The organism is Brevibacillus gelatini, assembly GCF_050920745.1.
GTDB classification, from domain to species: Bacteria; Bacillota; Bacilli; order Brevibacillales; family Brevibacillaceae; genus Brevibacillus; species Brevibacillus gelatini.
Genome location: NZ_CP154342.1, coordinates 4233186 through 4290540, shown reverse-complemented (window position 1 = coordinate 4290540; position 57355 = coordinate 4233186). Strand labels below are relative to the sequence as shown.

The following is a 57355-nucleotide window of genomic DNA, read 5'->3' as shown; positions in this document are numbered from 1 at the left end:
GTGATTCAATTCTCTTGATCCAATAATCAACAACTCGATCCTGATCTTGTAAGTAATCCCATCCAAACTCTTGATACGTTATGTTATTTTTCAACATGTGATATATAATACGTAATATGAGGTGAGCCGTGGCCATCGTAGCTTTTTTCTGGCCTCTTCGTTTCTGGATGCGATAAAAAAACGAAGCGAGCCGAGTGCCTTTCGATTTACTCGCGGCCCAAGCTGCCTGGCAAAGTACGGCTTTCAAGCTCCTGTTTCCCTTCGTGGTTCGGGAGCTTTTTTTCTTGCCCGCACTTTCGTTGTTCCCTGGACTTAAACCTCCCCATGATGAGAGATGGGCATCCGATGGAAAACAAGACATATCGTATCCGATTTCTGCTAGGATGACCGCCGCCGCATCCTTTTGAATCCCCGGAACGGTGATGAGTTGTTCAACAATGTCCAAATGAGGACTGAGGAGCCTGTCGATTTCTTTTTCGATTTCCCTAATTTGTTCTTCGAGATACCTCAAGTGATCGAGGTGCATCCCGATTATTTTTCGATGATGAGCTCGAACTCGACCATTCAAAGCCTCTATAAGTTGCGGAACTTTTCTTTTCAGTGATGTTTTGACTAGATCTTTTACTTGGTCTGGACTTAGCACCTCACCGTTCACAATCGATTCGAGTAAGGCTCTTCCGGATACACCGAATACATCACTCACATATGTTGTCAGCTTGATGTTGGCATCCTGCAAAATCTTGTGGATTCTGTTTTTTTCCGCCGTAGCATCACCGAGCAGCTTTCTCCGATAACGAGTGTAATCGCGTAAATCTCGAATATTTTCGGGCGGAACAAAGCTGGGAGTGATCAGCCCACAGCGGAGTAATTGAGCAATCCAAGCTGCATCTTTTACATCCGTTTTTCGACCTGGAACATTCTTGATTCTCTTAGCGTTGGCGAGTACCAATGTAAAGCTCCCTTCAAGAACGTTCCATACCGGTTTCCAGTATACTCCTGTGCTTTCCATTGCAATGTGCGTACATTCGTATTGATGGAGCCAATCGTGAAGTTCAAGGAGTCCTTTGGTAGTGGTAGAAAAAGTCTTGGTTTCTTGTTTCGGTTTTCTGTCCAAAGGACCATACATAACACATGCTACCACCGTCTCTTGGTGTACATCGAGTCCAGCACATCGTTCTAATATTGCATCCATTCCCATCACTTCCTTTGTAGAAAATGATGCAGGCCATGCACCCGAAGCAAAGTATTTTTATACACGTACTCATGGTAACAATCGGCGGTGCTCGTAGGTGCAGTCGGCCGGTTTGAGACTCGGGGTTATTGCCACCAAAAAAGTATCGGCCTGTGACCTGCTAATTTTATTATGAAATCAGCAGGTTCACAGGCCAAGTACATTTTCATTCAATGTGGTGGCTGTCAGGCCATGGTAGTTTGAGACGGCCCCTTTTTACGTTTCCATTGAAGCCTGTATGGAATGGGTTGTTATCCATTATGTTTTAGTATACTCGTAATAAATTGATTTTTTTGCGTTTGATATTTTGCATAGCTAATATTACTAGCACTAATTTTCATTTCATTAAATTGTTTGGCTAATTGATCGTTTGAATTAATCAGATCTCTAAAATTTAATACAGACTCCCAAAATGAACTATTTATTGTGGTGATAAAGACATTATAATAGACCTCTTTGGGTGTAGCTTTTGTTAAGTAGAATATAGGCATTGGGCCTGGGAAATCTTCTGTACTGAAGTAGTCATGTTTCAGGTCGTCATAAACCATTTCTGCTGATAGGGATGTTTGAGTTCCAATGAGTATGTCAACAATTGGGCGAGAAGATACAGCTTGCATAGTAGTGCTTCCAATATGTTGAATTACTACACCCGGTTCAGTAATGATACTTTCCAAATATTCCCGTTCCTTATCAAACATTTTCATCCAATCGGTAGAATAATTGTATAAGAGGTCATTTACCTTTAGATTGCTTTGAGGATAATGGTAATACTTTTCGACAGGAGAAAAATTTTTCATATTGCCTTTTAAGCAGTTAATGAATTGGATGACATCATCGTAGGAATCGGTGCGCAATTGTTCTTTAATTCTACCAAAGAACAGGCTGGAACCATCAATTACTGCATGAATAAATTCTTCCTGGGAAGGAATAAAAGCTCGGTGAGTAATCTCTTGATTAGCAGTAACTGTTAAGCATAATGCATTCTCAGAGAGTGATTCCACAATGATTCTTTTATTAATCGAACCGATTAGCTTACTACCGTATCCAAATTTAATAAGTTTTTCAACGATCTCAAGTAATGTAATCCATAAGGCATCGACCCAGCCGTATAGTTGGGAGTTCAAAATTAGAGTATTGTCACATTTCATCAAAATGAAGCCTCTAATACCCACCCTTATATCGTTAATAAGGGTAAGCTCATCAGAATCAATATCAAAAAAGAATGTCCCAAGTTCATTTTCCGGTGGGAATCTGTCAAATTTTTTATCCGGATATTTGAGATAGGAAATTACCTCCATTAATATCCCCCCTATACAATCCAACAAGGAGGAGAATTGACTTTTCCTCCTTGTTATCATTTAGATCAAAAATCTTTTATTTCTTTGCTATTCAATTTTCGCAATGTTCCAGCCATCTGGATAGAAGGTGATTACCTTACCACCTTTTATTACAAGTTTATATTTTCTACCGTCACTACCAATAACACTAAATGCTTGTTCACCATTCTTAAATCCATCCTGAGAAATTTTACTTTTATATTTTTTCATTAGCGTTGCATAAAAAATGAATCCATCTATTGTCAAATTATTCTGAATGACATTTTCAACTTCACAACCAAAAACGAGAACAGCCAAGCAAAAGGTAGCCACTATCCATTTGGCAGTTTTATACATTTATTACAACATCGACAACAACAAACAACACTTACTTCCTTTTCTGTCGCCCTCTGGATGTTCGTTTGGATTGGTAATCCATTCTGCCTATCCATTGTTCAAAGGTCTGCCAGAGAAACACTTTGAGCCATCTACTGATTTGCAGCAGACTGTGCTGACTGTTTCTTTCCAGCTTTACAAGAAGCAACAAGCAGTAAGCAATGAGAGCGAGAAAAACTTGATTCCAGACCGCATTTTCACTTGTTCCATAGAACGTCTTGATCTTTGCGTGTTGTTTCATCCATTTGAAAAACAGTTCTATTTGCCAGCGCCAACGGTAGATGTCGCTCAATTCTTCTGCTTCTAAGTCGAACCTATTGGTGATGATTCGAATACGATTTCCTTTCGAATCATGCGTTTCAATCAGTCGTAACACATTATCCACCCGTTTTTGTGGCGTTCCAAGAAGGATCATGGAGTCGGATAAAACGGAGCTTTCTGGTGGTACTTTGAAAGTATACAAATGACGAGTTTCCGCGTTATCCTTGAGACGTGAAGCAAAAAAGATGCCCTGATCGGTATACTCATCGAACTTTTCATAATCCACGTACCCTCGATCAAAGACGTACATGGCTCCGATCTCATCAATCAGCGACTCCATTTGGGTGCGGTCATTGGATTTGGCACAAGTTAGGGAAATCTTTTCAGGATAGACATCCTCCTGGCTTGCGAAAACGAGACGAAGATGAATTTTGATTCCTGCCTTTGTTTCGCGAAAGGTTGCCCACTTATACTTTTGCAAACATAATCCAATTGTAGTGGAATCAATGATCTTTATGTGTTTTCGAAGAGAGCAGGCTTTTCCAGAAACGCGTTGAATTTGCTGGACAAGGTCGACAAAAACTTCTTCAAGCAAAGCAGGTTCTACCCGATTGTTTTTTCGACTAAGCTGTGCGGGGCTGATCGATGACAGTCCTAATTCTTGCTGAAATTTCTTTGATAGAACATCGTCAGCAATGGCTCGAAGCCCTTCGCGTTGCTGAAGTTGGGCATGTAAAAATAGGAGAAGATACGCTTTTGTCGTCAGCTTCTTCACGTACTTGTCTTGATCCGTTTCGTCAATTCGTTGTTGAAGTTTCATAATATTGATGGGTGCAACCCATTTACCAAATGAAGAAAATAGGGTATTCTTGTCCATGAGCTATCCTTTGCGTTGGATTTGGACAGGAACTACCTGACCTTTCCAGTGTAAAGGATTTTTTTGTTCCCTAGACAACCAAATACCAAAGATTATGTGTATTTTGAATGATGGGAAAAGATTAATGCAACGCTAGTGATATTTTTTAATTACATAATCTAATTCGTTTACAATATCTTCAACATCGGTTCCTACATCAAAGTAACTATTGGTCCCATCATCTAGCCAAACATGAAAGTATTTAGGAACATGTCTTGCCAATATATGTTCTAAACCATACTCATCATCGTCTCCACATTCTAAGACTACTTCTTTTCCAGTACCCACCTTCCATGTCATTAGGTCTCTATATTTTCCATAAAAGTAAAGATCAAAATGTTCTGCAATCGCATTTTCTATAGTAGATTCCCTTACTTTATCGGTGATTTTCTTGCCTCCATAATATAGAGCGGCTGCTTCAGCAAGAATTACAAACACAAGAGGAACAGCTCTTGCTTCAATTTTCTCCTCCCTGTTTTTAGAAATCTTTTCCGAAGCATTTGATAAAGAAGGTGAAATGCTGGTAAATAAAACAGTTACTGCTAAAATAGAACTGATAATTTTTTTGGTAAAGGATTTCAACGCAAGACACTCCTTTTTAGTTTGTTGCAAACAAAACTTGCATGCTTAACCCGAAAATTCACTTTTTACAAGATGCAAATCTATTTACTGAGTCATTCCTCCTTTCAAGATAAATACAAATGAGTATTAAATTGTTAATATTTTCATCTGAAAAATTTTATGGTAAAAAATAGGAAAAATCAACTCTAGTATGAATCCTTTCACAAAATCATCAAAATCGTGCTTAATACGAGTTCGGATAACTTCAAGATAACTATTCAACTTCTATTGTTATGTTTGCAGAAGTGCAAATGCCTGGCTTTGAAAATCCAAAGCTGGACAAGCCAATCCTTCTTGTGGAGTGAACGAGTATCACTTTGTAAAGCTTAGAGTGATGAACAGAGGCTTTCACTTGCATGTAACCGAGCAGATTGGTCAGACTACTGAATGATTTGTTATGCGATACATCAAAGGAGGAAGCCCATCCATGAAAACCCCAATCCCCTGGACCGCAGCAGTCGCGCTGGCAGTGGCACTCGGAGCGGCAATACCTGCGCCGATTCACGCAGTAAACACCCAGGCAGCAGCAGTAGAGCCGATGCGTATTACGCAGGAGCAGGCAAGGCAAATCGCCCTGCAGCAAGTGCAAGGCCGCGTGCTGCACGCGGAGCTGGACACGGAAAACGGCGTGCTTGTGTACGAGTTCATCATTTTGACCGACCAGAACCAGGTGTACGAAGTAGAGGTCAATGCGGAAACGGGAAAAGTAATGAAGGTGGAAAGAGAAGATTTTTAAGGAGAAGAGACTTCGGCTTTGGGGGCTGGAGTCTTTTTTATGTGTGCCGGTTATTAAGTTTTGGCAACAATGAGAACGACAAATTCGCGCTTTGATTTTGTTGTGACGCTTATGTAAACGCTTTATATTTGAGGTGTGCACATTATTAATTTAATCTTGTCAACAATTTATAGAGAGGGTAAAGGAGGGTCCAGTATGGAGAACTTGGCGACAAAGAATCAAGCTTCCGGCAGTTTGCGAGTCTCGGTACAAAAGTTTGGGCGGTTTCTCAGTGCAATGGTAATGCCGAATATCGGTGCGTTTATCGCCTGGGGATTGATTACGGCGCTGTTTATCCCGACAGGCTGGCTGCCTAACGAGAATCTGGCCAAGCTGGTCGGCCCGATGATTACGTATCTGTTGCCGCTTCTGATCGGATACACGGGCGGAAAAATGATTCACGATGTGCGCGGTGGTGTCGTAGGTGCTGTCGCAACAATGGGGGTCGTAGTCGGATCAGACATCCCGATGTTTTTAGGGGCCATGATTATGGGTCCTCTGGGCGGTTGGGTCATCAAAAAAGTGGACCAACTGTTCGAAGGCAAGGTTCGTTCCGGTTTTGAAATGTTGGTTAACAACTTTTCGGCAGGAATTATCGGCGGTCTGCTCACGCTGCTTGCTTTCCTGGCGATTGGTCCGGTCGTAACCGGGCTGAGCAAGGCGCTCGCGTCCGGTGTACAGGTTATCGTCGATGCAGGATTGTTGCCGCTTGCCAGCATTTTGGTCGAGCCGGCGAAGATGCTGTTCTTGAACAACGCGATTAACCATGGTATTTTCAGCCCGATTGGACTGGAAGAGTCGGCGAGGACAGGGCAATCTATCTTTTTCCTGCTGGAGACAAACCCGGGGCCAGGTTTGGGAATCCTACTGGCATACTGGCTGGCAGGGCGCGGCAACGCCAAGCAGTCGGCGCCAGGTGCGGTTATCATTCACTTCTTCGGCGGTATTCATGAGATTTACTTCCCGTACATTTTGATGAATCCGCGCCTTGTTTTGGCAGTAATCGGCGGCGGTATGGCAGGGGTCTTCACCTTCACGCTGCTCGGAGCAGGGTTGGTGGCACCGCCATCGCCAGGTAGCATTTTCGCTCTCAGTGCAATGGCTCCGCGGGGCGGTTTGCTGCCAGTGTTGGCAGGGGTTGTTGCAGCGACAGTCGTTTCCTTCGTCATCGCGGCTGCCTTGCTGAAAATGAGCAGTAAGTCCGATGAGGATGAGTTGGACAAAGCAACGGAGAAAATGCAGGAGCTGAAAGGCAAAAAGCAGCCGGTAGCAGGAGCAGATGAAGTAGCAGCAGCGAAAGCAGTGATTGCTGCGAATGTGAAAAAAGTAGTCTTTTCTTGCGACGCTGGCATGGGCTCCAGCGCAATGGGGGCTGCATCCCTGCGCAAAAAGTTCAAGGATGCCGGACTTGGCGAGATCACGGTTATCAACACTGCGATCAACGACATTCCTGATGATGCCGACATCGTCATTACGCACAAGTCGCTGACAGAAAGAGCGCGGGCAAAAGCACCGTCTGCCGAGCATATTTCCATTGATAACTTCTTGAATAGTCCGGAGTATGACAAGTTGGTCAAACGGCTGGGATAAAAAGGGAGCAACGCTAGTGAAAGCTAGCGTTTTCCCTCTTTGGCGTTAAGGAGGGAGCAAGGGCATGCATGTATCCTCACGGCAGCGATCAATCATGGAAATTTTATTGCAAGAGGAAAAGGGCATTACTGTAGCGCAGATTGCCGAGCGAATCGGCGTGAGTACCCGAACGGTTCACAGGGAACTGGACGCCCTCGCCCCGCTGTTTGCCGAAAGCGGCCTGGAGCTGGTGCGCAAGACGGGGGCCGGGGTGGAGGTTGCGGGGACAGCCGAGCAGAAGCTCGCGCTGAAAATGTCTGTCTTGCACCAGACGACGACGGAGTTTACCGCTGAGGAACGCAAGGCGATCATCCTCTGCTCCCTGCTGGCAGCCACTGAGCCAGTCAAGCTGATTTCACTGGCGATTGATCTGAAGGTGACGACCGCTACGATCAGCCACGATCTGGATGATCTGGAGGAAATGCTCGGCCGCTACGACCTGACCCTCTTGCGAAAGCGGGGATACGGGGTCGAGCTGCAGGGAAATGAAGCCTCCAAAAGAAGAGCGATCAGTCGCTTGATGGCCGAGTATCTCGATGACCATGAGCTGATCGGCATTATCAAGGAAAACATTCAAAACAAGACAACGCGGGACATGGATTCGATTTCCCGGCGGCTTTTGTCGCTGATTGACCGGGAAAAGCTGATGAAGGTGGAAAATGCCCTGAGCCATCTCGAAGCCGAGCTGCCGTATCCGCTCGCGGACAGCGCCTATATCGGCCTGGTCGCGCATTTGGCACTGGCGATGGAGCGGATTGAAAAAGGGGAAAAAATTCGCTTTGATGAGCATACGTTCGGCGAACTGGCCGGCACCCCTGAATACATCGTGGCGGAAAACATCATGGAGCGACTGCAGCACATTTTTCAAATGGAGATTCCGCCTGATGAAATCGGCTATATTACGATGCATTTGCGCGGAGCAAAGCTGCGGCATTCCCCCGAGGACGCCGTCTGGATGGAGAATACCGAACTGGCTGCCTTGACGGCACGGTTCATTGCCCTGTGTGAAGAGCGTCTCGGGCTTTCACTGCGGGAGGATACGTCCTTGTATCACGGCCTGCTGACGCATCTGGAGCCGGCGCTGTACAGGCTCAGGCGCCAGATGGAGATCCACAATCCGATTCTCGGCCAGATCAAGCAAAACTACCCGGAGCTGTTTACGGTAGCGAAGGAGGCGGTAGCTGTCCTCCTGCCGGAACTGCAAGTGCCGGAGGAAGAGGTTGGCTATCTGGTCATGCATTTGGGGGCAGCGCTGGAGAGGGGGCAGATGGAGCATCAGCGCTATCGGGCCTTGGTCGTCTGCTCCAGCGGTATTGGCTCCTCGAAAATTTTGGCGATGCGCATTAAAAAAGAAATACCCGAGATCGTCAGCTTGCGGAATTTGTCCATGTTCGATCTGGGCAACGTGCCGCAGAGCGACTACGATCTGATTATTTCCACCCTGCCGCTGGCGCTCGACCCGGCAGAATACGTTGTCGTCAGCCCGCTGTTGCCGCAGGACGACATTCAAAAAATCAAGTTTCATCTGCACAACCGTCCCATTCAGGTGGGGGCGGCGAAAAAGGAAAGCAAACTCATGCTGCCTGGCAGACAGTCGCAGGAACGGCTGAAGGCGATGCAGCTCTATGCCACTTACGCCAATCAAATTCTCGATGGTTTATGGGGACAGCATATCAGTAACAGCCAGCGCGATATACCGGCTCTTTTGCGGGACATTTGCACAGAGTTGGAAAAAAAGGAAACCGTCCTGGGGACGGAAGCTGTCGTCGAGCAATTGATCGCTCGCGAAAAGCTTGGCGGGCTGGGGATACCCGGCACGTCGATGGCACTGTTCCACGGCAGAAACGAGGCGGTGAAGAAAGCGTCGTTTACGTTTCACCGTCTGGAGCAGCCCGTGTCGCTTTGCTCAATGGACGAAGAGGAAATGCAGGTTGATTTGCTGCTGCTTCTGCTGGGGCCAAAGGAAGTGCCCAAGGAAGGGCTGGAGGTGCTCAGCGAGGTCAGCTCACTATTGATCGAGGAAGACATGCAGAACTTGTTGAAGACTGGAGAACCACAGCATATTGCTGATTATATAGCAGGCAGGCTATATGCCTTTTGCCAGCAAAAGACAGGATGGGAGAGCACAAAATGAAAAACATACTGACCACAGAGAAAATCAAACTGAATGCAAAGGCAGCGAACAAGGAAGAAGCAATCAGACTGGCAGGCGAGCTGCTGGTTCAAGCCGGACACGTGACCGCTCAATACGTGGAAAAAATGCTGGAGCGCGAGGAACTGGCGACCACCTACATTGGCAGCGGCGTAGCGATCCCGCATGGCACGAACGAAGCGAAGGCAGAGATCCGCTCAACGGGAATCTCGGTTGTGCAGGTGCCGGATGGCGTCGATTTTGGCGAAGGGAATACGGCCTATCTTCTGGTCGGAATTGCGGCAGTAGGCGACGAGCATCTGGAGGTTCTGTCCAATATCGCGATCCTTTGCGCGGAGGAAGAAAACGTGAAGCGGATCGTCCAGGCTGCCACAGCAGAAGAAATCCTGGCGATGTTCACCGAGGAGGTGTAATCGCGCATGCTGGCAGTCCATTTCGGAGCAGGCAATATCGGGCGGGGCTTTATCGGCCAACTGTTGAGTCAGGCAGGCTACGAGGTTGTGTTTGTCGATGTGAACACAGCACTGGTCGACGAGTTGAACGAGCGAAAAATGTATCACGTCCAATTGGCAACAGCAGGAAATCCCCAGTCGGTCGTAGAAGGAGTACGTGCGATTCATGGGCAAGATGTTGAAGCTGTCGCTTCGGCCATTGCTACCGCTGATCTGGTGACTACGGCTGTCGGGCCAAACGTGCTTGGACCGATATCGGGAGCGATTGCGGCAGGCATTGCGAAGCGATTGGCAGACAATCCGCGTCCACTCAATGTAATCGCCTGCGAAAACATGATTGGCGGAAGCGCCAAGCTGAAAGAGCACGTCTTTGCCCGGCTTTCGGAAGAACTGCGGGCGGAAGCGGCCAAGCTGATCGGGTTTCCGAATGCAGCAGTAGACCGCATAGTGCCGATCCAGCAGCACGAAGACAAGCTGCTGGTTACGGTAGAGCCGTTTTTCGAGTGGGCTGTGGATCGTTCGCAAATGGTTGGAGACGTCCCGCAGATTGAAGGCGTCACCTATGTGGACGATTTGGCTCCGTATATCGAGAGAAAGCTGTTTACTGTCAATACCGGCCATGCCGTGATTGCTTACCTTGGCTATCAGTTGGGAATGAAAACGATTGATGAGGCCATGCAAAACGAGAAGGTGGCCAAGGCTGTGCGCGGTGCCTTGCAAGAGACAGGGGCTCTGCTGGTAGCCAAGTACGGCTTTGACGAGCATTCGCATGCACAGTATATCGAGAAAATTTTGGCGCGCTTCGCAAACCCGTTGCTTTCGGACGATGTCGTTCGGGTAGGGCGTTCGCCGCTTCGCAAGCTGTCCCGCCACGATCGACTGGTGGGCCCGGCTGTGGAATGCATGGAGAGAGGAATCAATCCCGAGCATTTGGGGCTGGCGATTGCCGCAGCGCTGTTGTTTGACTCGCCAGAGGACGAGGAAGCGGTGCGCATCCAGTCAGACTTGAAACAATTCGGGTGGGAATATGTGTTGCGCAACAGCACGGGCATTCCGGCAGATCATCCGCTGGAGGAAGTGGTGCGCAGGCAAGCACGGCTGATGCAAGAGTGGACAAGTATCAAGTAAGGAAAGGTCGGTGCAGGGAATGTCCCAAAAAATCGTAGGGGTAAAAGCTTCCGCAGGGGTAGCCATCGGCAAGGCGTTTTTGCTGACCGCTCCTGAGATGGAAATCAAGACGGTAGCGGTAGAGGATGCAGCCAGTGAGGTGCTTCGTTTTGAGGAAGCGCTGGAACGGGCGAAGGCAGACCTGCAGCAAATTGTACTGCGCGTGGAAAAAGAGATGGGGGCGGAGCAGGCCGACATTTTCAGAGCCCACCTGATGGTCTTGGAGGACCCTGAGCTTGTCGATACCGTAAAAGGCAAGATTACAGAGGAAAAGACGAACGCGGAAAGCGCTCTAAACGATGTAGCGCAGATGTTTATCAGCTTGTTCGAACAGATGGACAACGATTACATGCGCGAGCGGGCGGCCGATATTCGCGACGTGACGAAACGTGTCCTGGCGTATTTGCTTGGAGTGAACTTTTTTCAACCTGGCTCTTTGACAGAGGAAGTCATCATCGTGGCGGAGGATTTGACTCCTTCGGACACCGCGCAGCTTGATCGCCGCTATGTAAAAGGCTTCGTGACCGACATTGGCGGACGCACCTCGCACTCTGCGATCATGGCGCGTTCTCTGGAGATTCCGGCTGTGGTCGGGACGCAGACGATCACGAGTGCGGTTACGCCGTCTACACTCGTTATTTTGGACGGGCATGAGGGTGTGGTCATTCTCGACCCGAGCGAGGAAGAGATTGCGTTCTATACAAAAAAACAGGCGGAGTACGCCGAGCAAAAAGCCGAGCTGGAAAAGCTGGTTCACGTTCCAACCATCACGGCGGATCAGCATCACGTAGAACTGGCGGCCAATATCGGAAGCCCGGCCGATGTGGCAGGGGCGCTCGCCAATGGCGCAGAAGGGGTCGGCCTTTTCCGCACCGAATTTTTATATATGGGAAGAGATGACTTCCCGACAGAAGAAGAGCAGTACCTGGCCTACAAACAGGTGCTTGAGAGCATGGGCGAAAAGCCTGTTGTCATCCGCACGCTGGACATCGGCGGCGACAAGCATCTCTCCTATCTGGACATGCCGGAGGAAATGAACCCGTTCCTTGGCTATCGCGCGATCCGGCTGTGTCTCGACAGACAGGAGCTGTTCCGCACGCAGTTGCGTGCCTTGCTTCGGGCGAGCGCGCACGGCAATCTGAAAATCATGTTTCCGATGATCGCGACGCTGGAGGAGTTCCTTGAGGCGAAAGCGATCCTGGAAGAAGAGAAGAAGGGCTTGCAAAACAGCGGAGTCGCTGTATCCGAGCGCATCGAAGTGGGTATCATGATTGAGATCCCTGCTGCTGCCATGATGGCAGATGTATTCGCCCAGGAAGTGGACTTTTTCAGCATCGGAACCAATGACCTGATTCAATATACAATGGCAGCGGATCGCATGAACGAGCGGGTAGCCTACCTGTATCAGCCGTACCACCCTGCGGTTCTGCGGCTTTTGCGCAACGTCATCGAAGCTGGCCACAGCCAAGGCAAATGGGTAGGCATGTGCGGAGAAATGGCGGGCGATCCTGTCGCCATCCCGATTCTTTTGGGACTCGGCCTCGACGAGTTCAGCATGAGTGCGAGCAGCATTTTGCCCGCACGCAAGCAGATTAGCCAGTTGAGCCGGGCGGAAATGGCACAGCATATCGATGCGATTTTGCAGATGGGCACATCCGCACAGGTAGAAGCGTATGTCAAAGAGACAATCTTGAAAGAAGACATCTAAGGAGGGACAACAGGATGGTAGAGAAGAAAATTGTAGTCCAACTGCCGCACGGCTTGCATGCGAGACCGGCAGCCAATTTTGTGAAAGTGGCCACGTCCTTTGCCAGTGAAATCAAGCTTGTCAAAAAGGACAAGACAGTCAACGGAAAGAGCATCATGGGAATCATGGCTTCGGCGATTGCCAAAGGGGAAGAAATTACCCTGATTGCCGATGGCGTGGATGAGAACGAAGCGGTTGCTGCGCTGGAAAAAGTGCTGCTGTCGCAGGAAGGATAAATTTCGGCAAAAACCTCCTCTGGGCAGGAGGTTTTTTCTTTAGGGAAAAGTTCTTTGCGGGCTGGCACTACCCCGAAAGGACTGGTGAGGGACCGCGCAAGTTCTCGCCGCTGAACATTCGGCAACCGGATTGTGGACAGCCCCTCTAAACCTCAAATGATCGACTTCGCATTCATTCTGCTTTGGAACTGGACAATATATTCGTCCAGGCGTTGGCTCAGCTCGATCACTTCTACGTTGTCAAAACCTTTTTCTTGAACAAGTTCTACTAACTGTCTTCGCAATTCTTCTATCTTGTTAAATACATCAGCTTCGTTATATCGGTTTTTATCCAATCGGATCGTACACTTGCCTTCGCGGGCAAGCGGTTCCCTATTTGTGAAGGGCATTCCTTTTGGTGGAGGATTGCCCCATTCTACTTTTTTCACGGCGATAAAACGACTCACACCTTCCTTTTTATGTAATATAAGGGCATTCCTACTATACAAGACTATCCCAAAAATTCACCTTTGAAAAAATAGGGAATAGAAAAAGCCAGTACCGTTGCCGATACTGGCTTTTCACTGTAGTAGCCTCTTTTTTTATCCTTCCATTCCATGTGTATTCGCTTGCACATTTGGTATTTTCTTACCAGTTATGACTTCATTGGGCGCCACAACGCCGATGCATAAACCTACAATTAGCATGAGTGATAACGACAATGCTTTGAGCTTCATTCTGATAACCTCCTTAATAATTTATGGTAAACTCGTTCATGTTGCTCTGTTGCATGATGTCGGAGTTCCCAAAACAATGCAGCACACCTTTTAAAAGCCTGATGATCCTTTAATCTGTCAGCTAGATTCAAGCAACATAGTATTTCTTTGAGGGCTTGATTAATACGTCCTTTCTTTAACTCGTATTCAGCTTTATAATAACAAAAATTGATAAATCTTGTAATATTAACTTGATCCTGATGTTCACAAAATCGACGCATTTCTTTGGAATACCGTTCCAGTACATGATCGATGTCAATGTCGTATTTACAGGCCGCTTCCATGACGGTTAAAAGCCCGGCTCGCAGCTCGTCCGGATTCTTTTCTAAAAAGTCCAAATACTCGTCCAAGATATGGGTTTGTCCCAACAGCAAATCGCAAGTATACAGATTAGCTTTTGCCCAAAGCTTGAATCTCTCAACCTCTCTTCGCCCAACATCATCCAGGAGTTCAAACCAGTCAAGATCAGCATAGCCCTGGATATACTTTTTCGCTTCTTCGTATAGCCCCTGCATTTGCAGCGCGACGCCTTTGGCGAGAAAACCTTGTCCATAGTACACAACCAAATGCCGTTCCGTTTTTAACGGTTCAAAGGGCTTTCCACTTTTTCGTTTCCGCAGTTCCTCTTGATACACTCTCATAGCCAGTGCTCTTAACTCATCTGCGTACTTTTCTACTTCTTTCCATTTCTGCAACATGAAACACGCTTTTCTTAAATGCAAGAGGCCGTCCAGTTGGTAACTTTCTGGCAGTCGGTTTCGATAAGGTTCAAACCGGATAACAGCCTTCCAGTTTTCTTCGGCATCTATTCCTTGTAATGCCCGAAACAACCGATACTGGCTGATTGCAAAACGGTCTGTGTGGCAGTCCTTCTCATTTTCAATTACCAGGTTATAAAAAGGCACAGACTCTTTGTGTTTTCCGCTTTCAAACAGTTGTTCCGCCACTGAAAAAAGGATATCGACATTTTTTCGATGTTCCAGCAACCTGGAAACCGTCTGTTGGATACAATCATGCAAGCCGATTTCGGCGCACCGGATCAGGTACGGAATCACGCGCGGCCGCGATACCCTTTCATTGACGAAGCACTCTTCTGTATACAATTCATATAGCCACCCCGGAGGCTTTCCAAAAGTTTTGGCCAAGGCGTCTAGTTGTCCGATTGTCATCGGTCGGTTATTTCGGATAATATCACTAAGGTGTCCCTGATTAATTCCAGACAATTCACTGAGCTTGAGCAGCGTATAGGAATTTTGCTTTTGATGCTTTTCTATTTCTGACCGCAACGACTGTTGCAATGTCTCTTGCAGCCTCATAAAAAACACTCCCCTAATCCCTGGAAGGGTACATTTTTTAAAAAAATTCACACTAAAAATTTTTTTCTTATTAAATTTTGCTTATTTTAACATATTGTCCATTTAAAGGTAAAGGATTCAATGTAAGTACTTAATAACCGATCACTCAGCATATAGACGCTACCAGGGTAGATGTTCACACTGTTATCAACATATGGGGATAAGCTTTGTTCTTATCCACAAAAAAACGCCTGGCTGCGTCACCAGGCAATGATCGCTTTTCCACAGTCAGATCAACAGGTAGGAGAGTACAGACAACAGGAGCGAGGTAATGGACATGGCAATCAGCGGCTTTGCCGCTTTTGTGCGCAGGGCACGCAGGTTGACGTTCAGTCCGAGGCCGACCATCGCCATGGTGAGCACGAAGGTGGTCAATTGCGCCACGACTGTGTGGAAGGCGGCGGAGACGGGAAGTTGCTTGCCGAGCACATAGCTTCCGAACAGGCTCATGCCCAGGAAGCCGAGCAAAAACCAGGGAAACGCGATTTTCGTTTCACCTTGCACACTGCCGCTTCGCTTCATCCAGAACATCAGGAGAAAACAGAGCGGGACCAGCAGGAGCACGCGCCCCAATTTGGCTAACAGGCCCACCGCCAGGCCGTCCTGCCCGGCAGGCGCGGCCGCGAGTGCGACATGGGCGATTTCATGCAGGCTGATACCCGACCACATGCCGTAAGCGACGGCAGACACAGGCAGAAATGGGCGCAGGACAGTGTAGGCAATCGCGAAAATGGTGCCGACAAGCGCGATGATGCCTACACCAATGGCGGTATCCTCGTCTTTGGCCCGTATGATCGGCGAGACGGCGGCGATGGCCGCTGCCCCACATACGCCCGTTCCGACACCGAGCAGGAGCGAGAGCGAGGTGTCGGCTTTCAGCCATTTGGCGATGAGCATGGTGAGCGCAATGGAAAAGACGATTACTCCTGCGTCGTAGACAAGCAGCCCCAGTCCTTGATGCAAAACGATGTCCACATTCAGCTTCAGTCCGTACAAAATGATGGCGAGCCGAAGCAGTTGTTTCGCGGAAAATTGAATCCCTGACCGAAGCGGTTCCGGGTATCCCCAAAACTGGCGATAGGCGACGGCAATCAGAATGGCACAGGCCAACGGTCCGACCCGGTCAAAGGCGGGAAGGCAAGCCAGGCCGTAACCCAGTAGCGCGATGGCAAAGGTGAAGGCGATGCCGCCGAGCCACAGGGAGGAAGGGACAGGCGTCTTTTTTTGTTTACTGTCGTTCAATGGCACGCTTTCATGCAGCGGAGGAGCCATTGCGATCACTCCTCGATCAGATTTTGACAACCAAAGCATAAAGCAATGCTTACAATAAGGAAAATAAATCATTACAATAATGATAATAAGTTAATGTGTATAGTAGGCAGGAGATCAGGAGGGGGTAGCGGATGGATCAGCAACTGCGTGTATTTGTTACGGTCGCAGACAGGCAAAATTTTTCGCGGGCCGCCGAGGAACTGCACATGACGCAGCCTGCCGTCAGCCAGTACATTCTCTCGCTGGAGCGAACAATCGGGACGAAGCTGCTGGAGCGCAGCAACAAATACGTCAGGTTGACCAAGGCGGGAGAAATCGTCTATCATCACGCCCGGGAAATTTTGGGGCTGTACACGCGCATGCAGAACCTGGTCGACGACTTGATGAATTCGCCGAGCGGGTATTTGACGATTGGCGCCAGCTACACGTATGGAGAGTATGTGCTGCCTCACGTAATCGCGCGGCTGCGCAAGGACTATCCCCGCATTACGCCGACGATTACGATCCACAATTCCACGGTCATTGCCGATCTGGTGGCGACCAGGCAACTGGATGTGGGGATTGTGGAGGGAGAGTACGTGAACGAAAAAATGTGCGTCGAGCCGTTTGCCGACGATCGCATGTACGTGATCGCCTCCCCCAGGCATCCGCTGGCGGGCAAGGAGAAGGTTGCGGTCAGCGAACTGTTGCAGGAGACGTGGATTGTGCGGGAGGAAGGCTCCGGGACGCGGGAGGCGGCGGAAAAAATGTTTCGTCAGCTCCACTTCCAGCCGCAGAAGCGAATGGAGTTTGGCAGCACACAGGTGATTAAGGAATCGGTAGAAGCGGGGCTCGGGATCAGTCTGTTGTCCTATTGGGCGATTCGCAAAGAGCGCCAGTTGGGTACGCTCTGTACCTTGAAAGTAGTGGGCACGCCCGTGACGCGTGATTTTTCGCTGGTGACGAAATCGAACGAGTTCCAGACGAGAGCGTTGGAAATTTTCATGGATCTCATTCGCTCGCATGTACCGGAAGGATCGCATGTCTAATAGAATCTGGAAAAGTGACTAAACACCGAAAACGCTTGCATTTTTCCTTGCCTTGTCATACATTAGAAGCAGGAAGAAGATCGCCTCAATTGGCGCGAATCTTACCCAAAACAAGTGAATAGACAAAAGGCAAAGGTGCCCTTGAACACGAGTCTTGTTCTTTCGTGTTTAGGCACCTTTTTTTGCGCTTTGAAAAGGGAAGTTGTCTGAAAGGAGTGTGACACGCATGGAAAAACCAATTCGAGCGACGCCGCTTGCGATCCGATTGATTCCCAACGTCGATCGGCAATTTGCGGAAAAGCTGAACCTGCCTTCCCATATCCGCAGTGTGGGGATGCTGACATCCACCATTGACGATGTGGGCTATACGGCCATCGATGAAGCGACAAAAAAGGCAGCTGTGGAAGTGATTTACGCCAAGTCGTTTTATGCAGGCTCCGGGCATGCTTCCGGTCCGTTGTCCGGCGAGTTCATCGGGATGATCGGAGGAGCGACGCCATCGGAGGTGCAGAGTGGTATCGATGCAGCCGTTGCCTTCATGGAAAGCGGAGCATGCTTTTATTCGTTGAATGAAGAGGGGACGCATGCGTATTACGCACATGTCGTGTCGCGGACGGGCAGCTACTTGTCTGGGCTCGCCGGCATCAGGGAAGGGGAGCCGCTCGCCTATCTGATCGCTCCGCCGCTTGAGGCCATGTACGGGATAGATGCCGCCCTCAAGGCAGCAGATGTACAGATGGTGCAGTTTTTTGGCCCGCCCACGGAAACAAACTTCGGGGGAGCGCTCCTTACAGGAAGCCAATCGGCATGCACCGCAGCAGCCGCTGCCTTTGCCGACGCAGTAAGAAGCGTCGCCCAACAGCCAGTCAAACGATAATAGGGATTTTCCCTCTGTGAAGGGGAGGAAAAGAAATGCGCGCTCATGCATACTCACTGGGCATGATCGAGACGCTGGGCTTGCCCGCTCTCATCGCGGCCGCCGATGCTGCTGCCAAAGCGGCAGACGTCAAGGTCGTTACCTATGAAGGCGCGGATGCAGGGATTGTGACCGTATACGTCATCGGGGATGTTTCTTCGGTTCAGGCGGCCGTAGACGCTGGCGCTGACGCAGCAAGACGCGTCGGACGATTGCTGCACTCCCACGTAATTCCGCGTCCTGATGAAAATGTTCCAAAAATGATTAAAAAGCTGATGAGTTCGGAAGCGAAGGAAGAAGCCAAGCCACAGCCTGCACAGGCAAAGGCGGAGCCGTCGCTGGCAGAGCAGTCGATCAACGATCTGCGCAAGCTGGCCCGCTCGATTGCGGATTTCCCGCTTTCGACCAATGACATCAATACGGCGAAAAAAGAAGACCTGATTCGCCTGATTGAAGAAAAGCAAAAAGGCGGAGGTGACAAAGCATAATGACACTGGACGCTGATCTGTATTCCATTCAGGAAGTGCGCACGTACCTCGCACAGGCGAAGGAAGCGCAGGCCAAGCTTGCCACTTACACCCAGGAGCAGATTGACCGGATCATCGCAGCCATGTCCAAGGCGGGCGTGGAGAATGCCGAGCGATTGGCGGCTCTGGCGGTTGAAGAGACAGGCTTTGGAAACGTTCCAGACAAACGGATGAAAAACTTGTTCGCTTCCCAGGATGTGTATGCTTCCATCAAAGATGTGAAGACCGTTGGCATCATTCGCAAGGACGAAGTGAACAAGGTGTGGGAAGTGGCGCAGCCAGTCGGGATCGTGGCAGGTATCGTGCCGTCGACCAACCCGACATCGACCGTTATTTTCAAGTCGATGATCGCGCTCAAGGCGCGCAACGCAATCGTCTTCAGCCCGCACCCGTCGGCAGCCAAATGTACGCTGGAGGCAGCGCGGCTGATGGCACAGGCGGCTGTGCAGGCCGGAGCGCCGGAAGGCTTGATCCATTGCGTCAGCAAGCCTACGCTCCCGGCTACAAACGAGCTGATGAAGCACAAGCTGACCAACGTGATTCTCGCAACAGGCGGTACACCAATGGTGCGGGCCGCGTACAGCTCCGGCAAGCCTGCTTACGGTGTCGGACCCGGAAACGTTCCGGTCTACATCCACCACAGCGCTGACTTCGCTGCCGCTGCCAAGCGCATCGTGCAGAGCAAGACCTTTGACTACGGTACCATCTGCGCCTCCGAGCAGGCACTGGTGGTCGAGGAATCGGTCAAGCATCAGATGATTGCCGCCTTGAAGCGCGAAGGAGCGTACTTCCTGGACGACAACGAGAAGGCAAAAGTGGCCGCCATCATCATGGTAAACGGCTCACTCAACGCCAAAATCGTCGGTCGCTCCCCGCACGTCATCGCGCAAATGGCAGGCATCTCGATTCCGGCCGATACGCGCGTACTGGTGGCGGAAGAGACGGGCGTAGGCAAAGAGTATCCGCTGTCTGTCGAAAAGCTGGCACCGATTCTCGCGCTCTACACCGTTCAAGGAGACAACGAGGCGTTTGCCCGTTGCCGCGAGCTGCTTTCGCATGGCGGATTGGGCCACACCGCCGGGATTCACGCACAGGATGAGAACATCATCGCATCCTACGGCCAGGCGATGCCGGCTTCCCGCATCCCGGTCAATACCGGAACAACCTTCGGGGGCATCGGGGCCACGACTGGCGTGCAGCCGTCCTTTACGCTCGGCTGCGGTTCTTTCGGGAACAACATCACATCCGACAACATCGGTCCAAAACATCTTTTCAACATCAAGCGCGTCGCTTTCGGCGTAAGAGAAATGCCTGAGTCTGCACCAGTCCAGGCTGCGCCGGCAGCAAAGGCAGAGGAAGCAGTCATGCAAGCTGTCTCGTCGCTGAATGTCGGCCTGAGCCGCGAAGAGATCAAAAACATCATCAAGTCCGTTTTAACGGAAATGACGTCGTAAGTCGTAAATAATTAGTAAAAATTTGTCCATATAATTAAGGAGGAATAAAAAAATGGCTGGAGAAATGTCCGCATTGGGAATGGTAGAAACAAAAGGTCTTGTTGGAGCAGTTGAAGCTGCCGATGCAATGGTAAAAGCAGCGAACGTAAAACTGATTGGCAAAGTACACGTAGGTGGCGGTCTCGTAACCGTCATGGTACGTGGTGACGTAGGTGCAGTAAAAGCTTCCACGGACGCAGGCGCCGCTGCTGCTGAAAAAGTAGGCGAGCTCGTATCTGTGCACGTCATCCCACGTCCACACGGAGACATTGAACTGATCCTGCCTAAGCTCGAAGGATAATCCCTATGGCAGTTATTACTGAGGCAGCTTTGCGAGCCATGCATAAGACAGGCATCCCAAACCCCTTTCTCCTGGAGAAAGGGGATAAACTCACACCAGCAGCGGCAGATTTCTTGAAAGGAAGAGGGATTCAAGTGAAAACGTTTGAAGAACATCAGCAGCAACCTTCCACCAATCAAACTGCCGGGGCCGTACAGGAAATTCCGGTTGGCGTTTCCAATCGCCACGTTCATTTGTCGCCAGAGGATGTGGAGAAGCTTTTTGGCGCAGGACACCAATTGACGCCGATGCGTGATCTGTCGCAGCCTGGCCAGTATGCTTGCCAGGAAACAGTGACCATCGTCGGGCCAAAAGGCAGCATTCACGGCGTGCGGATTCTCGGACCGGCACGCGGAGCGACACAAGTGGAAATCTCCCGGACTGACGGCTTTGCGCTGGGCGTGCATGCACCTGTGCGGATGTCAGGAGATATTGAAGGAACACCGGGTCTGGTACTCGTAACAGCCAAAGGCACGGTCGTACTGGACAAAGGTGTGATTGTAGCCAAGCGGCACGTTCACATGTCGCCTGCGGATGCCGAGCAGTTCCAGGTGAAGGACGGCGACACGCTGATCCTTGCAACGCAGAGTGACCGCCCTGTCATCTATCCGGATGTGGTCGTTCGCGTACATCCACAATTCGCGCTCGATTTCCACGTCGATCTGGATGAAGGGAATGCCGCCAATTTGAAAACGGGCGACCGGGTAAAAGTGATCGGCAAAAACGGCCAGTTTTACTCCGGCTAACGGAGGTAGAGCTTTGATGGACATCAGAGAAATGGTGGCATCGATTACAAAAGAAATTTTGCTTTCCATGAATGCAGAAAAGAAACCGGAAGCGCCTCGCGTCCTGTATGTCTTTTGCGACAGCCAGGCACATGAGGCGTTCCAGGATCATTTTATCCACCTGAAAAATCACGGCATCTGCCACGACATCCTTTTCCTGGACGGGGAAACTTCCTCTTGGCTGGGGATGCACAAGATCGAATGCGGGGGAGCAGGCAAAATTCTCACAGCGGATGAGTATGCTCCCGCACCGCTGGAAGTGCCGAAAGATTACGCCGGAATCGTGATTCCAGAAATTGATCTGGACAACGCAGCGAGAATCGCCTCCGGCCTGAAAGGCACGATCAAGGCAGAAATCGTCTTTTCCGCACTGGTGACAGGCAAATTCGTCATCGCAGGCTCCGACGTGCCGGGCATCAAGCGCGCCGACCGCCGCACCCTGCAAACGTTGACGCTGCCGCCAGCCTACGAAAAGCTGTTCCAGCGCCATGTCGAGGCGATGAAGGAGCTTGGCGTGGAGTTTGTGGAGCAGAAGCGCCTGGCTGAACGCGTCGTTTCCAAGCTGAAGTCCCAACTGCAAAAAGCAGAGGCAAAGTCTGAGCAGCCAACCTTGACCGCCTTGGACGAAGCTGAAGCGGTGTTTTCCGGCAAGCTGCTGACGGCTGACTGGATCAAATCCCAGCCGGAACTGCGAAATACGACCTTGCACGTAAAAAAAGGCGCGATTGTCTCGCCGCTGGCTTTTGACAGCATGAGAGAGCGCGGCATTACGGTCAGCTATTTAGGAAAAGGGTGATCGCATGTTTTTGGGAAAAGTGATCGGCAGCGTTTGGGCAACCCAGAAGGAAACCGGCATGGAAAATCTCAAACTGATGGTTGTCCAGCCCATTGACTGGCGCGGCAAAGAGAGCGGGCAGACCGTGATTGCAGCAGACCGGATCGGGGCAGGGATCGGCGAGCAGGTTATCGTCTCACGAGGGACGCCTGCCCGTATCCTTTTTACCGGCAGCAGCGTGCCGATCGATGCGATCATCGTGGGCATCGTCGATTCGTTTGAGGTGCCGGGTGCCGCAGAAGGAGAGGGATAGCGATGGAACAGGAACGTTCGCGGGTCATACAGGAATTTGTGCCAGGAAAACAGGTTACGTTGGCTCATGTGATCGCAAACCCTGACCCTATGCTCTATACCAAGCTGGGGATCAAGGAGGCCGGAGCGATCGGCATTCTGACCCTGACACCGACGGAAACGGCCATTATCGCTGCCGACATCGCGACGAAGGCGGCAGGTGTCGAGCTTGGGTTTCTCGATCGTTTCACAGGTTCACTGATTGTCGTGGGGGACGTCTCTGCTGTAGAGATGGCAGTGGATGCGGTCAATCAGGTACTGAGCGAAAAACTGCGGTTCACACCGGCCATGGTGACGAAATCATGACAGGCCGTGTCATGATTATCGGGGCCATCGAAGCGGGCAAGTCTTCTCTGGTCAAAGCGCTGTTCAACGACGAGCAGCCAGCCAGAAAGACGCAAGCGCTTGAATATCGGGACTGGGTGATTGACACGCCGGGCGAGTACAGCGAAAACCCGATGTTTTACCGCACCCTGATGGCAACCTCGCTGGAAGCAACTCTCGTCGTGATGGTCCAGGATGCCACACGCGAGCGCAACTACTTTCCCCCGGGCTTCTCGCAAGGCTTTCCCCAAGCTTGCGTAGGAGTTATCACCAAGATCGACCACCCCGATGCAGATGTACAACGAGCGGAAGGCTTCCTGCGCCAGTCGCTGGGCGACGCGCCCATTTTTCGAACGTCCGCCTACACAGGTGAGGGAGTGCCGGAATTGCGCGCCTATTTGCAAGAAATAGTAAGCGAATAAGCCTCTTTCCGCCGTAACGAGTCTGTGAGAGAATAAAAGCAATATCAACTCCTAGCAGGTGAAAAGAGGTTCGCATGCAATCCATACGGGAACTGTGCAAAGCGTCTACGATATTGAGTGAGGACGACATCCAGATCGTGGAGGACCTCGCTTCCAAATTGCAGATTTTTGCCGATCTGTCGCAGGCAGACATGTTCATCGACTGCCTGACAGTAGACCGAAGTGCTGCTCTGGTGGTCGCGCAGGCCAAGCCTAGCACGGCGCGGTCCATGTACAGCGGCTCCGTCGTAGGGCATCTGGCAACGGCGATCAACGAGCCTGCTGTCATGTACTGCCTGACTACAGGAAAGCCGGTAATCGGATCGAGAGGTGTTTCGCAGGAGCAGGTCGTCATGCGGCAAAGCGTCGTGCCGATCACAAACGCCGAAGGCAAAACGATCGGGACGCTGATTACCGAGCAGGATATTTCCAAGCAGGTCGAACAAGAAAAAAATGTCGAGATGCTCAAGGAAACGACCGAACATCTGAGCGAGACGCTGATTCAGTTTGCTGTGCCTGACATGCCGATTTCTTCGCTTTTGCATGAAGGCATGATTTTGTTTGACCAGAGTGGGATCATTACCTACGCCAACGGGCGGGCCCACAAGCTGCTCTCCTTGATCGGCTTTGAGCGACCGGACAAGGGCGTGAGCATCGAAAGCATTTTTTCCTGGCGAGTTTCCCCGGAAAACTTCGTGCGTCACGGGGGCTACATTCAGGATGAGTTGTCAAAAGGAAAGCATTTTATCATGATGAAAGCGGTTTCGTCCGTGCGCAAGCTCGACATCATCGGAGGCATCATCCTGCTCCGGGATATTTCGGACATCCGCGAAAAAGAAAAGCAGCTGATGATTAAATCGGCTGTCATCAAGGAAATTCACCATCGCGTGAAAAACAATTTGCAAACGATCGCAAGTCTGCTGCGCCTGCAAATGCGGCGTTCGCAGTCGACCGAGATTGAAAAGGTCTACCGGGAAAGCATCAACCGGATCAACAGTATTGCCATTATTCACGAATATTTGGCGCAAGACGGTCTGGAGCAGATCGACTTCAAAGAGATTTTAACCAAAATATCGAAAATAATCGTCTCGTCGATGAGACGTTCAGAGCAAGCTATACACGTCGTCGTGACGGGAGAATCCGTGTACCTGCCGTCCAACAAGGCGACATCCTTTGCCTTGATCGTCACGGAGCTGATTCAAAACTGCATGATTCACGGCTTTCGCGAGCTTCATGAAGGGCGAATCTCCATCGCGCTTGTTTCGAAGGATGATTTCGTCAGCCTGTCCGTCACAGATGACGGGGTGGGCATTGAGGACATGGAGCACATTTTCAAAAAAGGGCACCTTGGCTTGAAAATCGTCGACACGCTCGTCAAGGAAGACCTGGGGGGAACGATGCATTTCCGCAACACAGGCAACGGAACGGAAGTGACCATTCTCTATCCGATCCAAAAGGGGGATGAAGATGACACAGCCGAAGATTATGGTAGTTGATGACGAGCCGATCATTCGCATGGATTTGCGCGAGATACTGGAAAACGAAGGCTATCATGTGGTGGCCGAGGCGAAAAACGGGGAAGAGGCGGTCGAACTCGCTCATCGCCACAAGCCCGACCTTATTATCATGGATGTGAAAATGCCCGGTCTCAACGGCATCAAGGCCAGCAGCATCATCCGCTCCTTTTCGGACTGCTCCATCCTTCTTTTGACCGCGTACAGCCAGAAGGAACTGGTGCTCGATGCGCGGAAAGCCGGAGTAACGGCTTATCTGGTAAAGCCCGTCTCCGAGGATGACCTGATTCCTGCTGTGGAAATCGCGCTCAGCCAAAAGGAAAAAGTCGTGTCGTTGAAGAAAGACATCAGCGATCTGAAACAGAAGATCGAGGATCGAAAATGTGTGGAAAAAGCCAAAGGAAAGCTGATGAAGGCCCTCTCCCTGGAGGAAGAGGCGGCTTACAAATGGATGCAGCAAGCAAGCATGCAACGGCGCATGCCGCTTGTGAAGCTCGCCGAGGAAATTCTCGCAGGCGAGGAAACGTTTTTTTCCAAGGCTGATTTCCATGCCAAATAAAAAGTGTGGAAGAAAAACAAGTAGATAGGAAGAAAGCAAAGGCGCTTGAGTCAGACCGGAAGCGATTTTTTCGGCTGTTCAGGCGTTTTTCTTTTACGGCCTTGTCTGGCACGCCATGGTTCAAGGAGGTTCATGATGGACGAACAATGGATTCAAAGCGTCGGCATCGATGTAGGAACCAGCACGACCAAAATGATCGTCAGTCGTCTGCGTCTGGGCCGCATGTCCAGCACCTTTTCGCTGCCGCGCTACCAGATTGTGGAGCGCCAGCTGCTGTATGCGAGTCAAGTGCATTCCACACCGCTGCTCGGGTTTGATGAGATTGACGCAGAAGGCATCGGGGCGATTTTGCAAGCAGAGTACGAAAAAGCACAGATCAGTCTATCGTCCATCAAGTCGGGAGCGGTCATCATCACCGGGGAGACGGCCAGCAAGAAAAATGCGCAGCACATCGTACACCTGCTGGCAGAGCGATCCGGCGATTTTGTAGTGGCTACGGCGGGTGCAGACCTCGAAGGCGTGCTGGCAGGCAAAGGCGCGGGGGCGGAAAAACGCTCGCAAGCGCTGCAAGGAACGGTTGTCAACGTGGATATTGGCGGCGGAACAGCCAATGCGGCCTATTTTCAACGCGGCCGGGCGATTGCGACAGTGACCTTTCACGTAGGGGGCAGACTGATTCGCCTTGAGCGGGAGGACGTCGTGACTTACGTGTCGCCGAACATTCAGGAATGGCTGAAGGCAAAAGGCTTGCACATTGCAGTCGGGCAAAGAGTCGGACTGGCAGAGCTGACGGAAGTAGCTACCCAGATGGCCCGCAGCATGCTCGACTATTTGACGGGCAAGGAACGGCACGTATCGGGCTTGCTCGTCACAGGGCCGCATTTGCGCGGGGAATTCCCGGTAGAGGAGCTGACCGTCTCCGGTGGGGTCGGACAGTTAATGACTGGTCCGCCTGTGAGAAGCATGGCAGATGTCAGCCGCTACGGCGATTTTGGTCCGCTGCTCGGCTATGTGCTGCAGCAGGAGCGGGAAAGAGGCTCGTACCCGGTGCGCTGGCTCGATCCAGAGCAAACTGTGCGGGCAACCGTGATCGGGGCTGGGATGCAAAGCACGGAAATCAGCGGCTCGACCGTGCATATCAAGCCGGAGCTGTTGCCGATCAAAAACATTCCGATTCTCAAGCTGGAGTTTACCGAGGAGCAACTGGCGGACCCGGCGCGGATTCACCAGGAGGTAGCCGCGATCTACCAGCTTGGTGAGCGGCTTTTTGACAAAACAACAGGCATCCCGTTCGCGCTCGCGATTTCAGGCATCGGCTATTGCTCGTATGCGTTGCTGCAGACGATTGCCCAGGAGCTGGCGGACCAATATCGGCACTATTTTGCCGAGAGCCGGACAATGGTCGTGATCTGTGAGACAGACATGGCAAAAGCTTTGGGTCAGGGGCTGGCGCTGCGCTGCAAGGGAGAGCCGGAGATTATTTGCATCGATCAGGTGCGGGTGGAGTATGGCGATTATATCGACCTGGGTGAGCCGATTTCGGGAACGATTATCCCGGTCGTGGTAAAAACCCTTGCTTTTGATGAGAAGGCGTAACGTACAAAGGGGTGGACGACATGAACACGAAAACGACTGTGCTTGGACAGACCTATCAATTTCGCGATCTGAAAGAAATTTTCGCGAAGGCAAACGAAGACAAATCCGGCGACCAACTGGCTGGAATCGCCGCTTCTGATTCCCGGGAACGCGTGGCTGCCAAGCAAGTATTGGCTGACCTGACGCTGGCAGACATTCGCAACAACCCCATGCTTCCTCCGGAGGAAGACGAAGTATCGCGTGTCATTGAAGAAGGCATCAACGAAAAAATTTACAACGAAATCAAAAACTGGAGCGTCGCCGAGCTGCGCGAGTATATTTTGAGCCACGAGGCGGGTGAGAGCGAGATCAAGCGCATTAGCCGCGGCCTGACCAGCGAAATGATCGCCGCTACCGCGAAGCTGATGAGCAACCTCGACCTGATTACGGCTGCGGCCAAAATTCGCGTGGTGACTCACTGCAATACCGCGATTGGTCAGCAAGGCGTACTGGCATCGCGGGTTCAGCCCAATCACCCGTCCGATAGCGTACAAGGCATCAAGGCATCGCTGTACGAAGGACTCAGCTACGGAATCGGCGACGCGGTAATCGGAATCAACCCGGTTATTGATACAGCGGACAGCGTCAAGGATATTCTCAACATGACCAAAGAGGTAATGGACAAATGGGCGATTCCGACGCAAAACTGTGTACTCGCTCACGTGACCACGCAGATGCGCGCCATCCGTCAGGGGGCGCCTGCCGACCTGATTTTCCAGAGTCTTGCGGGCAGCGAAAAAGGCAACAAAGCCTTCGGGATTGACGTCAAGCTGCTGGACGAAGCCGATGAGCTGATGCGCAAGGAAGGCACTTCCTACGGGCCGAACTTCTGGTACTTCGAGACGGGCCAAGGCTCCGAGTTGTCCTCCGAGGCGCACTTCGGCATCGACCAGGTGACGATGGAGGCGCGCTGCTACGGTCTTGCTCGCAAGTACAATCCGTTTATCGTCAATACGGTAGTGGGCTTCATCGGACCGGAATATTTGTACGACAGCCGGCAAGTGATTCGCGCCGGGCTGGAAGACCACTACATGGGCAAAATGCACGGGCTACCGATGGGCTGCGACGTCTGCTACACAAACCATATGAAGGTTGACCAGAACGACATGGACAATCTCGGGATTTTGCTCTCGGCGGCAGGGGTGAACTTTGTCATCGGGGTGGCGATGGCGGACGACGTCATGCTCAACTATCAATCGACCAGCTTCCACGATATTGCCGCGTTCCGCGAGGTTCTCGGCCTCCGTCCGGCACCTGCTTTTGAAAAGTGGCTGGAAAAAATGGGGATCATGGAAAACGGCAAGCTGACGCCAATAGCAGGCGATCCGACAATCTTCATGTAAGAAGCGGGGGTGTATGAGGGATGGAACAACAATTGGATTTTTTGGTAGACAAAGTAGTGGCCGAGCTGCAAAAAAAGCTGGCCGAGTTGGGCGAAAAAACGTCCGGGCCAAAAGCGGAAGCGGCCGTGGAAGGGAAGGCCGCGCCACAGCAGGGAATAGCCCCGGTAACGGCTACCAAGCCTCAGGAGACACACGCCGCACCAGCCGAGCCAAAGGGAACCGCGCTGATTCCGAATCCGAAATGGAAAGAAGGGCTGGATGAGCTTTTGGCCAGTACACCTGCCCGAATCGGCGTATGGCGTACAGGGGTACGACCATTGACGAAAACGATGCTGCAACTCCGCCGCGACCATGCGGCAGCAGTCGATGCCGTCTACGGGGAAGTCAGCCAGGAAGTGCTCGACCAGTTTTCCCTGTTCACGGTGGAAACCCAGTACGACAACACCGAAAACTATTTGAAGCGCCCGGACATGGGACGCGTTCTCACGGAGGAAAGCGTGCGCCTGATCCAGGAGCGCTGCCAAAAGCGACCGCAGGTACAAATCGTCGTCTCCGACGGCCTGAGTGCCAGCGCAGTCGACGCCAACCTGAAAGACGTGCTTCCATCCTTGATGGACTCGTTGAAAAGCTATGGTCTGAGCTGCGGGACGCCGTTTTTTGTCAAAGGCGGGCGCGTGGCGAGCATGGACCATATCGGCGAGATTTTGGAGCCGGAAGTGCTGGTGCTGTTGATCGGGGAGCGGCCGGGTCTGGTAACGGCCCACTCCATGAGTGCCTACATGTGCTATCGTCCGCGTAAAGGAATGGTAGAGTCCGAGCGCACAGTGATCTCCAATATTCATCGTCAAGGAACATCGCCAATCGAGGCAGGGGCCCACATCGGGACGATTCTCGCCAAAATGCTGGAGCAAAAGGCAAGCGGCGTGAAGCTGGTCTTGTAACCTGTGGGGAAAATGACACGACGAGGAGGAACTACCATGACATTTCGCAGAAAAAAAGTAGCCGTCATCGGCAGTGGTTTTACCGGAGCGACAACGGCGTTCATCATGGCGCAAAAAGAACTGGCTGACATCGTTCTGGTGGACATTCCGCAGCTTGAGAATCCAACCAAAGGAAAAGCGCTCGACATGATGGAGTCCTCTCCGGTGCTCGGCTTTGATGCCAACATCACCGGAACGTCCGACTACAAGGATATTCAAGGCTCCGACATCGTCATCATCACAGCGGGGATCGCCCGCAAGCCAGGCATGTCCCGCGACGACCTGGTGTCGACGAACGCGGCCATCATGCGTTCGGTAGCGGAGCAAGTGAAAATTTACGCGCCAAACTCCATCGTACTCATCCTGTCCAACCCGGTAGATGCGATGACCTATACGTTCTTCAAAACATCCGGCTTCCCGAAAAACCGCGTCATCGGTCAATCCGGTGTGCTCGATACGGCGCGCTTCCGCACGTTTGTCGCCATGGAGCTGAACATTTCCGTAGAAGACGTGACAGGCTTCGTGCTTGGCGGACACGGTGACGAAATGGTGCCGCTTTTGCGCTACTCCTACGCAGGCGGCATCCCGCTCGACAAACTGATTCCGCAAGACCGCCTCGATGCCATCGTCGAACGCACGCGCAAAGGCGGCGGCGAGATCGTCGCCCTGCTCGGCAACGGCTCCGCCTACTACGCGCCTGCGGCCGCTCTGGTGGAAATGGCGGAAGCAATCCTGAAAGACAAGAAGCGCATCCTGCCGTCCATCGCTTATCTCGAAGGCGAGTACGGCTACCACGACCTGTACCTGGGTGTGCCAACTCTCCTGGGTGGCAACGGCATCGAGAAAGTGATCGAGCTCGATCTGACTGCTGCCGAGAAGGCCGCGCTGGACAAATCGGCTGATTCGGTTCGCGCTGTGTTGAAAGTGGCTATGCAATAACATTATTTGATAGACGGAAGCCCTGCCAATTGCACTTGGCAGGGCTTTTTCTCGTGGAAAAAAACGCTTAGATCATCATGTTTTTTCAAAAAGGGTTGTATTTCGGGTTGCTCCTTTTCCTAGATAGGTGAGAGCGAAAGAAGAGCGCTCATTTCGCTCCTTTAAAAATTGTAGGATAAACAATCTGGCCAGTGAGAAATCCTGCACAATCAGAAAACTTGAAAAATGGAAGGGAGTTTTATTATGGCGAAATTTTCTTTAGGCACAGATGGAGCAAACCTTATCAAAAAACATGAGGGATTTTCCTTGAAATTTTACGGAGATCCTTATGGGTATCCAACAGTTGGATGGGGACATTTGATTACAAAAAAGAAAGTATATAAGAAAAATAAAACAGGTAACCCAAATGATTCTCTTCTAACCCAAGCAGAAGCGGATGCTTTATCAAAGTCGTTAAAGCTTGGCTATACTTCACCAATTTCTCAGGCTAGGGCAGAAGCTTTTTTTGCTGAGGATACTGCAGATGCTGTAGAGGCAGTTAATGAATTGAAACTTCCTAAAGGTTGTCAATTTACACAATCCCAGTTTGATGCACTTGTTTCGTTAACTTTTAATGCAGGTCCTGGGGTGCTAGAATCAGATGATGTAGAAGCTATGCTTGCCCATAAGAATATATATCAGTTTTTTGCTGGCCCACTTACACCAGAGGATAGTGATTATTGTTCAAGATTAGTCAGCAAAGCATTTTCATATGATAAAAATTTAAAAGCAAGAAGGAATGAAGAAGCAACTTTATTTTGTAAAGGCGCGAAGTACACTCATAAATATCCAGTATATACACTATAGTTTAGTCGTTTTACGACATAACCAAGAAAGGTTAGCCTTTAGGCTGGCCTTTCTTGGTTAAAATTTGTTTTATTCATTAATTTTTTTAAGCTCAAAAATAGTTGCTTCGGATATCAAGATCAGCCTATCGTTATTCACGACAAAAAAACCTATACTTACAGGTATGCGTCTTTCTGTAGAAGGGTCGCTTATATCTATCACTTTTACCACATCATTTTCATCTAAATCCGGGATGTCAATTTTATATAATCTATAAAAAGCCGTAGCGTTATAGCATACCGCTGTAATCTCGTAGATTGGATTTTTTAGTTCATATTGATACTTAGGGCTTGCTGAACAAATCAAAAATTCAACAGTAACAAGGGTTTGGCGCCTCTTTTGTCGAATTTAGGTGCAAGGAAAACGAGGGCTAACCCGTGAAAAACCTTGCACTTGGAGGCGTCCGAATTGTATCAGCGAACCGAAAGCCAGATGATCCTGCCAGGCGATTTCTTCCTGCCATTCGGCGGAAAACTCGCCGAAGATAACCGTTGGGTGCTGCTCGCCCAGATGATTCCGTGGTGGAAGCTCGAAGAGAAGTACGCCAAGAACTTCAAGAAGAGCCTCAAGGGTCAAAAGGCCGTATCGATCCGCGTCGCACTTGGCGCTCTCATTATCCAGGAACGGCTGGGCACCGACGACCGCGAGACGCTTCGGCAGATTCTGGAGAACCCGTATCTGCAGTACTTCCTTGGCTTGCCGGAATACCAATACCGCCGTCCGTTTCATCATTCGCTTATGACCCACTTTCGCAAGCGGCTGGGCGGCGAGATCATCGATGAAGTGAATGAGTGGATCGCACTCGAAGAATCGCGCAATAACAGCGAATCTCCAGATCAATCGGACGACGACGATGATCCAAGCGGCGGAGCTGACGCGCACACATCCGATGAATCGGCAGAACCGCTGCCTCGGCAGATGGAACTGACGAACGAGGGTGAACTGCTGCTGGATGCGACCTGCGCGCCGGCGGACATCGCCTACCCGACGGATCTGTCTCTTCTGAATCAGGCCAGAGAAAAGCTGGAGCAAATCATCGACATCCTGCATGAACCGGAACGCGGAAAGACTCGCAAGCCAAGAACATACCGGGAGCGTGCCCGCAAAGCCTATCTGGCGGTTGCCAAGCAAAGGCGCGTGAAGCCGCGCACGATGCGCAAAGCAATCGGCAAGCAACTCAGGTTCGTTTCCCGTGATCTGCGCATCATCGCCGAACTTGCTTCCACGGGCGGCCTGACGCGGCTGCCACGCCGCATGTACAAGGAACTTCTGGTCATTCAGGAATTGGTTCGCCAGCAGCAAGCGATGTACGACAAACGTACGCACAGCGTACCGGATCGGATCGTCAGTATCGCGCAGCCGCACGTGAGGCCGATCGTGCGCGGCAAAGCCCGCGCGAACGTCGAGTTCGGGGCGAAGCTGGCGATCAGCGTGGTGAACGGCTACGCATTCCGGGAGCAACTGTCCTGGGAGAGCTTCAACGAAGGTCAGACGCTGCAGGCCGCAGTGGAACGCTACCGCGCCAGGTTCGGCTATTATCCCAAAGCGGTGCTGGCCGATCAGATTTACCGCACGCGGGACAACTTGCGCTTCTGCAAGGAGAAGGGAATTCGACTGAGCGGACCGCAATTGGGGCGTCCGTCATCCGCCGATCAGCAGGAGCAGAAGAAAATCGCCAAAGCGGATGCAGCCGCGCGCAATGCGGTGGAAGGCAAGTTCGGTGAAGGCAAGCGCAGCTATGGGCTTGGCCGTATTCGAGCGCACCTTCAGACGACCAGCGAGACCGTAATCGGGCTGCAACTGCTGGTGATGAACCTCGAAAAGAGACTCCGGGTTCTCTTTTTGCCCGTTTTGCAATGGCTATTGTCGAGGCTCCCAGTTCGTTTGCTCGTGTCACCGTAAAATGTGACCCGTTCAGCAAGCCCTACTTACTATAGTTTTTAAGGCCTTTCGATGAAAAAAAGTCCTTTTTGACGATAAGTTCATCGCCAATAAATTTTTGGCCTGTTGGATATTCAGAAGCATCATTCCATGAATTGGCAAACCCTAAATGCTTCTCCACTTTCCAAGTGCCATAAAAAAATTTTTCCGTTTCACTATCCAAATTGATATTTTCTGCATTAAAACAACGAGATCTGTTTTCTGGAGGAATAATAGTCTCATCCGTTTCAGTTTCAGGCTCATGGGAAGTTATTGGATTTTGTGTCGTTTCCATATTTCCACAAGCCGATGTCAGCATCAACAAAAACATCATACATACCAGTAATACTTTTTTCATATTTCACACTCTCTTTTTTGGGATTGTGTCATAATCGCTTTAGACATCATAAGGCTATTTGCTGCGTGAATTTTTTTGAGGTGATAAAGGGTACTCTTCCTGAAAAATGGGCACAAACGAGAACGCGAATGGTATTCTACGAGCCCGCTTCCCTTAATCAGAAACTTTTTTAAGCTCAAAAATGGTTGCTTCTGATAACAAGATAAGTCTATCGTTATTCACAACAAAAAAACTTATACTTACAGGCAAACTCATTTCTGTAGACGGGTCTCTTACAACTATTGCTTTTACCACATCATTTTCATGTAAGTCTGGAATATCTATTTTATATAATCTATAAAAAGCGGTAGAGTTATTGCATATCGCTATAAACTCGTAGACTGGATTTTGTTGTTCATATTGATACTTTTTATAGTTTTTTAGGCCTTTTGATGAAAAAAAGTCTTTATTGACGATAAGTTCATCGCCAATAAATTTTTGTCCTGTGGGGTATTCCGAAGCATCATTCCACGAATTGGCAAACCCTAAATGCTTCTCCACTTTCCAAGTGCCATAAAAAAATTTTTCCGTTTCACTATCCAACTTTATTCGGTCTATCAGACAATGTTCGGATGTGTTTGTTGGGAGAATAGCCTCATCCGTTTCAGGCTCGCTGGAAGCAATTTGATTTGGTGTTGTTTCAACATTTTCACAAGCCGATGTCAGCATCAACAACAACATCATACATACCAGTAATATTTTTTTCATATTTCATACTCTCTTCTTTGGGATAGTGTCATAATCGTTTCAGACATCATATGGCTATTTGCCGCGTGAATTTTTTGAGGTGATAAAGGGTACTCTTCCTGAAAAATGGGCACAAACGAGAACGCGAATGGTATTCTACGAGCCCGCTTCCCTTAATCAGAAACTTTTTTAAGCTCAAAAATGGTTGCTTCTGATAACAAGATAAGTCTATCGTTATTCACAACAAAAAAACTTAAACCTGCAGGTATGCGCATTTCTGTAGACGGGTCATTTATAACGATTGCTTTTACCACATCATTTTCATGTAAGTCTGGAATATCTATTTTATACAATCTATAAAAAGCGGTAGGGTTATTGCATATCGCTGAAAACTGATAGATTGGATTTTGTTGTTCATATTGATACTTTTTATAGTTTTTTAGGCCTTTTGATGAAAAAAAGTCCTTTTTGACGATAAGTTCATCGCCAATAAATTTTTGCCCTGTGGGATATTCCGAAGCATCATTCCACGAATTGGCAAATCCTAAATGCTTCTCCACTTTCCAAGTTCCATAAAAAAATTTTTCAGTTTCACTATCCAACTTTATTCGGTCTACCAGACAATGTTCGGATGTGTTTGTTGGGAGAATAGCCTCATCCGTTCCAGGTTCAGGCTCGCTGGAAGCAATTTGATTTGGTGTTGTTTCAACATTTCCACAAGCCGATGTCAGCATCAACAACAACATCATACATACCAGTAATATTTTTTTCATATTTCACACTCTCTAGTTACTTGATTGTACAACTATCATAACAAATTTAGATAAAAAAAGAAAATTATACCATCCAACTTGCGAGCATAAGTAATTACAAACAAAAGGGAAAACACAATCATTCACAGGCTCATGTGGATATTTTGAAGTAGCAACCCCCATGGCCCAATGCCCAGGATGAATCACGGGAAGAAATGGTGTAAAATGGGAGATATTCTTTGAGGGCGGATGTGGTGTGATGTTGTTGCTGGAGCAAATCGTGGCGGTCATTACGATAGGGAATGTGATCTTGGCCGCTGTTCTTATCTTCATGGAGAGGCGCAACATTGCGGCTACCTGGGCCTGGCTGATGGTGCTTCTGTTTTTGCCGGGTGTCGGGTTTCTCCTCTATCTGATTTTTGGGCAAAGGCTGACCAAGAAAAAGCTGTATCGGTTGCGCGAGGGTGAGTTTTCCCATTTTCGCGCCGCTGTTGACAAGCAGAAGAAGCTGCTTGAGCAGGGCGAGATGCAGGTGAACGATCCGGCGATGGAGAGGCATCGCGACATGATTTTCATGAACGTGGTGAGCGACGGTGCCTACTATACACAAGACAATGCCGTTCAGGTGTTCGCCGAAGGGCATAGCTTGTTCGATCTCATGTTCAGGCAGATTGAGGAAGCAAAGGAACACGTTCATTTGCTTTATTACATTTTTAATGATGATGAACTCGGAGGGCGGTTGCTGAAGCTGTTGACGAAAAAGGCACGAGAAGGCGTAGAGATCAGGCTGCTCTATGACGCGGTCGGATCGGCAGGTGTCTCTTCCCGGTTTTTCCGGCCGCTGGTGGAGGCGGGGGGAGAAGTCGTCTCGTTTTTTCCTTCGTCGATTCCGTTCCTCAATTTCCGGGTCAACTTTCGCAACCATCGCAAGCTGACGATCATTGACGGAAAAATCGGCTATATAGGCGGCTTCAACATCGGCGACGAATATTTGGGCAAGGACAAGAAGCTCGGATACTGGCGGGATACCCACCTGCGAATTGAGGGAAAAGCTGTCTACATGCTGCAGGCGCGTTTTTTCCTGGACTGGAATTTGTCTGCGCCAAAAAGAATGCAGGAGTCGATCGACTACTTCCCGGAGATGCCGGAGCCAAAGGGCACAATCGGCTGCCAGATCGTGTCGAGCGGACCGAACTCGGAAAAACAGCAAATCAAGCATGCGTTTCTGAAAATGATCTACAAGGCCCGCCACAAGATTTATTTGCAGACCCCGTACTTCATCCCGGACGACAGCATGCTGACCGCGTTGAAAATGGCCGCGATGTCCGGTGTGGACGTGCGCGTCATGGTGCCGGGAAAGCCGGACTACCTGATGGTTTTCTGGGCGACGCACTCCTATCTGGGGGAGCTGTTGAAAAGCGGTGTGCGCTGCTATTTGTACGAAAAAGGCTTCATGCACGCCAAGACGATAGTGGTGGACACCCAGCTTTCCTCTGTAGGGACGGCGAATGTCGATATTCGCAGCTTCAAGCTCAATTTTGAAACCAATGTGTTCTTGTACGACACGCAGATGGCGCGGCAGCTTGAGGAGCTGTTCGTGGCAGACCTGGCCGATTGCCGGGAAATGACGATGGACGAGTATCTCAACCGTCCGCTTCGGATGCGCATGCAGGAATCATTGACGCGATTGTTGTCTCCGATTTTATAAAAAGGATGAGGACCCTCTGGCCATGTGAATTTTCACGGGCTGGAGGGTCCTTCTGTCTGCAAGTGTCCGATCAGGAGAGCAGCTCAAACGACTCGGTCACGACGATGCTGCCTTTTACCGACTGGACCATCGGGCAGTTTTTGCTTGCCGCTTCCACGGCTTTTTGCACTCTTTCGGCTTTCAGGTTTTCCCCTGTGATGATGTAGTGCAGGTGAATTTTCTCGATGCGGTTTGCTTCCGCTTCGTTGCGTGTGACATCGGCGGTGATCTTCATATCGGTGCAAGGCATTCTCATCTTGTCCAACACTTTGCGCAGCACGCCGCCGCTGCAAACGGCAATCGAGGAGACCAGCAGCTGATATGGGCGAAAGCCGTATGCTTCATCGCCGGAGACGTGCAGGTCGCCGTAGGATAAATGAGTGACGAATCCATTTTCTTTTGCTGCAAACTTCATGACGAGTCCTCCTAAAGCGATCCCTTTTCCTCCATTATAAAGAAAAAAGCAGGGGACCAGGCAGAAAAAAGCGATCTCATTCCTTTGCCGCCGCTTGCCCGTTTTTCAGCAGAGACTGGATGCAGCGCGGCAGCATGTCTGTTAGCGTGTCGAACGCGTAATCCACATCGAGCCGCTCCGTCCATTGATGCGCATCGCGGCCGACAGGGCCAAGGTTCAAGACGGGGACGTCAAAAGCCTCCAGCTCTTGCAGCGGAATCGAGTAGCCGTTGTTCCACAGCGGCATGTTGGCTACCAGCGGCTGCATGGAGGCTGCCGGGTATTGCAGGCCGACGTAGCTCAGGTCGGAGATGCCGCCAAAGTAGTTTTGCTTGACCAAAGTGACCTGGTGCTGCTCCCGTGCATATGCCTCCATCTCGGCCACTGTCTTCTGGATCAGCGGGTGCTTGCGCGAGCTGACGGCCGGGTAAAACGGCGGCGCGAAGAACAGGATTATCATCGGCGACAGCTCTTTGCAGAGGATCGCCAGTTGATCGACCAGCTCAATCGTCGTGTCGCGGTCGTCCTTGTCTTGGCGGTTGGCGATCACGTCCGCTTCGAGCTGGCGCAGCTTTTCCTTGCCGTGCGTTTTCAAGGCGTAGGTGTACAGCTCTTCGTAGGTCATCACGGAGATGGACAGGTCACGCGGGCTAAAAGGAGCGAAATGGGCGAACTGGCTGGCATGGCGAACGTAGTTTTGCCGGATGCGCTCAGCTACATTTCGCGCTGCATTCAGGAGCGGCTCCACGACATCCTCCATCTTTTTTTCCAACAGGAACAGGTTGAACAGCGTCACGGCGCGATGCGGAATTTGCACCGAGTATTCTTTTTTCAAGTCTTTCTGGATCAGGTTGGTAGGTGGTGGAGAAGCCTCGCCCTCGACCACTTCGCAAAACGAAGTGTTCAGTTCCAGCTCACACGTAATCTGCGAAGCCATGTAGTTGCCGTTCAGCCCGGCAAAAGGCTCGCCGACGTGCGTTTCTTTTCCGTAGCACAAAAAGCCCGGCAGCACTTTGCCGATGGAGCCCGTGTACACATAGGTGTTTTGGTCGCCCGGGAAACGGGTGAACATCGGCTCGGAGTTGAGGACAGTCGTATAGCGCAAATCGAATTGCTCGGCAATTTTCAACAGCTCGGGAACAGCCGCGCGCATGCCGACGGAGTTTACTTCCTCGTCGGGAACGGTCAGCAAGAGCAGGTTGCCGTCAAATTCCCCGGCGCACGCCCGCTCGATCATCGACATGTGCAGGGTAAGCCCGCATTTCATATCCATCGTTCCGCGGCCAAACAGCCAGTTGCCGGTACGCAAATCTTGCTGAACATCAGCCGGCATGTCTGCTGCATTTTGCTGGAACAGGGGAGTGAGTGTTTTCGGGTCAAAAGCATGCTGCATCCAGCCGCCGTAATCCTCGACATCGACCACATCGAAGTGGCTGACCAGAATCACGGTGTCGCGCACGCCCGGTTTTTTGACGAGGGCGGTGACAAAATGCCGTCCATCCTCAGTCGGGTTGGCCCGGACATGGTCGGGATTGGCCTGGTAGTAGGGCAGTGAACGCAATTGATCGACGACATAACCGGGCAAGTCTTTCTCGGCAGGTGATCCGGTAACGCTCGGGATATTGACCAGACTGCAAAGAAGATTGATGAGTTGTTCTTTTGTCTGCCATTTTTGCATGATAGACGCCTCCATTTTCCGTATAGTGAAAACCGTTTCCACTTCGTGGGCAAAAAAATTAAGGCATTGCACCGATCTTATGGGAAATTTCCTTGGCACTTTGTCGCGCCCGATCAATCAGCTTGGCCAAGACTTTTTCGGTGATGCGATAGCTGGGAACACCGATGCTCAAGGCGCCGACTACCCGTTGCTTGTAGCCGATGATGGGAGCGGCGATGGAAGCAGTGCCTTCCGTTTTCTCCCCGTAGCTGACAGCGTATCCGTTTTGCCTGATCTGAGGCAGCAGCTCCAGCAGCTCTTGGCGGCGCTCAGGTTCAGGAACCAGCGCGTTGACGATCCGTTCCGCTTCCTTTGGCTTCATGTTGGCCAGGATCGTTTTATTGGCGGCGCCGATATGCAGCGGGATACGCTCGCCCAAATTGTCGATGCTCCTTACTGTCTTGGAGCTTTCCACCCGTTCGAGCACGATGGCGTCGTTGCCGTGCGGAATATTCAAATACACCGATTCGCGTACCTCTGCCGCCAGCTGCTCCATGACGGTTCTGGCGACTGCCCGCACATCAATTTTGTCCCAAATTCGCAGCCCGATCTCCATCCAGGTCAGCCCGACCTTGTACTGCTTGGTTTTCGGTACCTGCTCGATCAAGCCGTACTTCATCAGGCTGCTCATCAAGCGGTGGACCGTACTGAGCGGGAGAGACGTTTTCTCTGCGATTTCGGAGATGGACCAGAGCGTTTTGCTCTCGTCAGATACCAGGGCGAAGATAATGCTCATCGCACGGTCTATTGATTGTACCAACGTGTTTCCCTCCTGGCTTTCTTGTCGGGCAAGACGACTTGACAGTTGTCTCGCCACCATTTTATGAGTTCAATCTATCAGAATTTTTCGAGTGAATCAACAAGATTTCGAGCAGACCAAAATCGGTCGGCAGTTTGCGCGTTTGCGGTTGATACCGTACCGATTTTGATTACAGAAAGCATAGTCCGTCCCCGCGATAGGTCGTCATTTCATCGACAACTTTTCCGCCTGAAACACAGTAGAGCCGTGAAAAGCGTTCGCAGAGCTCACCCGCTTTGGCGTGGCGAAAAAATACGGGATCGCCCAATTCCAGCGTCTCCATGCCGCGATACTGAATCGGTGTCTGCACCTCTCCGGCGCCTTCGCCAGGCAGAAGCTGAACACCTTGGGGCAAGTACGGCTTGGGCAAGCGATCCGCCCCTGCCGAACCGGAGGCGAGATAGCCGCCGCCAGCGCATGTGTAAATATGCTCGGCAGGCTTGCGAATGATCTCCAGGGCAAATCCGGCTGCCGGCTGAAAATGAAAATCTTGATAGTAATCCAACAGGCCGGGAGCAAAAAAGCCGGAGCCGGCTGTCAGTTCGGTAACGGCGTCCTCTTTTCCCGTATGGTGCAAGCTGCCTGTTCCGCCGCCGTTGACGAAGCGAAGGGAAATGCCCAGCTCCCTGATCGCCTTCACCAGTTCTTTCCTGCGGTGGGCCGCTTCCTTGACCGATTGCCGTTTCAGCAGGCGAATCAGGCTGTTTTTGAAAAATTGCCGGGGGTAGCGATCTCCGATGCTTGCGACCTGGGCTTCGTAACCCATGATCCCGTCCAGCAAAAGATGTTTGGAGGAAGCGACGCGGGAAGCCAGCGCAACGGCTTTTTCCAGAGAGCGCAGAGGGGAGCGCCATACACCAAAGTGCAGGCCCCAAATATCGTACGACATGTCTATGTCCAGGCAGACGGGGAAAATCACGCCTTGTTCGCGGGCGATTTGCTCCAGGTGCTCTGCGTGCGAGACGGAATCGATCGTCAGGGTGAGAGTGCGGCCTTGCCGGATTTGCTCGCCAAGCGCGACCAGCCAGCTTTTTTCCCAGACAGGATACCCCAGGAGCAAATCGTCAAAGCCTTCTTCACACAAATGGAGTGCTTCGGGCGCGGAGAAGCACATCACTCCGGAAAAGCAGTCGTCAAGCTGCAGCAGGTGCTTGAGAATGCCGACGCTGCGGATGGAACTGCTGGCAATCCGGATCGGCTTTCCATTGCTTTGCAATCCGATTTGCTCTGCATTTTGCTCCAAAAGGTCCAGGTCGACGAAGGCGAACGGCTTTGGAATACCGGCAAAGGCAGACTGGTAATAGCGATAATCCCGCATGGGCAAGCCTCATCCTTTTTGTATGAGAGTAGTAATACCAAAAAGTTTGTTGAAATTCCATATATTCTCTACAATTGCGTCGATTCCTTCCCGGTTATTGAAGCAGGGGGGGCGGAAATGACGAACGTTCGGATATAATGTTCGGATTTTACCTTGAAAAACCGTTATATTTGCGTTGTTTGTTTGTTAATAAAATGTAAACACGAATAAACGGGCTTTTGAATGTTGACTTGATTCAGATTATGCGCTACTATACATAATGTTGTTAGCTACAAGTCTGGCTTGATGAATACATGACAAATTCGTATATCCTCAAAGATATGGTTTGAGGGTCTCTACAGGGAACCGTAAATTCCCGGCTACGAATGAGGGTGTTTTTGACATACCTTATTCGTCGGCCGGGAATTTTTTGTGCGGTCGTCTTTTGCGACGAACAGGGAGAGACTGCACAAGAGCAATCAACGCTTGTTAAAAGCCTAGTATTCCAACATGCTTACGGGGAGGAACTGGAAGTGAAAAAATACGATGTGATTGTAGTGGGCGCAGGACCAGCCGGAATTTTTACATGCTATGAGCTGACGCGAAAAGCGCCGGATGCCAAGGTGCTTTTGATTGATAAAGGGCACGACATTTACAGCCGACGCTGTCCGATCCTGGAGGAAAAGATCAAGCTCTGTCCGCCGCCTGCCGGGAAAAAGAGCTATGCAGGCTGTCTGCCGGCTTGCTCGATCACCAGCGGTTTTGGTGGGGCAGGCGCCTACAGTGACGGCAAATTCAACATCACGACCGAGTTCGGCGGCTGGATGACGGATTACCTCAGTCCTTCCACCGTGCTTGGCTTAATCAAATACGTCGACGAAATCAACCTGAAGCATGGCGCGACCCACACCATTACCGATCCGACGACAGAGACGATCAAAAGTATCGAGCAGCGCGGATACGCGGCAGGGCTCAAGCTGCTCCGCGCGCAGGTGCGCCATTTGGGTACAGAGCAAAACCTGGAAATTTTGCAGTCGATTTTTGAATACTTGAAGGAACGGATCGACATGAGGTTCAAGGCCGAGGTCGAGGACATTGTGACGGTCAAGGAAGACGATGGGCATCGCGTCAAGGGGGTCGTCCTGAAAAGCGGCGAAGAGTACGAGGGCGATTTCGTCGTGATCGGCCCTGGGCGGGACGGCTCGGCATGGCTGACCGAAATCCTGAAAAAGCGCCGCCTGAAAATGTACAACAACCAGGTGGACGTAGGGGTGCGCGTGGAGACGTCCGATGTCGTCATGCGGGAAATCAACGAGCATTTGTACGAGGGCAAGTTTATTTTCAACACCTCTGTCGGCACACGGGTGCGCACATTTTGCAGCAATCCGTCCGGGCACGTCGTCGTGGAAAACCACAGCGGGGTCATGGCGGCAAACGGGCACTCCTACAAAGACCCGGCGCTCGGCTCGACCAATACGAACTTCGCGCTGCTCGTCTCTCATACGTTTACGGAGCCTTTTGACAAGCCGAACGAATACGCGCGCGAAATATGCAAACGCGCAAACGATTTGTCCAACGGCGGTGTGATCGTGCAAAAGTACGGCGATATTTTGCGGGGGCGCCGCTCTACGGAAAGGCGGATCAAGGAAGGGTTCCTGGAGCCGACCTTGAAGGAAGCGGTGCCGGGCGATCTCGGACTGGTGCTGCCCTACAATACGATGAAAAGTCTCATCGAGATGGTGGAAGCGCTGGACAAGGTGACACCGGGGATTGCCTCGGAGCACACGCTGTTTTACGGCGTCGAAGCGAAGTTTTACTCGGCCCGTCCGAAGCTGACCGAGGAGTTTGAGACGGAAATCAAAGGACTGTTCTGCGGAGGCGACGGGGCAGGGATTACGCGCGGACTGGCGCAGGCAGGTGCGGCAGGCGTCTGGATGGCTCGCAGCATCGTCAAGCGGCTCAACTAAAAAGCAAATCCGACAGGCAAAACAGGGAAAGGGCTTCTACCTGAGCAAAAGCCGCTTGGCTGCTCAGAAGTAGAAGCCCTTTTTTCGTGAGGTCGTATCAACACACAAGCCTATGCCAGCGTACTCAAATTTTCCGTCATCTTTTTCAGCACGCGGTTGAAGACAGCAAGCTCGTTCTCGTCCAGATCGCGCAAAGCAACCGCCTCCAAATCACGCGCTGCTTGCAGCCATTGGGGGAAACGCTCCATCGCGGCAGGCGAGAGCGACACGTACCGTTCGCGCTTGTCGTCACCCTCGGAGCGGATGATCCAGCCCATTTCCTCCAGCCGGGTCAATGTCCGGGTAATGGTCGGAGCCTCTACGTTCAGGTAGTTGCTGAGCTGCACCTGTGTCAAGGAATTGCGGTAATGCAGGCAGAGAATAATGCTCCATTGCGAGCTATATAATCCCATCGGGGACATGATTCCATTCAATGTTTTACTGAAGACTCTGGCAGCTTGACCGATCTTGTGACCGTAGTGTTGCATGATAATCAGACCTCCAGGGAAAGCTGGTTCGTTATATCAAGCGCTTGATTGCGTAAGTAAACAGTTACCATTAACATAGTAGCAATTCAGATTATATAAGTAAATGTTTATTCGAGTGCAAAAGAAGGCATTTTTCTGACAAAAATAAAGCTGATGCCGTTTCAAAGGCGTCAGCTTCGGGAAGAAAGGATAAGGAAGGCTTGTTAGTTGGCAGCCAAAATACCGAGCGGTCCGTTTTCATCCATGAGTGGCTCCAGTTCGTAGACGGAGATGGGAAACATCGGGAAGCCCACAAAGTACGGGGTGATCTCGTACAACTGGAAGTAGATGACCAGTGATTTGTCGGCAAGGTAAAAGTCTTGATCGGGCCTGATCGTAGTAAACCCGTTCAGCGTCGGAATCTGCCGCTCCTGGATCTGGCGTTTGATGTTTGCTGACAGGACATTGACGTAGTCGCTGTCCGGTTTGAACAGTTCACGCAGCGTGTAGAGCTTGCCTGTAAGGATATTGGCTGTCACAGACCCGAGAAAGGTCATGCCGTGGGCCATTTGCGGCGTGTACGCGTAATTGCTCATGGTGACGCTGAAAATGCCGCGTTCGTTCGTTTTGATTTCGTAGCTTCCTTGCATTTGGGTATTTCCCGGTATTTGTACCCGTTGCTGCTCATGAATCAAGCCCTGTACCGTTTGCAAAATGGCACGGTTGATCTCTTTTTCTGCTTGCTGATTGGCTAGCCCGGCCAACTGCGGGTAGTAAATCGTCGTATTGGGACGTTGGATCGTTCGCGTCAGCACGGTGGCTGGCAAAAGATTGCGTTGTTCTTCCACGGTTTGTAGTTCCTTTCCAGATGTCTTAAAATGAGGGGGATAATCGTAGCCTATTCTTCACTTGTTTTCGCTGTTCTCACTTTATTCACAAATTTGGCAATCCGGGCGCGATATAATGGAAAAAGAGAACGGTACATAAGTAGTAAGGAAAAGGGGGGCATTTATGATTCAATTGGTTCGCAACACGTTAACGGACAAAGAAGGATTTATGATTTTTATCCTATGGAACCATTTGTGGATGGCGGGACTGATTGCCTATCAATCGGATGTTAATTTCTGGAAAGTAACATCCCTTGGCTTACTGGTCACCCTTGTTGTTTCGCCTTTTTACTTTGTGAAAAGAGACAGTCATGTCATTCGCTATCTGGTAGCGATCGGATTCATGTTTTACGCGATTTCGTTCGACCATTTCACGACGTATCCCGAGGTTACGTTCCTTGCTTTTGTCGTGATGGGTTTTCTCGCGGCTTATCTGGATTGGAAACTTATCGTGACAGCGGGAATTGCGCAAATTATTGTGACGCTGGTTGGGTTCTACACGGGATCGTACGAGATTTTCAGCGGTGATTTTACTGAACTGAATCTGGTGCTGCGCATCGTGGCTATTCTAATGATGATGGGAGCGCTGACGTACCTCTGTCTGGCGGGACAAGCTTCCTTGCAGAAGGCGAATATCGCCCGCCAGGAAGCGGAAGAAAAAGAACGCCGACTGGAAGAACTGCTCGACCATATCAAGCAGATGACCGAGCAGATCGACCGTACGACAGAGCACGTACATACCCATGCCGAAGGAACGAAGCGCAATACAGATGACATGATGGTTGCCTTCAAGGAAGTGGCGACAGGCATGGAGGCACAGGCCAACTCCACGGTCAAGATCGAGGAAGAAGTGCAGTCGATCGACCAGGAGATCGTCGAGGTTACTACGCAGACGGACGCGATGAAAAGCGAATCCGATCAAAACAACCGCCGCCTGAAGGAAAGCGTCGACATGATGAACGAGCTTTCAGAGCAAATGGAACAGATTGTTTCTGCCGTCAATGTGGCTGCGGCGACGATTCACCAGTTGAACCGCCAGGCCAATCGGGTCGAGGAAATCGTCGGAGCCATCAACCAGATTGCGACGCAAACGAACCTGCTGGCGCTCAACGCCGCCATCGAGTCGGCGCGTGCAGGCGAGCACGGCCGCGGCTTCGCCGTGGTGGCAGACGAGGTGCGCAAGCTGGCGGAGCAGAGCGCAACCGCTACACAGGAAATTACCGAGATTCTCAAATCACTCCATCAGGAAAGCGAGAACGCCGTCCAGCATATCAGCACCGGAGAAGCTTCCGTGGCAAAAGGCCAGGAGCTGGCCGTGAAAACCGTCGCGGCGATCGAGGCAGTGCGCTCCGGCATGATGGCTTTCCTGGAAGCAGCAGAGCACGTCAGCTCCAGCATGAACCGGGTAAAAACACGCTCCGGCGAAGTGGCGATGGAAATGTCGACCATTACTGCCGTCACCGAGCAGTCGGTTGCCAATCTGGAGGAACTTTTCGCCACAGCGGAAGACCAGCATCAAAAGGTGCGGGAAATTACCGAAGAGCTGGGTGAGTTGAACAAGCTTTCGCATCGGCTGCAGGAAACGTTTCACAGACAATAGGCGCCACAACTGGATAGTTTTCAGCTCCTTATCGAGAGCGGCGGAGGGACTGGCCCGATGAAGAAGGAGTGGATTGAGATGCTGACCAATCTGAAAGTAGATCCAAAGCAATTGCCAAAACGCGTCATCGTCTGCGGCGATCCAAAACGCGCCGCCATGATTGCCGCAAGACTGGAGGGTACGCGGCAAATCGGGGAAAACCGCGAATACCACAGCTATGCCGGAAGCTGGAAGGGTACCGAGGTAGCGGTTGTCAGCCACGGCGTCGGTGCGCCTGGAGCGGCTGTGTGCTTTGAAGAGCTGGCGAAGGGTGGCGTTCAGGTCATCATCCGCGTCGGGACGGCCGGATCGTATCAACCGCAAATCAAGCTGGGCAGCCTCGTCATCAGCACGGCTGCTGTGCGCCAGGACGGGCTGACGAGCCAGTTGGTTCCGCCCGGTTTCCCGGCTGTCGCCGACCGCCGCGTGGCAGAAGCGCTCGTGCAGGCAGCAAAAGCGCACGAAGCGGGGCTCGACATAGCGGAAGGCATCACGCTGACGCTCGATGTTTTCTACAACGGCGTCCTGGAATTTCCGCACAAGCTATATCAAAAAGCAGGGGTACTGGCTGCCGAGATGGAAAACTCCGCGCTGTTCGTCATTGCCGCCTTGCGTGGCATGAAGGCCGGGGCGATCCTTGCGATTGACGGCTACGCCGATGCCGACCTGCTGGCGTCGTACAACCCGCACACAGAGACAGTGGCCAAAGCAATTGAAGCAGAGGCGCTGATTGCGCTGGATGCACTGGTGTCCGTATCCGCATAAAAATGAAACAGGCCCAGGACGATGAAAAGTCCTGGGCATTTCTTTTTCAAAACGACAGCCGCTATTCATTGAAGCGATCCAGCATCTCGATCGTGTCAATCAGGTGGTTGTTGAAAATTTGCCGGGCAACGCTGAGCAATTCAATAATCATCGGATCGCGCAAGGAATACGTCACCTTGTTTCCGTCCTTTGTTCCGTACACGATGTTGTTGTTGCGCAAAATGGCCAGTTGCTGGGAAACGGCCGAGCCTTCGCTGCCGATGAGCGTTTGCAGTTCGTTTACGTTTTTGTCTCCCTCCGCCAAGAGCTCCAGAATCCGAATCCGCAGGGGATGACCCAGTGCCTTGAAAAAATTCGCTTTAAATTGCTGTAGCTCCAAATTCAATAGCAGTTTCCTCCGATCTTTTCGTCATACCGACATATGAGATGTTTGCTTCACGCAAGTCGTTTGCGAGTGCGGATCAGCCAGACTCGCGCATTCCCGGAAAGCAAAGTGCTTGCAGCCCAGACATTTGCCGACGTCCAGCCGACGAAGGGCGTACTCGATTGCATCTCCGGTGTGGTCGAAAAAGTGTGCTTCGCCGATGAGCGCAAAAAGTCCCGTGCGCTGCAAAACTTGTTTCGGTCCGTTCTGGATTCCTGAGACGAGAACCGTTGTGCCCTGGCTCATGCATTGCTGCACGATCCGCGACAAATTGGCCTCGCCCGTCATGTCCAGAAACGGGACTTTGCCCATTCGCAGCAACAACACCTTCGGCTGATGCTGCAATGTGCTCGTCAGAGAGCTTTCGAACAGATCGGCATCCCCGAAAAAGAGCGGACCCTCAATCGTGTAGATACTGATTTGCGGACAATCGTGCTGAGCCGTCACCATGTGAGGCATGACCTTCTCGTGCTTCAGGGAAGGGTCAGGCAATACTTTGGCTACTTGCAGGCTTTCGCGCATTCTTTTGATAAACAGCAGCACGGCAAGCACCAGCCCGACCTCGACGGCGGTAGTCAGATTCGTGAAGACAGTCAGCAAAAAAGTAATCAGCAGCACGAGAGAGTCGCTCGTCTTTGCTTTCAGGATGTGCGCAAATTCCTTGCGCTCGCTCATGTTCCAGGCGACCAGCATCAGGATCGGCGCCATGCTCGCCAGCGGAATGTGCGAGGCGTAAGGAGCGAGCAGGATGAGAATGAGCAGGACGACGATGCCGTGGACGATCCCGGACACAGGGGAGGTGGCTCCGCTGCGGATGTTCGTTGCGGTTCTGGCAATCGCGCCTGTCGCAGGGATTCCCCCGAAAAGCGGTGTCACGATATTGGCGATGCCTTGCCCGATCAGCTCCTGGTTGCTGTTGTGGCGACTGCGTGTCATACCGTCCGCCACAACCGCAGACAGCAAAGACTCTATCGCTCCTAGTATAGCAATGATGAGGGCAGGACTCAGCAGTTTTTGGACGCGCTCCAGCGTAATTTCAGGAAAATGGAAGCGGGGCAGCGCGCTCGGAATCTCCCCGAAGGTCGAACCGATTGTCGCGACTTTTCCTTCAAAAAAGAGGAAGGCAACAACGCTGGAAATGACCAGGCCGACGAGCGAGCCTGGAACATTTCGCACGAAGCGCGGCGTGATTAAAATAATGGCGAGACTCAAGACTGCCGTCGCTACGCTGTACAGGCTGATCGTATCCAGATGAATGACGATTTCTTTCATGTTGGACAAAAAGTCCTCATGCCGCTGCACCTGTGACAGACCGAGAAAATTGGCGATCTGCCCTGTAAAAATGATAACGGCAATGCCGGCGGTAAATCCGATGGTGACGGGGCGGGGGATAAATTTGATGAGCCCGCCAAGCCTCAGAACGCCCATCAGGACGAGAAGAATCCCGGCCATGAAGCCCGCGAGCAGCAAATCCTCGTAGCCGTACTGCATGACGATGGCAAACAAAATCGGGATAAACGCCCCGGTCGGCCCGCCAATCTGGTAGCGGGAACCGCCAAAGAGCGAGATGAGCGTACCTGCGATGATGGTGGTGTAAATCCCGTACTCCGGCTTGACGCCTGAGGCGATCGCGAATGCCATACCAAGCGGAATAGCGATAATTCCTACGATCAGCCCTGAAATGCAGTCTTTTCTGAATGCTTGCGTATTGTAGCCCTCAAATCTGGCGGCCCACTTCATGTAACAACCCTTCTTTTCGTATATTCGAATATTTGATTATTTGAATATAGATGGATAATACTCCTGTGCAGTGATTCTCGTCAATCGCATCCTTACAGGAATTTTGCCCTTTTTTTACAAATGCTTCATGTTGTCTTCATGCGGGTGCATTATCATGCAAACCACAACCGAATTGTTGACGGGATGGAAGAAAAATGCCAAATTTGACATGGGAGCAGCTACGGCTATCTACGACCGATGGCCCCTGGCTACAAAGAACGACACGCTACAGAGAGGAGCTCGCGACATGAACATATGTATGGCCCATCGCGGCTGGTCGGGCAAAGCACCGGAAAATACGATGGCGGCGATTCAACTGGCGCTGGCTGAGCCTGCGATCCAGGCGATGGAGATTGACGTGCAGTTGACGCGCGACGGTGTTCCGGTACTGATTCACGATTTTTCGCTGGAGCGCACGACGAACGGAAGCGGTCTGGTCAAAGACCACACGCTTGCGGAACTGCGCCAGCTCGATGCGGGCAACTGGTTTGACGAGAAGTTTGCCGGGGAAAAAATCCCGACGCTTGCGGAAGCGCTGGCGGCGATCAAGGGCCGCTGCACGCTGAACATCGAGTTGAAGGCCACAAGCGACATGTATCCGGGAATTGCCGAAAAGGTGCTGGCGCTGGTGGAGCAGTACGGAATGAAGCGGGAAGTGTATCTGACGTCGTTTGACCACGAACTGATTCGTCACGTGCGCACGCTCGATCAGGAGGTGCAGACCGGGCTGATCGTCTACGGCCGTCCCGTGCTCATGCTGGAGCAGCTTGAGGCGGCAGGGGCGAGCATCCTGTCCATGGGTTATCCGTACCTGACGCGAGAGCTGACAAAAGCGGCGATTGAGAGAGGGTTCAAGGTCGTAGCCTGGACGCTGGATAAGCCTGCGCATATTCAGGAAGTCATGTCCTGGCATCCAGAGGTGCAAATTTGCACCAACCATCCTGACCGGATGCTGAAAATGGGTAAACAAGCGTGAAAAAGAAGCCGTCGGGGAGAATCGGTCCCGACGGCTTTTGCGCGTTTTTTGGTTGATGCTAAATTTTGAATCGGCTTACATGCGATTGCAGTTCTTCTGCGATTCTCGCCAAAGAAGCAGCAGAGGAGTTTACTTCTTCCATGGCAGCCAGTTGTTCCTCGGTAGCGGCGGACACGCTCTGTGTTCCGTCTGCCGAGTTTTCAGCGACTTCCTCGATGACGCTGACCAATTCCACGACTTTTTCGGTTCCGGCCGTCATTTGCTCGGAGTGCACTTTCACTTCCTGGATCTGGCTGGCTACTTGTGCAACCGCATCCTGAATCTGTTCAAACGATTTTCCGGCGTTGTTCACTACCGTCAGGCCGATTGCGACTTCCTTGGTGCCTTGCTCCATTGACAGCACCGCCTGATTGGATTCCAGTTGAATCGTGGTAATCAGCTCTTTGATCTGTTGCGCCGATTGGGCGGATTGCTCGGCCAATTTGCGCACCTCGTCTGCTACCACGGCGAATCCGCGGCCTTGCTCGCCTGCTCTCGCGGCTTCGATTGCGGCGTTTAGCGCGAGCAGGTTGGTTTGCTCCGCAATCGCCGTGATGACCTGCACGATTTGCCCGATTTCCTGCGAGCTGTTACCCAGCCGTTTGACAATATCGGCGATGTTGCTGACCGTATTTTCGATGGAGTGCATCTGGCTGATGACGACTTGCAGCGCCTGATTGCCTTCTACAGCGATTTGGGAAGCGCTCATGGCGGATTCGTCCGCGTATTGGGCATTTGCGGCTACCTGCTTCGCCCCTTCTGACACCCTTTGCATGGCGTGTACGCTTTCTTCTACGCTTCGGACCTGTTTTTCCGCGCCGTAGGCCACTTCCTGGATCGTAACGGCGATCTGTTCCGTAGCCTTGCTGGTATGTTCCGCATTGACGGACAATTCCTCTGCGGAAGAGGCGAGGTCTGTAGCTGTATCGTTGACTTGCTGAATGATCGTGCGCAGGTTGTGCACCATCGTGTTTACCGACTGGGACAACTGCCCGACTTCATCCTGCGAGCGGATTTTCAGAGGTTGCACGGTTAGCTCGCCCTCGGAAATACGGTTGGCTACGGAAGCCACATCCACGATTGGGCGGGTGATTTGCTGGGAGATTACATACGCAACAGCGATGACCACAGCGACTACACCAAAGACGATGAACATGACGCTGTTGCTGATGGAAGAAACAGCACCCGTGATGGATTCAACCGGAATATGCAGATACAAGCCAAAGTTTGTTGTCGGAATCGGGGAGTAGGTGACGACGTATTCCTTGCCTTGATCGATGTAGCTGTAGGAGCCTTTTTCGGTTTTGTCTGCTTTCAAAATGTCCACTAAAGCCTGCGGCAGTGCTGATTCATCAAGCGGCTTGCCGATCAGCTCCTGGTTGGGATGGTACTGAATCTGGTGCAGTCTGTCCACCAGAATCGGGTAGCCGTCGCCGCCTGCATTCAAATTGGCCAGAAACATTGCTGTGAACTGGTCCACATTGACAAGCCCGGTCAGGACGCCAAGCGCTTCTTTGTTTTTTCCGGTGACAGGAGAAGCGACAATGATGGAGCGGTTTCCTGTTGTTTTGGCGACCAGGACATCAGAGAAGCTCGGTTTGCCCTGCATGCCATCTTTGAAAAATTGCCGCTCGCTAAGGTCAATCCCGATGCTTTTCGGAAACGTATCAGCGGATACTTTTCCGTCGCTGCCGATAAACGTGTTGCCGTCGTACAGCTTCATTTCTTCGGTAAACTTTTGGATGAACTCGTTTTTCGCTGCCGCGTCAGCGGATTGAATGTCTGAGGTGCGAGCCAAAACCTGAATTTCGGTCATGCGTCGGTCCAAATATTGATCCATCGCAAGTGCCGTACTGGAGGTCAGGTCTACATAAGAAGCTTTTTGCTTGTCGATCAGGATGGATGAAAAGCTGTTTGTAATATACAGAGAAACGACAGCAAGGGGAATGACTGCGACGGCGAGAAACCAAAGAATCATTTTATTCCTTAGTTTTTTGAGCAAAAACATAGGCTTTTCCCACCCCTATTTCGAGCTTGACAGCCGCTTTTTGCAAAAAGGATGCAGAAAGCGCTGCCTGTACAAAAGAGAAAGCACAGTCAGGCTGCCAAAGGAAATTCAGCAGCCTGACGAGCGATTAGTATCCCAGTGCCGCGCCTTCACCGCGAGGGTCAGCGCCGCCAAACTTCACATTTGTAACCGGGTCAATCAAGATAGCGCCGGACTGTCCCATTGCGTCGGTGAAGGCCGCTTCCAGCTTTTCGACCGGATGGCCGCGTTTCACCAGCTCATCCAGAACGTCTTGCGGAATCCGGCTTTCGACTTTCAGGTTGTTGGAGGCAGAGCCCCAGTTGCGGCCATGCAGCCATCTTGGTGCTTCGATCGCATCTTGTACACTGAAGCCGAAGTCGATGATGCGTGTGACGATTGCAGCCTGTGTTTGTGGTTGGCCTTCGCCGCCTTGTGTTCCGTAGAGCAGGTAAGGCTTGTCTCCCTTAAAGAGCATGGCAGGGTTAAGCGTGTGGAAGGTGCGTTTGCCTGGCTCCAGGTGGTTGACATGGTTCGGGTCCAGGGAGAAGTAGCTGCCGCGGTTTTGCAACAGAACGCCTGTGTCTTTGGCAACGATGCCGGAGCCCCAGTCAAAATAGTGGCTCTGGATTACCGACACGGCATTGCCGTCCTTGTCCACGACGCCAAACCAAGTCGTATCGCCTTTTGGATCGAGCGGCTCGACTGTTTTTGCTGCCTGTTTCATGTCAATGCGCGCTGCCAGTGCTTTTCCGTGCTCCTTCGACAACAGCTCGTCCACAGGAATATCTACGAATGCCGGGTCAGTCAGCCATTTGTCACGGTCGGCAAAAGCTTGCTTGGTCGCTTCAACGATGACGTGGTAGTAATCCGCTGTTCCTTCGCCCATGCTCTTGAGGTCAAAGTTGTTCAGCACGTTCAGAATCGAGAGGGAAGCCATTCCCTGAGAGTTCGGCGGCATGTTGTACGCTTTGTAGCCGCGATAGTCTACAGTGATTGGGTCTGCCCAGGTGGAGGTGTGCTTCTCGAAGTCTTTCAGCGTGAGTAGTCCGCCATTTTTTTGCAGGTCTGCTACGATTTTTTGCGCGACTTCGCCTTTGTAGAATCCGTCAGCACCTTTTTGGGCAATGATTCGCAGCGTTTTGGCAAGGTCCTTTTGCTTGAGAATCTCGCCTGCGGCGTACGGCTCTCCGTTCGGCTTCAGGAACGTTTTGCGGAAGCCCTCAAAGCGCTGGAGATTTTTCAGATCGTTGTCAGTAGGATCAATCGCGTATTGAGTCCAGTAAACCTGGTTAGGTGATACGGGATATCCGTTTTCAGCGTATCCGATGGCAGGCTCCAGCAGCTTGTGCCAAGGCAGCTTGCTGTTGCCCATGCTCTTGTGTGCGTAGTTGTAGGCTTCCCACCAGCCGGAAACAACGCCGGGAACGGTGTTGGCCGCCTCGTAGCCGCGGGAAGGAATTTTGTCATAGCCTTTGCTTTTGTAGTATTCGATGGTTGCTTTTTCGCCAGCTCGTCCACTGCCGTTCAGCGCTTTCAGCTCTTTTGTTTTGGCGTTGTAGATGAGCCAGAAGCTATCCCCGCCAATGCTTGTGTAGTGAGGGTAGACAACGGAGAGGGTAGAAGCTGCGGTAATTGCGGCGTCTACTGCGTTTCCACCGTCTTCCAGCGTTTTCAGGGCTGCAGCTGTAGCCAAATAGTGTGGGGTTGTGACCATTGCATTTGGCGACATGGATGTTGGGCGATTGGCAGCTTGGGCCGGAGCGAATGTTGTCAGCCCGATTGCCGCGCTCAATGCGACGGTAGAAAGTTTTTTCCACAATGACATCTGATGAAGCCTCCTTTGTATTTTTGTGAAAGGATTGCAACAATCTGACAGCTTTTTGCAGCCTCACCTCCTTAAAAAGATCCTGTATCTACAAAAATAGACAAAACTAGACATTTTTCGAGCACATAAAAAGACCAATGATATAGGATCATTGGTCTTGTCCTACATCAATACTTCGGTAGCTGGCTGGCATGGCCGCACGTGCGGAAGTAGCCCCTCTAGCTTTGCGTCGCCGGATTTCTCCGGGTTTGCCGTTTCGATATCAATGGATATATTGATGCAAATGGTACAGGAAAAATATCCTAAAACCCTTTTGTCAATACTATAGACGATTTGTCGATTTATGTAAATACGGAATTTACTTTTCCTTTAGAAATAAGGAAGGGTCAGGGAGGTATGTTTTTCACAGACATTCACACACCTTCGCTGGCGGAACTGCTTATGATGGGAAAAAGGCACATTTGCCAAGGAGTGAAACAACGACCATGATGCATCCCGATACAGAGCTTCGCTATATCAACGATGAGATCGGGTATGGTGTGTTTGCGACAAAATTGATTCCAAAAGGCACAATTGTCTGGGTCCAGGATGATCTCGATCAGGTATTGGACCCAGCCTTTGTGGAAAAACTGGACCCATTGAGAAAACAGGATGTGCTGAAATATTCGTTCAAAAACCAGTTCGGACAATACATTCTCTGCTGGGATAAGGCGCGGTTTGTCAACCACAGCTTCCATCCAACCTGTGTGGCGACGATGTACGATCTGGAGCTGGCGGCACGAGACATTTTGCCGGGTGAGGAACTGACTGATGATTACGGAACGCTGAACCTGGATGAACCGTTTGACTGCTTGCCGGAGCCGGGCACGACTCGCTCAAGGGTGATGCCTGACGACCTGCTTCGCTATTATCGCCAATGGGATGAGATTGCGGCAGCCGCCTTCGAACGATTCAATCAGGTTGAACAGCCGCTGCTCCACCTCGTACAACCGAGCCATTTGCAAACGATTCGCGGCATTACCGAGCAGCGCCGATCCCTCGACTCCATCATTTCGCTGTATTGCCAGCCACAGTCGCAATGGTCAAAAGAGCAGGAGTGGTAGCCGCAGCGGGCCGGACAACGGCCCGATTTTGTTGAACTCTGGGAGGAGAATCAGTATTATGGAATGTAAAGGTGAAGTGAAAGGTTGATTTCATTGGAAAACAAGGTAGCGTCATCCAACTTTATCCGCAACATCGTGATTGACGACCTGCAATCAGGCAAGGTCAAGGAAGTGATTACCCGCTTTCCGCCGGAGCCGAACGGGTATCTTCATATTGGACATGCAAAAGCCATCTGCCTGAACTTTGAGCTGGCAAGCGAATTCAAAGGCAAGGCTCACCTCCGTTTTGACGATACCAATCCGGTGAAAGAAGACACTGAGTACGTGGAAGCGATCAAAACAGACGTCAAATGGCTTGGATTTGAATGGGACGGGCTGTTTTTTGCCTCGGATTACTTTGAAGAGATGTACAAGCGTGCGGTGCTGTTGATTCAAAAAGGCAAAGCCTACGTGGACGATCTGTCTGCCGAAGAGATTCGCAAGCTGCGCGGAACGCTGACCGAGCCGGGTGTAGACAGTCCGTTCCGCAACCGTTCTGTGGAGGAAAACCTCGACCTGTTCGAGCGGATGCGCAACGGTGAGTTCAAAGACGGTGAAAAAGTGCTGCGTGCCAAAATCGACATGAGCTCCCCGAACATCAACATGCGCGATCCGGTTCTGTATCGTATTTCCCACGCGACCCATCACAATACGGGCGACAAATGGTGCATTTACCCGATGTACGACTTTGCGCATCCGCTGGAAGATGCGATTGAAGGCGTGACCCACTCGCTCTGCTCGCTCGAATTCGAAGACCATCGTCCGCTGTACGACTGGGTCATCAGCGAATGCGAGATGGAGCACGTTCCGCGTCAGTACGAGTTTGCCCGCCTGAACCTGACCAACACGGTCATGAGCAAGCGCAAGCTGAAACAGCTCGTAGACGAAAACATCGTCGATGGCTGGGACGATCCGCGCATGCCGACCATTGCGGGCTTCCGCCGTCGCGGCTATACACCGGAAGCGATTCGCGCATTTGCCCGTGAAATCGGGGTAGCGCGCAGCAACAGTACCGTCGACGCGAAAATGCTGGAGCATTTCATCCGCGAGGACCTGAAGCTGAAAGCGCCGCGCACGATGGCTGTGCTAAATCCGCTGAAGGTCGTCATTACGAACTATCCGGAAGGCCAGGTCGAGATGCTCGATGCGGAGATCAACCCGGAAAATCCGGAGATGGGACACCGCCAAATTCCGTTCTCCCGCGAAATTTACATCGAGCGGGACGACTTCATGGAAAACCCGCCGAGCAAGTATTTCCGCCTGTTCCCTGGCAATGAAGTTCGTCTCAAGCACGCCTACTTCATCAAATGCAACGACGTGGTGAAGGACGCGGATGGCAATGTCATCGAGCTGCATTGCACCTACGACCCGGAGACGAAGAGCGGCAGCGGATTTACAGGACGCAAGGTAAAAGGGACCATCCACTGGGTAGAGGCGAGCCAGGCTGTACCTGCCGAGTTCCGTTTGTACGAGCCGCTGATTCTGGAAGATGAGGATGCGGAAGGAAGCTTTCTGGACAACATCAACCCGAATTCCCTGGAAATCGTGAACGGATTCGTAGAACCGAACATGAAGGATACGAAGGCGCAGGACAAATACCAGTTTTTCCGTCACGGATACTTCAATGTCGATCCCAAGCATACGACGGCGGACAAGCTGGTCTTTAACCGGATCGTTTCGCTGAAAAGCTCGTTCGAACTGCCAAAAGCGTAGGACAAACGCAGGCTGTGACCAACACAAAAACGCTGTTGCGACATGGGGAAACCGTGTGCAACAGCGTTTTTTCATCAGGCCAAGCATGGAACTTTTCTCATTCGCGTGTATAATTATTCATGTTGCATCGCAAGAAGGAGGACAGGCAGTGAATGGGAGAGCAGAGCTTACACGCAGCTTGAAGTTGTGGCATATCGTCGTAATTGGCCTGGGGTACATGGCTCCGATGGCCGTCTTTGATACTTTTGGCATTGTTGCTGAAGAGACAGGAGGACATGTTCCTGCTGCCTACGCAGTGACGCTGCTTGCGATCCTGTTTACCGCCGCGAGCTACGGGAAAATGGTTCGCGCATTCCCGTCGGCAGGGACCGCGTACACGTACACGCAGCAAACGATTCATCCGTATGCGGGATTTTTGGTCGGATGGGCGTCGCTGCTCGATTATTTGTTTTTGCCGATGATTAACGCCCTGCTGACAGGGGTGTATTTATCGTCCGTCTTCCCCGAGGTGCCGACCAGGTGGTGGATTATCGGATTTATCGTACTGATTACGCTATTGAATGTGTTCCGCGTCACCGTGACGGCTTCCGTCAACTCGTTTCTCGTGCTGTTTCAAATCGCCTTTGTCGTTTTGTTTGCGGGGTTGTCCATTCGCGGCCTGGTTCAGGGAGAGGGGCTTGGGCACATATTCAACATTCAGCCGTTCTTCTCGCCCGATCTGTCTGTAGTCGCGTTGCTGTCGGGTGCCTCGATTCTTT

At 51.3% G+C, this 57355-nt stretch carries 55 protein-coding genes and 2 riboswitches (2 of these 57 only partly in view); of the genes, 33 read left to right on the top strand and 22 right to left on the bottom strand.

The annotated features are described in order from the left end of the window. The 5 genes from AAFJ72_RS20615 to AAFJ72_RS20595 all read right to left on the bottom strand — a co-directional run. On the bottom strand, window positions 1-1192 hold the 5' portion of the coding sequence (locus tag AAFJ72_RS20615) for an IS110 family transposase (RefSeq protein WP_005833250.1). Its footprint begins 41 nt before the window's first position; the window shows 1192 of its 1233 coding nt (coding positions 1-1192); the start codon lies at window positions 1190-1192; its stop codon lies off the left edge, out of view. A 290-nt stretch (window positions 1193-1482) separates the two neighbouring features. Next, entirely contained in the window at window positions 1483-2529 is a 1047-nt protein-coding gene (locus AAFJ72_RS20610; protein ID WP_025846879.1) for a GrpB family protein, read from the bottom strand. 87 nt (window positions 2530-2616) lie between these two features. Then, entirely contained in the window at window positions 2617-2904 is a 288-nt protein-coding gene (locus AAFJ72_RS20605) for a hypothetical protein (protein WP_432775515.1), read from the bottom strand. Window positions 2905-2935: 31 nt separating this feature from the next. Continuing rightward, complete coding sequence (locus AAFJ72_RS20600) at window positions 2936-4081, bottom strand: IS4 family transposase (RefSeq protein WP_025845287.1); 1146 nt, start codon at window positions 4079-4081, stop codon at window positions 2936-2938. 132 nt (window positions 4082-4213) lie between these two features. Beyond that, window positions 4214-4702, bottom strand: a complete 489-nt coding sequence (locus AAFJ72_RS20595) for a hypothetical protein (protein WP_432775514.1) — start codon at window positions 4700-4702, stop codon at window positions 4214-4216. A gap of 466 nt (window positions 4703-5168) precedes the next feature. On the opposite strand from AAFJ72_RS20595, the gene AAFJ72_RS20590 reads away from it, so the two are divergent. The 7 genes from AAFJ72_RS20590 (at window position 5169) to AAFJ72_RS20560 (ending at window position 12899) form a co-directional block, all read left to right on the top strand. Continuing rightward, window positions 5169-5477, top strand: a complete 309-nt coding sequence (locus AAFJ72_RS20590) for a PepSY domain-containing protein (RefSeq protein WP_122905539.1) — start codon at window positions 5169-5171, stop codon at window positions 5475-5477. A gap of 195 nt (window positions 5478-5672) precedes the next feature. Beyond that, a complete protein-coding gene (locus tag AAFJ72_RS20585) occupies window positions 5673-7106 on the top strand; it encodes a PTS mannitol transporter subunit IICB (RefSeq protein ID WP_122905538.1) in 1434 nt (477 codons plus the stop codon). Between the two features lie 64 nt (window positions 7107-7170). After that, window positions 7171-9279 (top strand): BglG family transcription antiterminator, encoded by a 2109-nt coding sequence (locus tag AAFJ72_RS20580; protein WP_432775512.1) that lies wholly within the window; start codon window positions 7171-7173, stop codon window positions 9277-9279. Next, entirely contained in the window at window positions 9276-9710 is a 435-nt protein-coding gene (locus AAFJ72_RS20575; protein ID WP_122905536.1) for a PTS sugar transporter subunit IIA, read from the top strand. Before AAFJ72_RS20580 ends, AAFJ72_RS20575 begins: the two co-directional genes overlap by 4 nt. A gap of 6 nt (window positions 9711-9716) precedes the next feature. After that, window positions 9717-10877 carry a mannitol-1-phosphate 5-dehydrogenase gene (locus AAFJ72_RS20570; protein WP_432775511.1) on the top strand — a complete coding sequence of 387 codons (1161 nt, stop codon included), beginning with the start codon at window positions 9717-9719 and terminating at the stop codon, window positions 10875-10877. A 19-nt stretch (window positions 10878-10896) separates the two neighbouring features. Then, a complete protein-coding gene (gene ptsP, locus AAFJ72_RS20565) occupies window positions 10897-12624 on the top strand; it encodes a phosphoenolpyruvate--protein phosphotransferase (protein ID WP_122905572.1) in 1728 nt (575 codons plus the stop codon). A 14-nt stretch (window positions 12625-12638) separates the two neighbouring features. Further along, window positions 12639-12899: an HPr family phosphocarrier protein gene (locus tag AAFJ72_RS20560; RefSeq protein WP_122905534.1), complete on the top strand. Its 261-nt coding sequence runs from the start codon at window positions 12639-12641 to the stop codon at window positions 12897-12899. A 152-nt stretch (window positions 12900-13051) separates the two neighbouring features. On the opposite strand, the gene AAFJ72_RS20555 is transcribed toward AAFJ72_RS20560, so the two are convergent. The 4 genes from AAFJ72_RS20555 to AAFJ72_RS20540 all read right to left on the bottom strand — a co-directional run bounded on the left by AAFJ72_RS20555 (window position 13052) and on the right by AAFJ72_RS20540 (window position 16281). Further along, window positions 13052-13345, bottom strand: a complete 294-nt coding sequence (locus AAFJ72_RS20555) for an aspartyl-phosphate phosphatase Spo0E family protein (RefSeq protein WP_246005821.1) — start codon at window positions 13343-13345, stop codon at window positions 13052-13054. 135 nt (window positions 13346-13480) lie between these two features. Continuing rightward, on the bottom strand, window positions 13481-13615 hold the full coding sequence (locus AAFJ72_RS20550; RefSeq protein ID WP_281274241.1) for a hypothetical protein: 135 nt from the start codon (window positions 13613-13615) through the stop codon (window positions 13481-13483). Then, a complete protein-coding gene (locus AAFJ72_RS20545) occupies window positions 13612-14970 on the bottom strand; it encodes a helix-turn-helix domain-containing protein (RefSeq protein ID WP_432775509.1) in 1359 nt (452 codons plus the stop codon). The genes AAFJ72_RS20550 and AAFJ72_RS20545 overlap by 4 nt, the downstream gene beginning before the upstream one ends. A 267-nt stretch (window positions 14971-15237) precedes the next feature. Next, on the bottom strand, window positions 15238-16281 hold the full coding sequence (locus tag AAFJ72_RS20540; protein WP_432775508.1) for a YeiH family protein: 1044 nt from the start codon (window positions 16279-16281) through the stop codon (window positions 15238-15240). A gap of 131 nt (window positions 16282-16412) precedes the next feature. On the opposite strand from AAFJ72_RS20540, the gene AAFJ72_RS20535 reads away from it, so the two are divergent. The 18 genes from AAFJ72_RS20535 (at window position 16413) to AAFJ72_RS20450 (ending at window position 33038) form a co-directional block, all read left to right on the top strand. Then, window positions 16413-17309: a LysR family transcriptional regulator gene (locus AAFJ72_RS20535; protein ID WP_432775507.1), complete on the top strand. Its 897-nt coding sequence runs from the start codon at window positions 16413-16415 to the stop codon at window positions 17307-17309. Window positions 17310-17535: 226 nt separating this feature from the next. Further along, entirely contained in the window at window positions 17536-18186 is a 651-nt protein-coding gene (gene eutL, locus AAFJ72_RS20530; RefSeq protein WP_432775506.1) for an ethanolamine utilization microcompartment protein EutL, read from the top strand. 35 nt (window positions 18187-18221) lie between these two features. Next, complete coding sequence (locus AAFJ72_RS20525) at window positions 18222-18713, top strand: BMC domain-containing protein (RefSeq protein WP_122905528.1); 492 nt, start codon at window positions 18222-18224, stop codon at window positions 18711-18713. Further along, entirely contained in the window at window positions 18713-20206 is a 1494-nt protein-coding gene (locus AAFJ72_RS20520) for an acetaldehyde dehydrogenase (acetylating) (protein WP_432775505.1), read from the top strand. Before AAFJ72_RS20525 ends, AAFJ72_RS20520 begins: the two co-directional genes overlap by 1 nt. Before the next feature lie 52 nt (window positions 20207-20258). Next, window positions 20259-20546: an ethanolamine utilization microcompartment protein EutM gene (gene eutM / locus AAFJ72_RS20515; RefSeq protein WP_005827515.1), complete on the top strand. Its 288-nt coding sequence runs from the start codon at window positions 20259-20261 to the stop codon at window positions 20544-20546. Window positions 20547-20551: 5 nt separating this feature from the next. Continuing rightward, window positions 20552-21331 (top strand): phosphate propanoyltransferase, encoded by a 780-nt coding sequence (gene pduL / locus AAFJ72_RS20510; protein WP_122905526.1) that lies wholly within the window; start codon window positions 20552-20554, stop codon window positions 21329-21331. Window positions 21332-21347: 16 nt separating this feature from the next. Further along, the gene (locus AAFJ72_RS20505; RefSeq protein WP_122905525.1) at window positions 21348-22166 is read left to right on the top strand and encodes a hypothetical protein; all 819 of its coding nucleotides are present in this window, start codon (window positions 21348-21350) and stop codon (window positions 22164-22166) included. Between the two features lie 4 nt (window positions 22167-22170). Beyond that, complete coding sequence (locus AAFJ72_RS20500; RefSeq protein WP_432775504.1) at window positions 22171-22458, top strand: EutN/CcmL family microcompartment protein; 288 nt, start codon at window positions 22171-22173, stop codon at window positions 22456-22458. Window positions 22459-22460: 2 nt separating this feature from the next. Further along, window positions 22461-22802 carry an ethanolamine utilization microcompartment protein EutS gene (gene eutS / locus AAFJ72_RS20495; RefSeq protein ID WP_122905523.1) on the top strand — a complete coding sequence of 114 codons (342 nt, stop codon included), beginning with the start codon at window positions 22461-22463 and terminating at the stop codon, window positions 22800-22802. Continuing rightward, window positions 22799-23242 (top strand): EutP/PduV family microcompartment system protein, encoded by a 444-nt coding sequence (locus tag AAFJ72_RS20490; RefSeq protein ID WP_432775503.1) that lies wholly within the window; start codon window positions 22799-22801, stop codon window positions 23240-23242. The genes eutS and AAFJ72_RS20490 overlap by 4 nt, the downstream gene beginning before the upstream one ends. 74 nt (window positions 23243-23316) lie before the next feature. Next, window positions 23317-24777: a sensor histidine kinase gene (locus tag AAFJ72_RS20485; protein ID WP_432775501.1), complete on the top strand. Its 1461-nt coding sequence runs from the start codon at window positions 23317-23319 to the stop codon at window positions 24775-24777. Further along, complete coding sequence (locus AAFJ72_RS20480; protein WP_425455808.1) at window positions 24743-25354, top strand: ANTAR domain-containing response regulator; 612 nt, start codon at window positions 24743-24745, stop codon at window positions 25352-25354. The genes AAFJ72_RS20485 and AAFJ72_RS20480 overlap by 35 nt, the downstream gene beginning before the upstream one ends. 132 nt (window positions 25355-25486) lie before the next feature. Next, the gene (locus AAFJ72_RS20475) at window positions 25487-26950 is read left to right on the top strand and encodes an ethanolamine ammonia-lyase reactivating factor EutA (protein ID WP_432775500.1); all 1464 of its coding nucleotides are present in this window, start codon (window positions 25487-25489) and stop codon (window positions 26948-26950) included. Window positions 26951-26970: 20 nt separating this feature from the next. Then, complete coding sequence (locus tag AAFJ72_RS20470) at window positions 26971-28332, top strand: ethanolamine ammonia-lyase subunit EutB (protein ID WP_432775499.1); 1362 nt, start codon at window positions 26971-26973, stop codon at window positions 28330-28332. A 20-nt stretch (window positions 28333-28352) separates the two neighbouring features. After that, window positions 28353-29273: an ethanolamine ammonia-lyase subunit EutC gene (gene eutC, locus AAFJ72_RS20465; protein WP_432775498.1), complete on the top strand. Its 921-nt coding sequence runs from the start codon at window positions 28353-28355 to the stop codon at window positions 29271-29273. 36 nt (window positions 29274-29309) lie between these two features. Continuing rightward, window positions 29310-30251, top strand: coding sequence for a malate dehydrogenase (gene mdh / locus AAFJ72_RS20460; RefSeq protein ID WP_122905516.1), 942 nt, complete (start codon window positions 29310-29312; stop codon window positions 30249-30251). A 243-nt stretch (window positions 30252-30494) separates the two neighbouring features. Further along, on the top strand, window positions 30495-31097 hold the full coding sequence (locus AAFJ72_RS20455; RefSeq protein WP_432775497.1) for a lysozyme: 603 nt from the start codon (window positions 30495-30497) through the stop codon (window positions 31095-31097). A 447-nt stretch (window positions 31098-31544) separates the two neighbouring features. Then, window positions 31545-33038, top strand: coding sequence for an IS5 family transposase (locus AAFJ72_RS20450; RefSeq protein WP_205428670.1), 1494 nt, complete (start codon window positions 31545-31547; stop codon window positions 33036-33038). 22 nt (window positions 33039-33060) lie between these two features. Here the strand turns inward: AAFJ72_RS20450 and AAFJ72_RS20445 are convergent, their stop codons facing one another. The 3 genes from AAFJ72_RS20445 to AAFJ72_RS20435 form a co-directional block, all read right to left on the bottom strand. Beyond that, window positions 33061-33414: a hypothetical protein gene (locus AAFJ72_RS20445; protein WP_432775495.1), complete on the bottom strand. Its 354-nt coding sequence runs from the start codon at window positions 33412-33414 to the stop codon at window positions 33061-33063. A gap of 153 nt (window positions 33415-33567) precedes the next feature. Then, window positions 33568-34161 carry a hypothetical protein gene (locus AAFJ72_RS20440; RefSeq protein WP_432775494.1) on the bottom strand — a complete coding sequence of 198 codons (594 nt, stop codon included), beginning with the start codon at window positions 34159-34161 and terminating at the stop codon, window positions 33568-33570. 152 nt (window positions 34162-34313) lie between these two features. Beyond that, window positions 34314-34913, bottom strand: a complete 600-nt coding sequence (locus AAFJ72_RS20435; RefSeq protein ID WP_432775493.1) for a hypothetical protein — start codon at window positions 34911-34913, stop codon at window positions 34314-34316. Window positions 34914-35151: 238 nt separating this feature from the next. Between AAFJ72_RS20435 and cls the strand changes: the two genes are divergently transcribed. Further along, on the top strand, window positions 35152-36600 hold the full coding sequence (gene cls / locus AAFJ72_RS20430) for a cardiolipin synthase (protein ID WP_432777230.1): 1449 nt from the start codon (window positions 35152-35154) through the stop codon (window positions 36598-36600). A 70-nt stretch (window positions 36601-36670) separates the two neighbouring features. Here cls and AAFJ72_RS20425 read toward each other — a convergent pair whose 3' ends face one another. From AAFJ72_RS20425 to AAFJ72_RS20410, 4 genes are all read right to left on the bottom strand, one after another. After that, window positions 36671-37054 carry an OsmC family protein gene (locus AAFJ72_RS20425; protein ID WP_432775492.1) on the bottom strand — a complete coding sequence of 128 codons (384 nt, stop codon included), beginning with the start codon at window positions 37052-37054 and terminating at the stop codon, window positions 36671-36673. A gap of 76 nt (window positions 37055-37130) precedes the next feature. After that, window positions 37131-38771 carry a M20/M25/M40 family metallo-hydrolase gene (locus AAFJ72_RS20420; RefSeq protein WP_432775491.1) on the bottom strand — a complete coding sequence of 547 codons (1641 nt, stop codon included), beginning with the start codon at window positions 38769-38771 and terminating at the stop codon, window positions 37131-37133. A gap of 58 nt (window positions 38772-38829) precedes the next feature. Next, on the bottom strand, window positions 38830-39570 hold the full coding sequence (locus tag AAFJ72_RS20415) for an IclR family transcriptional regulator (RefSeq protein ID WP_122902938.1): 741 nt from the start codon (window positions 39568-39570) through the stop codon (window positions 38830-38832). 169 nt (window positions 39571-39739) lie between these two features. Next, window positions 39740-40927, bottom strand: coding sequence for an amino acid deaminase/aldolase (locus AAFJ72_RS20410; RefSeq protein WP_122902937.1), 1188 nt, complete (start codon window positions 40925-40927; stop codon window positions 39740-39742). 282 nt (window positions 40928-41209) lie between these two features. Next, a riboswitch (purine riboswitch) is annotated at window positions 41210-41309 on the top strand. A gap of 130 nt (window positions 41310-41439) precedes the next feature. Between AAFJ72_RS20410 and AAFJ72_RS20405 the strand changes: the two genes are divergently transcribed. After that, entirely contained in the window at window positions 41440-42873 is a 1434-nt protein-coding gene (locus AAFJ72_RS20405) for an NAD(P)/FAD-dependent oxidoreductase (protein WP_122902936.1), read from the top strand. A 110-nt stretch (window positions 42874-42983) separates the two neighbouring features. Here the strand turns inward: AAFJ72_RS20405 and AAFJ72_RS20400 are convergent, their stop codons facing one another. Together AAFJ72_RS20400 and AAFJ72_RS20395 are read right to left on the bottom strand one after the other, a co-directional pair. After that, the gene (locus AAFJ72_RS20400) at window positions 42984-43400 is read right to left on the bottom strand and encodes a MarR family winged helix-turn-helix transcriptional regulator (RefSeq protein WP_122902935.1); all 417 of its coding nucleotides are present in this window, start codon (window positions 43398-43400) and stop codon (window positions 42984-42986) included. A gap of 203 nt (window positions 43401-43603) precedes the next feature. Further along, window positions 43604-44227 (bottom strand): DUF3298 and DUF4163 domain-containing protein, encoded by a 624-nt coding sequence (locus AAFJ72_RS20395; protein WP_122902934.1) that lies wholly within the window; start codon window positions 44225-44227, stop codon window positions 43604-43606. Between the two features lie 163 nt (window positions 44228-44390). Here AAFJ72_RS20395 and AAFJ72_RS20390 point away from each other — a divergent pair, with 163 nt between their 5' ends. Next, the gene (locus AAFJ72_RS20390; RefSeq protein WP_432775488.1) at window positions 44391-45866 is read left to right on the top strand and encodes a methyl-accepting chemotaxis protein; all 1476 of its coding nucleotides are present in this window, start codon (window positions 44391-44393) and stop codon (window positions 45864-45866) included. Window positions 45867-45944: 78 nt separating this feature from the next. Continuing rightward, window positions 45945-46670, top strand: a complete 726-nt coding sequence (locus tag AAFJ72_RS20385; RefSeq protein WP_432777229.1) for a nucleoside phosphorylase — start codon at window positions 45945-45947, stop codon at window positions 46668-46670. A 61-nt stretch (window positions 46671-46731) separates the two neighbouring features. Here AAFJ72_RS20385 and AAFJ72_RS20380 read toward each other — a convergent pair whose 3' ends face one another. Both AAFJ72_RS20380 and AAFJ72_RS20375 read right to left on the bottom strand, forming a co-directional pair. Further along, window positions 46732-47055 (bottom strand): ArsR/SmtB family transcription factor, encoded by a 324-nt coding sequence (locus tag AAFJ72_RS20380; protein ID WP_122902931.1) that lies wholly within the window; start codon window positions 47053-47055, stop codon window positions 46732-46734. 24 nt (window positions 47056-47079) lie between these two features. Further along, window positions 47080-48834: a SulP family inorganic anion transporter gene (locus AAFJ72_RS20375; RefSeq protein WP_432775486.1), complete on the bottom strand. Its 1755-nt coding sequence runs from the start codon at window positions 48832-48834 to the stop codon at window positions 47080-47082. Between the two features lie 286 nt (window positions 48835-49120). On the opposite strand from AAFJ72_RS20375, the gene AAFJ72_RS20370 reads away from it, so the two are divergent. Then, complete coding sequence (locus AAFJ72_RS20370; protein ID WP_432775485.1) at window positions 49121-49849, top strand: glycerophosphodiester phosphodiesterase; 729 nt, start codon at window positions 49121-49123, stop codon at window positions 49847-49849. Window positions 49850-49907: 58 nt separating this feature from the next. Here the strand turns inward: AAFJ72_RS20370 and AAFJ72_RS20365 are convergent, their stop codons facing one another. Further along, window positions 49908-51896, bottom strand: a complete 1989-nt coding sequence (locus AAFJ72_RS20365; protein WP_122902922.1) for a methyl-accepting chemotaxis protein — start codon at window positions 51894-51896, stop codon at window positions 49908-49910. A 127-nt stretch (window positions 51897-52023) separates the two neighbouring features. Next, the gene (gene ggt, locus AAFJ72_RS20360) at window positions 52024-53742 is read right to left on the bottom strand and encodes a gamma-glutamyltransferase (RefSeq protein WP_122902921.1); all 1719 of its coding nucleotides are present in this window, start codon (window positions 53740-53742) and stop codon (window positions 52024-52026) included. A 174-nt stretch (window positions 53743-53916) separates the two neighbouring features. Beyond that, a riboswitch (cyclic di-GMP riboswitch) is annotated at window positions 53917-54005 on the bottom strand. A gap of 222 nt (window positions 54006-54227) precedes the next feature. On the opposite strand from ggt, the gene AAFJ72_RS20355 reads away from it, so the two are divergent. The 3 genes from AAFJ72_RS20355 to AAFJ72_RS20345 all read left to right on the top strand — a co-directional run. After that, the gene (locus AAFJ72_RS20355; RefSeq protein WP_122902920.1) at window positions 54228-54845 is read left to right on the top strand and encodes an SET domain-containing protein; all 618 of its coding nucleotides are present in this window, start codon (window positions 54228-54230) and stop codon (window positions 54843-54845) included. Window positions 54846-54929: 84 nt separating this feature from the next. Further along, window positions 54930-56597 carry a glutamine--tRNA ligase/YqeY domain fusion protein gene (locus tag AAFJ72_RS20350; RefSeq protein WP_432775484.1) on the top strand — a complete coding sequence of 556 codons (1668 nt, stop codon included), beginning with the start codon at window positions 54930-54932 and terminating at the stop codon, window positions 56595-56597. Window positions 56598-56745: 148 nt separating this feature from the next. Next, a protein-coding gene (locus tag AAFJ72_RS20345) for an APC family permease (protein WP_432775482.1) crosses the window boundary here: on the top strand, window positions 56746-57355 show its 5' portion. 725 nt of this gene lie beyond the right edge of the window; 610 of the gene's 1335 nt are visible here — the first part of the coding sequence; the start codon lies at window positions 56746-56748; the stop codon falls past the right edge of the window.

Excerpts from the sequence above, each read along its gene's own strand:
- AAFJ72_RS20610 (WP_025846879.1), bottom strand. The coding sequence starts at position 2,529 with ATGGAGGTAATTTCCTATCTCAAATATCCGGATAAAAAATTTGACAGA.
- AAFJ72_RS20605 (WP_432775515.1), bottom strand. The coding sequence starts at position 2,904 with ATGTATAAAACTGCCAAATGGATAGTGGCTACCTTTTGCTTGGCTGTT.
- AAFJ72_RS20600 (WP_025845287.1), bottom strand. The coding sequence starts at position 4,081 with ATGGACAAGAATACCCTATTTTCTTCATTTGGTAAATGGGTTGCACCC.
- AAFJ72_RS20590 (WP_122905539.1), top strand. The coding sequence starts at position 5,169 with ATGAAAACCCCAATCCCCTGGACCGCAGCAGTCGCGCTGGCAGTGGCA.
- AAFJ72_RS20585 (WP_122905538.1), top strand. The coding sequence starts at position 5,673 with ATGGAGAACTTGGCGACAAAGAATCAAGCTTCCGGCAGTTTGCGAGTC.
- AAFJ72_RS20580 (WP_432775512.1), top strand. The coding sequence starts at position 7,171 with ATGCATGTATCCTCACGGCAGCGATCAATCATGGAAATTTTATTGCAA.
- AAFJ72_RS20575 (WP_122905536.1), top strand. The coding sequence starts at position 9,276 with ATGAAAAACATACTGACCACAGAGAAAATCAAACTGAATGCAAAGGCA.
- AAFJ72_RS20570 (WP_432775511.1), top strand. The coding sequence starts at position 9,717 with ATGCTGGCAGTCCATTTCGGAGCAGGCAATATCGGGCGGGGCTTTATC.
- ptsP (WP_122905572.1), top strand. The coding sequence starts at position 10,897 with ATGTCCCAAAAAATCGTAGGGGTAAAAGCTTCCGCAGGGGTAGCCATC.
- AAFJ72_RS20560 (WP_122905534.1), top strand. The coding sequence starts at position 12,639 with ATGGTAGAGAAGAAAATTGTAGTCCAACTGCCGCACGGCTTGCATGCG.
- AAFJ72_RS20550 (WP_281274241.1), bottom strand. The coding sequence starts at position 13,615 with ATGAAGCTCAAAGCATTGTCGTTATCACTCATGCTAATTGTAGGTTTA.
- AAFJ72_RS20545 (WP_432775509.1), bottom strand. The coding sequence starts at position 14,970 with ATGAGGCTGCAAGAGACATTGCAACAGTCGTTGCGGTCAGAAATAGAA.
- AAFJ72_RS20540 (WP_432775508.1), bottom strand. The coding sequence starts at position 16,281 with ATGGCTCCTCCGCTGCATGAAAGCGTGCCATTGAACGACAGTAAACAA.
- AAFJ72_RS20535 (WP_432775507.1), top strand. The coding sequence starts at position 16,413 with ATGGATCAGCAACTGCGTGTATTTGTTACGGTCGCAGACAGGCAAAAT.
- eutL (WP_432775506.1), top strand. The coding sequence starts at position 17,536 with ATGGAAAAACCAATTCGAGCGACGCCGCTTGCGATCCGATTGATTCCC.
- AAFJ72_RS20525 (WP_122905528.1), top strand. The coding sequence starts at position 18,222 with ATGCGCGCTCATGCATACTCACTGGGCATGATCGAGACGCTGGGCTTG.
- AAFJ72_RS20520 (WP_432775505.1), top strand. The coding sequence starts at position 18,713 with ATGACACTGGACGCTGATCTGTATTCCATTCAGGAAGTGCGCACGTAC.
- eutM (WP_005827515.1), top strand. The coding sequence starts at position 20,259 with ATGGCTGGAGAAATGTCCGCATTGGGAATGGTAGAAACAAAAGGTCTT.
- pduL (WP_122905526.1), top strand. The coding sequence starts at position 20,552 with ATGGCAGTTATTACTGAGGCAGCTTTGCGAGCCATGCATAAGACAGGC.
- AAFJ72_RS20505 (WP_122905525.1), top strand. The coding sequence starts at position 21,348 with ATGGACATCAGAGAAATGGTGGCATCGATTACAAAAGAAATTTTGCTT.
- AAFJ72_RS20500 (WP_432775504.1), top strand. The coding sequence starts at position 22,171 with ATGTTTTTGGGAAAAGTGATCGGCAGCGTTTGGGCAACCCAGAAGGAA.
- eutS (WP_122905523.1), top strand. The coding sequence starts at position 22,461 with ATGGAACAGGAACGTTCGCGGGTCATACAGGAATTTGTGCCAGGAAAA.
- AAFJ72_RS20490 (WP_432775503.1), top strand. The coding sequence starts at position 22,799 with ATGACAGGCCGTGTCATGATTATCGGGGCCATCGAAGCGGGCAAGTCT.
- AAFJ72_RS20485 (WP_432775501.1), top strand. The coding sequence starts at position 23,317 with ATGCAATCCATACGGGAACTGTGCAAAGCGTCTACGATATTGAGTGAG.
- AAFJ72_RS20480 (WP_425455808.1), top strand. The coding sequence starts at position 24,743 with ATGAAGATGACACAGCCGAAGATTATGGTAGTTGATGACGAGCCGATC.
- AAFJ72_RS20475 (WP_432775500.1), top strand. The coding sequence starts at position 25,487 with ATGATGGACGAACAATGGATTCAAAGCGTCGGCATCGATGTAGGAACC.
- AAFJ72_RS20470 (WP_432775499.1), top strand. The coding sequence starts at position 26,971 with ATGAACACGAAAACGACTGTGCTTGGACAGACCTATCAATTTCGCGAT.
- eutC (WP_432775498.1), top strand. The coding sequence starts at position 28,353 with ATGGAACAACAATTGGATTTTTTGGTAGACAAAGTAGTGGCCGAGCTG.
- mdh (WP_122905516.1), top strand. The coding sequence starts at position 29,310 with ATGACATTTCGCAGAAAAAAAGTAGCCGTCATCGGCAGTGGTTTTACC.
- AAFJ72_RS20455 (WP_432775497.1), top strand. The coding sequence starts at position 30,495 with ATGGCGAAATTTTCTTTAGGCACAGATGGAGCAAACCTTATCAAAAAA.
- AAFJ72_RS20445 (WP_432775495.1), bottom strand. The coding sequence starts at position 33,414 with ATGAAAAAAGTATTACTGGTATGTATGATGTTTTTGTTGATGCTGACA.
- AAFJ72_RS20440 (WP_432775494.1), bottom strand. The coding sequence starts at position 34,161 with ATGAAAAAAATATTACTGGTATGTATGATGTTGTTGTTGATGCTGACA.
- AAFJ72_RS20435 (WP_432775493.1), bottom strand. The coding sequence starts at position 34,913 with ATGAAAAAAATATTACTGGTATGTATGATGTTGTTGTTGATGCTGACA.
- cls (WP_432777230.1), top strand. The coding sequence starts at position 35,152 with ATGTTGTTGCTGGAGCAAATCGTGGCGGTCATTACGATAGGGAATGTG.
- AAFJ72_RS20425 (WP_432775492.1), bottom strand. The coding sequence starts at position 37,054 with ATGAAGTTTGCAGCAAAAGAAAATGGATTCGTCACTCATTTATCCTAC.
- AAFJ72_RS20420 (WP_432775491.1), bottom strand. The coding sequence starts at position 38,771 with ATGCAAAAATGGCAGACAAAAGAACAACTCATCAATCTTCTTTGCAGT.
- AAFJ72_RS20410 (WP_122902937.1), bottom strand. The coding sequence starts at position 40,927 with ATGCGGGATTATCGCTATTACCAGTCTGCCTTTGCCGGTATTCCAAAG.
- AAFJ72_RS20400 (WP_122902935.1), bottom strand. The coding sequence starts at position 43,400 with ATGCAACACTACGGTCACAAGATCGGTCAAGCTGCCAGAGTCTTCAGT.
- AAFJ72_RS20390 (WP_432775488.1), top strand. The coding sequence starts at position 44,391 with ATGATTCAATTGGTTCGCAACACGTTAACGGACAAAGAAGGATTTATG.
- AAFJ72_RS20385 (WP_432777229.1), top strand. The coding sequence starts at position 45,945 with ATGCTGACCAATCTGAAAGTAGATCCAAAGCAATTGCCAAAACGCGTC.
- AAFJ72_RS20375 (WP_432775486.1), bottom strand. The coding sequence starts at position 48,834 with ATGAAGTGGGCCGCCAGATTTGAGGGCTACAATACGCAAGCATTCAGA.
- AAFJ72_RS20370 (WP_432775485.1), top strand. The coding sequence starts at position 49,121 with ATGAACATATGTATGGCCCATCGCGGCTGGTCGGGCAAAGCACCGGAA.
- AAFJ72_RS20365 (WP_122902922.1), bottom strand. The coding sequence starts at position 51,896 with ATGTTTTTGCTCAAAAAACTAAGGAATAAAATGATTCTTTGGTTTCTC.
- ggt (WP_122902921.1), bottom strand. The coding sequence starts at position 53,742 with ATGTCATTGTGGAAAAAACTTTCTACCGTCGCATTGAGCGCGGCAATC.
- AAFJ72_RS20355 (WP_122902920.1), top strand. The coding sequence starts at position 54,228 with ATGATGCATCCCGATACAGAGCTTCGCTATATCAACGATGAGATCGGG.